The organism is Paenibacillus sp. ISL-20, from assembly GCF_018613005.1.
Lineage (GTDB): Bacteria > Bacillota > Bacilli > Paenibacillales > Paenibacillaceae > Paenibacillus_AQ.
In genome coordinates this window covers 1-57,671 of record NZ_JAGGRD010000005.1, presented here as the reverse complement: position 1 = coordinate 57,671, position 57,671 = coordinate 1, and the positions used below count along the sequence as shown (strand labels likewise).

Here is a 57,671-nt window from a genome sequence, read left to right as displayed (position 1 = left end):
CTGCGGCATATGGTGATACGGATGAACGGCTGGGCCGTAATCGGAACCATGCCAATGTTTAGATTCCTGGCAACCACATGGCCCTTCATGAAAACCACCGTATGGAGGCATCATAAATGCAGGCGCTTCTTGAAAAGGAAATTCCGGACATGGATGTGGCATCATATGAAGTGGCATCTCCACAAATGGCGGACATGGTTCGGCCATAGGATGGATTGTGTGAGGTAACGGCATGGTTTTTACAGGGTACGTAAACTCCGGCTCTATTGGTTTATATGGCAGTTTATACTCTGGTTTGTACTCTGGTTTGTACTCTGGTTTATATTCAGGTTTGAATTCAGGTTTGAATTCAGGTTTGAATTCAGGCTTGAATTCAGGCATGATTGCAGGCTTTTTAAAATCCGGCATGACATCCGGTTTCTTTACTTCTGGCAGGATCTCTGGTTTCTTGACTTCCGGCAGGATGACCGGCTTCTTGATTTCAGGTAAAATCTCCGGTTTGTACTCCGGTTCGAATTTCTTAGGCTCCTCGGGGAAAGGCGAAATCTCAGGAAGCTTCGGCAAAATCGGCGGCTCAGGCTCCTTAACTTCCGGAACAACCGGAGGCTGCTCGATCGGCGCTGTGATTTCTTCCTTTACTCCTGTGTAATCCTTGCTGCCTGGCTTCTTCTTGCCCGGGTTCGAACCACTGCCACTGCTCATCGAAACCCCGTCATCTGCGCCCGACTCCGAATATACGCCTGATGAAGGGATGTTCACGACCTCTCCCACCAGCAGGGCATTCGGATTTTTAAGCTGCGGGTTGGCATCAATGATTTCCTTCAGGGTTACGCCCCATGCCTTCGACAGTTTCCAGAGGGAGTCCCCCTGCTTTACCGTATGCTTATGGATAATGGGTTGGCTGCCGCCTGGTACCGGAACAGGCTCTGTCGGTACTTTGATTTTGGCACCGACATCGAGCTTATTCGGATCCACTAGCTGTGGATTGGCATCGATGATCTTCGCTAAAGGAACGTCGTATTTTTTGGACAGCTCATATAGGGTGTCGCCTTCCTTGACGATGTGTATCTTCACGCCGCTAAAACCTCCTACACTCTTCTAGGCGTCATGTAATTCGCCCGCTTTCGTTACTACATCCTATGCACGGAATAGGCGATTGACATCCCTCTGGGCAAAAAAAATCCTTTCATCGACATGAAAGGATTGTTGAAGTCGTTTATTTAGCTGTCCAAAAACGTTAGGATTCCCACACTTTATAACCGTCTTGATCCACAATTTTCCGGAATTCCTCGAGCAATTGAAGCGTAATTGGACCAGCCTGCCCTTTTCCGATCATCCGTCCGTCAATTTCGCGAGCGGCGATGACCTCGGCGGCGGTTCCTGTAAAAAACACCTCGTCTGCAATATATACGTCATGCATGCTGAAAGGCTCTTCCTTCAATTTAATGCCGAGTTTATCGCATAAATCAATAATCGCCTGACGTGTAGTACCTTCAAGCGCACCAAGGTAGCACGGAGGCGTAGTGACCACGCCGTTTTTCACGATAAAAATATTGTCCCCGGAGCCTTCCGTCACATATCCTTGTGCGTTCATCATGATCGCTTCATCCGCTCCCGCAAAGTTGGATTGGATCTTCACAAGAATATTATTCAAATAGTTCAAAGACTTGATTTTCGGATTGAGCGCATCCGGAATGTTACGACGCTGGGCTACGGAAACGGCCTTCAAACCGTTCAGATAAGCTTCTTCAGAGTAGATCACCAACTGCTCCACAATGATCAACACCGTTGGTTTAGGGCAGCGACGCGGGTCCAGACCCAGATTGCCTGCACCTCGGGATACTACGATACGGATGAACCCGTTCCGCATATCGTTGCGCCGAATCGTTTTGGCCATAGCCTCCAGCAGCTCATCATATGCCAGTGGGATGACTAAATCGATGGACTTGGCGGAATCGTACAGCCGATCCAAGTGTTCCTTGCACTTAAAGATGTTGCCGTTATATATCCGAATACCTTCGAATATGCCGTCTCCGTACAAAAAACCATGGTCAAAAACGGATACTTTGGCATTCTCTTTTGTGACGAATTCTCCATCCAGATAGATCCATTGCTCTGACATTTACTTAACTTCCATTTTCTCACTCTCGTACTCATAGCCCGGATAAGTGCCCAGCACACGAACCAAACATCCCAGCGCTTCAATCTCTCCCATGGCGGCGAGCAATAGAACGGAATCCGCTGCGGCCATGACATCGATATAAAAATAGTAATTACCGAGTTTCTTCTTCGTCGGACGGGATTCGATCCGCGACAGGTTCAGGCGCCGCCAAGCAAAAGCAGAAAGCACCTGATGCAGCGCTCCCGGCACATCCTCTGGGAGGGTCACGAGAATGCTGGTCTTGATATGCTCCGGCGAACGGTTGACTGAAATCGGTTCGCGTCCGATCAGGACAAACCGGGTGTAATTGTTATCATGGTCGGTAATACGCTCGGCAAGCAGGTTTAATCCGTGAGTGGCTGCGCCAAGTGAAGTGCCGATCGCCGCCCATCCCTGGCCAGGATTTTCCTTTACGATCTTAACCCCTTCAGACGTGCTGCCTACTTGCTCCAACTCAGCCTGTGGTGCGGCCTTCGCGAGGAATTGACGGCACTGGGCTGTTGCTACTTGGTGAGACCAAATTTTTGTGATTTTACTGTAATCCATCGTACCATCATTTGAGCGGAACTCGGCAGCATTTCCGATCAGGTTTTGAATGGAAGGATAGACCCATTCTACCTGCATCGGCAGATCCACCTCATTGACCAACCAATCCATATGAAGGCTCACGGAGCCTTCGATGGTATTCTCAATTGGGATCACGCTGTAATCGCTTTTTCCTTCTACTGTAGACATAAATACATCAGAGATCAGTTTATGGTGGACAAACTCCACCGGCTCACCGTTAAGGAGATAAAGTATCGCTTCATGAGATACCGATCCTGAGGGCAACAAGGCTATTTTTTTCATGCGGTAACTTCCCCTCTAATCATATCCAAAAAGGATCTATTGTTTATATCATCCAAGAGCTGGACGCCTTCGGCAACTGGATTCAATGGGTAGCACGAAGACGAGATTCCTTCCGCCTTCATCGTCTCCAATAAATATGCGCTCAATTCTTCTACCCGCCAATCGTTCCGATCCACCAACGCAATCATCGTCGGGCCCGCTCCGCTTAGTGCAATACCGAGCGCTCCGCGGCTTGTGGCTTCAGCCAAAATTTTGGTCATCCCTGGCACAAGTGGTGCCCGATAGGGCTGGTGAATCCGGTCTTGCATTGCGGCACGAATCAAATCCAGTCTGCCTGCCGAAAGAGCCGCGGTCATCAAGGAGGATCGACTAATATTATACACAGCATCCACTAAACTGACCTGGGCGGGCAGAGCTTCCCTTGCTTTGGATGTCGCCAACTCGAAATCGGGAATAACGACGAGCGTGCCGAGGTCTGCTGGGGGTTCAATTCGTATATAATCCGCATGGGCTCCGTCCCATACCGCCGTAATAATCCCTCCAAATAAAGAAGCCCCTACATTATCCGGGTGCTTCTCAAGATCCGTCGCCATGTCAAAAAGCTTGGAATCGGGCAGCGGCGAACCGACCAGCGCATTGGCAGCCGCCAGCGCCCCTACAATCGCCGATGCACTGCTGCCAAGGCCGCGGGTAAGCGGAATTTCGGAATACATGGAAATCTCGAGATCAGGAACAGCCTGTCCCGCTTCTTCAAAAACCATCTGAGCCACCTTGTAGATCAGGTTGCTCTTATCCGTCGGCAGACCGCTCATCTCATCACCATGAAGATGGAATACGGTCCGCTCCGACGCCTTCATCTCGATCCAGGAATATAAAGACAATGCCATGGCGAGTGTATCGAATCCAGGTCCCAAATTAGCCGTACTGGCCGGAACCTTCACCCGGACACCTTGAGACAAACTCATACCCGTGCAGCTCCTTCAAGCTTAGCAATAGCATCCATTACGGCTGATTCTGTATCCGATACGACGAGCGGTTCAGCGTTCACGGTAGAAATGGCGATATTCGGATCCTTGAGCCCATGCCCTGTCAGCACACAGACAACGGACTCTCCACCTTTAAAATATCCTTCGCGCTTCATTTTATAAACGCCTGCGATGGAGGCAGCCGATCCTGGCTCGGCAAAAATGCCCTCACGCGATGCAATTTTGCGGTATGCTTCCAAAATTTCTTCATCTGTCACGTAGTTAATCTGTCCACCGGATTCCTCTGCGGCGGCAACCGCGGTTTTCCAGCTGGCCGGGTTCCCGATACGGATGGCAGTCGCTACCGTTTCCGGATTCACAATAGGCTCTCCCTTCACGATCGCCATAGCACCTTCTGCTTCAAATCCTAGCATTTTCGGTAGTGAAGATGATTTGCCCGCTGCGTGGTACTCTTTAAATCCTTTCCAGTAAGCGGAGATGTTCCCCGCATTGCCGACCGGAATCGCCAGCACGTCCGGAGCTTTCCCTAACTGGTCAACAACTTCAAATGCAGCTGTCTTTTGACCTTCGATTCGATAAGGATTCACGGAGTTCACAAGCGCAATCGGATGCTTCGCCGTAATCTCGCGCACGATTTCCAGCGCCCGGTCAAAATTGCCCTCAATCGCAATGACCTTCGCTCCGTAGATCATCGCCTGGGCGAGCTTGCCCAGCGCAATATTATTGTTCGGAATGATAACGATACAGTTTAATCCGCCACGAGCGGCATAAGCAGCTGCTGCTGCAGACGTATTACCCGTGGAAGCGCACATAATAGTGCGGCTTCCCTCTTCCATTGCTTTTGCTACGGCCATTACCATTCCACGGTCTTTAAATGAACCCGTTGGATTAAGCCCTTCAAATTTGAAATGCAGATCAATTCCGAGCTCTTCAGATAGATTCACGGCTTTGATCAAAGGTGTGTTCCCTTCCTTAAGCGTTAGAAGCGGAGTACGCTCATTCACCGGCAAATATTCTCTGTAGGTTTGAAGCAATCCTTCATACGGCATCTCTCATGTTCTCCTTTTCTTATGAAAAAATTATATCGGGTATTTAATGAGTACTAATCCCTTATCCTTCAACACGGTAAACACTTTTAATCCGGCGAATGACTTCCAGGCCTTCAAAATGATTCAGCACTTCATCCATATTAGCTTTACTCGCATTGTGCGTGACGATGATAATCTCTGCGTCCGGATTATGCTCGTTCGGCTGCTGAACAACGGATTCCAGGCTGACGTTATATTCGGCGAACACCTGCGTAATTTGGGCAAGTACACCTGCTTTATCGTCGACATGAAGCAAAATGAAGTTCTTGCACATGATCTGCTCATCGGTTTTGAGTTTCTTCGGTTTGTAGGGAACGATGGCTTTGAGCCCGTTAACGCCGAGCTTCAGATTCTTGATGACCGCAACCAAGTCTGCAACAACGGATGTAGCGGTTGGCATCTCGCCGGCGCCGGCTCCGTAAAACATCGTTTCACCTACAGCTTCTCCGTATACATAAACCGCGTTAAATACCCCATTCACGGCCGCGATAGGATGTCCTTTTCGAACCATCGTAGGCTGAACAGTGATGCTGAACTCATCGTCCTGACGCTCCGCTATACCCAGAAGTTTCATCTCGTAGCCCAAACGCTTCGCATAGGCGATATCTTCTTTGGTCACTTGCGAGATTCCCTTAACGGTTACATCCTGGAGCTCAACGTTCGTGCGGAAGCCGAGTGTCCCTAGTATCGCCATTTTGCGGGCCGCGTCCAATCCTTCCACATCGGAGGTCGGATCGGCTTCTGCATAACCGAGCTCCTGAGCTTCAGCCAGGACATCCTCATACGATGCGCCTTCTTGGCTCATCTTGGTCAAAATGAAGTTGGTTGTACCGTTCACGATCCCCATGATTTTCATGATTCGATCCGAGGAGAAGCCTTCAATCAGCGTTCGGATAATAGGAATACCGCCAGCAACGCTTGCCTCGTAGAACACGTCGCACTGCTTCTCTTGCGCCTTGGCTAATATTTCGGCACCATGGAGAGCCATCAGATCCTTATTCGCGGTTACGATATGCTTACCGCGCTCAAGCGCTTCGAGGATATAGGTTTTCGTCTGCTCAATCCCGCCCATTACTTCAACGATGACATCAATCTCAGGATCGCGGATGACCGCCCATGGATCTTCCGTCAGTTTATTCTGGTCCACATTGATACTGCGGTATTTCTCCAAATGTTTGACCGCGATGCGTTCTATCGTAATCGGCGAACCGACCTGGCTGCTCAAATCCTCCTGATGCCCCTCAACGATGCGGACAACCCCTGTCCCTACGGTTCCTAATCCCAAAAGTCCTACTTTGACCGGTTTCATTAATACACTACCTCCTATATCCCATCGCATAGATATCTATTTATTCGTCATAACTTAACCCTGGCCTATCATCTGCACTCTTCTTACTCCGGTTATGCGTCTCAATCCGTCGAGCAGATCATCCAGCTCCTCATTAAGCCGGGATACTTCGACGGAAATCACGACATTGGCGATACCCTGCAGCGGAATGCTCTGATGAATGGTTAATACATTCCCGCCTTCACCCGCTACCAGCCCCAGCACTTCGGATAGCATCCCGGAGCGATGTTCCATATCGATAGAAATCGTTACGATTTCATCTCGTTCCAGTTGATTGATAGGATGGATTCCATCCTTGTACTTATAAAAAGCGCTTCGGCTAAGCCCAACCTGCTCAACGGCTTCATGGACCGTCCTAACGTCTCCCGACGCCAGCAATTTTTTCACTTGCATCGTCTTAACCACAGCCTCGGGAAGGATGTCTTCCCGGACCAAATAGTAGCGTTCCTTCACAAACGTCCTCTCCTCAAAGACTACTGTATTCGTATAGTGGACATTATACTGGATATACCAAGTAAGGGCAATACATAAGTGTCCTGTTTTTTAGATATCCCGATATTTCTTATGTCAACTCTATAGCCTATACTATATCGCAATTCGAATCGGAACACATCGATATTCACGTCAAAATTGTAAATGATGCGTAAGAAAAAGCAGTCTCCGGTATGCGGAGACTGCCGATAACGTTATACTGACGATGTGTAACTCAAGGTCAACCCGCAGTAGTCGCATGGTACTGATTCGTTTGGGTTTAACATGGTTCTGTTTCCGCAGCCAGCACATTCATGATTTTTTGGTCCCAGTGACGGGGCTGATATAGGTGATTGCTCGGATGAAGTGTGGGTATTCATCATACTATTGGTGTCTTCCACGGGAAGATTATTTGAAGGATGTTTAAAAACATTTAGCTGTACCCTTCCCTCCTTTATGATTCCGTTCGGAAAGAGTTTGTGATTGAGCAGATACTGCAAATCTTTTAGCACTGTGGATAGTGGTTGACGAACATGTAATGCAATATCTTCAATGCGGTAATGACCGCTTAGGACGAAGGTTTCATACTCTTTTGCAAGTTTATAAAACCTCGCATTTGCGCTTAACCTTAATCCATACAAGACCGCAACGATCAATAAAGCTATAATGCCTACTACTAACGCCAAGCCAATAGCTTTATCAGCTCGTTGATTAGGTTCAAGCTCACGATATGGAACAAAAAAGTAATACATCACAATAAATATGTAACCACCTATAAGACAATTGGTTAATTGAAAGTAACTATAGCCCTTCCTATAGTTCATATGGGTCGTTTTGATAAAATTCCATAGTACCGGCAATAAGATGACCGGAAACAATATAAAACTCCCAAACAAGATTAAAGCATCCCAACCGGTTGGCTGGAGCTGGGTCTGTCAATAATTTTGTGTAAACTCTTTACCAAGGAATCCCCCGAGGGGGATTTTCGCGTCATTAACGCAAGTAATTGCTCACTCGATCTGGAAAAAAGACGGAAAGCTGAAGCAGCATTTGGCCCCAGTTTTGGACACGGCCTGTCCATTTGCGGGTGACATCCATCGTGGCCAGATAGAGCATTTTAAGCAGGGCTTCATCGGTTGGAAATACACTTTTCCCCTTGGTCACTTTGCGGAGCTGCCGGTGGTAGCTCTCGATCATGTTCGTTGTGTAAATCAGTTTTCGGATCTCGGGTGGGTACTTGAAGAAGGTCGAGAGTTCCCCCCAATTGTTTCGCCAGGAACGGACAATGAGTGGATATTTGACACCCCAGACTTCCTCAAAGCGATCCAGTTCCAATAGCGCCCCTTCCTCTGTTGCCGCTTTGTAGATTGGTTTCAGATCGGCAGTCACTTTCTTGAGATCCTTGTAGGACACATAGCGAGTAGAATTTCGGATCTGGTGAATGATACATTTCTGAATTTCGGTCTTTGGATAGCAGGCAGCAATCGACTCGGAGAAGCCGTTCAGGTTGTCTACGCAGATGATGAGGATATCCTGGACCCCGCGATTTCGGAGGTCATTGAGCACGCTGAGCCAGAACTTGCTGGATTCATTTTCGCCGATCCACATGCCCAGTACATCTTTGTTCCCGTCTAGGTCGATGCCAATGACCATGTAAGCGGCTTTATTCACTATGGCCCCGTCCTGCTTCACTTTAAAGTGAATGGCATCCATATAAACGACGGCATACACACCTTGAAGTGGCCGATTCTGCCATTCTTTAATGAGTGGAACGATTTTGTTGGTGACATTGGAGATAAGAGTAGGTGACACTTCGATCCCGTACAGATTCTGCAGATGATCCTGGATCTCGCGGGTACTCACACCCCTTGGCATACAAAGCGATAATCTGATCCTCGATGCCGGTTACGTTCTTTTGATGCTTCTGGACAACGATCGGTTCAAACTCTCCCAACCGATCCCGCGGAACTGTAATTTCTTGCTCCCCGTACTCGCTGACCACGGTCTTCTTGCTTTTACCATTGCGACTATTCGGTGTCATCTTGGCCTTGACCTCATGCTTCTCGTACCCCAAATGCGTGTCTAATTCAGCCTCAACATCTCCTGCAGTGTTTCGGCAAACAGCTCTTTCAAGGCATTTTGTGCATCTTGGGCCGTTACCAGCTTATTCTCCTTAATGAACGCTCGCAGTTGCTCTTTTGTCCAAAGTCCCATGTGTTCTCCCCAACCTTTCTATTACTTTTCATTTTAATAGATATGGGAGTTTACACAAACTATTTTACAGACTCCTGGAGCTCATACTGTTGATCTTCTTTCACTTTCTATTCATCCTTCTCCCCTCTTCTTCACAGTGATTTAATATCATACGTTAATAAGAAGGATCCCGCAGTATTCACATTCCTTGGCTTCCATATGGTTTAGCAAAACGTTGGAACCGCAGCCCGAACACTTTACGTTTTTCGGCTGTGAAGGTATTGGTGGTGCTTTGATGGTTCTAAGTACGTTTCTACGATCACTTTCTCGGAGACTCGCGGAACCCGCAACCTGAGTGGATTGGATCTGCTCGGCCCCAACCTCATTCATACTCCGTTCAAACATCAACTTACCGTCAACGATAGTTCCACGCGGAAAATGGTTATTATCCATTAAATACTCTAAGATCCTTCGCTACTCTTAATTCCGTTTGTCTTACTTGCTCTGCAATTTCTTGTATATGATGGATCTGATGAATAAAGATCACCTGCGCCCATAATCAAAATAAGATCAATTACCTCTGTCTTTGGTTCATATTTATAATGTTTTTGATCCTTTATTTGAGTTGCCAATGCTAAACCTCCCTTCCCGGCTAAGCAACAATGATCGTGCCGCAGTACTCGCACTCTTTTTCCTCATGGGGTGAAATCACAGTCCTTGCACCGCAGCCGGAACATTCCACTGACTTCGATCCAATATCCTGTTGAGTCTCAGCAGGTTTTACTGACTCTCTATGCAATGAAGGGATCATCAGCACACCATTCTCAATCTTCCCATAAGGAAGCATCCGCTCCTTGATCATAAAGTTCAAATCCCGGATCACATGGGATGGGGTTTGATTCGCTACAATCGCAATATGATCGATGTAAATCAGACGCCGCTGCAAGACGGCCTCTGTGTAAATACTCAATAGCTTTCGGAATTTCTTGTCTGCTAGCTCAGCAGCAACAAGCAGCAGCATGACTGGGACTAATAGACACAATGCCATCGCTAAATTGTCGTTTAAGAACTCCTCGCTGGTTTCGCTCGCCAGTAGAAAGATCACAGAGGTAATAATGTACGAACCGAAGAATACCCATCCCATCAGCCTTGCGTTTCTTCCCCTGAAACTGTGATGTTGTTGCGTGGGTAAAATACGAAACCCAGCAATGATCAAAGCTAATGGAAAAAACACATACGTCAGACCAATAATAAAATAATCGAATTTTGAAAATTGCGATTTAAAAGGCTTCATTGGAACGCTCATACCAAGATCTCCTCAATTCTTCTTAATCGGATGCATGAATAAGATTAAGCCACAATCACCGTACCGCAATACTCACATTCTTTTTTCTCCAGATGCGTTACGACCGACCTTGCCCCGCAGCCCGGGCATTCCACAGACTTCGGTCCTGGATCGGGCATCGCTTCGTTTCGGGTTAATTGCGCTGGTTCAGCCGCAACTTCGCCCAGTGAATACTGCATTCTCTGTCCGCTGCGCGATACATATTCCCCTTGGAATGGGGATTGGCTTCTCCTCTGCAAGGATGGGATGATGACAACTCCATTGTCGAGCTTTCCGTTAGGCAGCATACGCCGTTCAAACATGAACGTGATATCCCGGACGGCATGTGCCGGCGTTTGTCTTGCCTCACGAGCGATATGTTCAATCTGAGCGAGCCCTCTTTTCATAATGGCATTCGAATAAAATTGCAGCAAGCTGTTGAATTTCTTGTCTTCTTTTTTGGCAATCAACAGCATGATGATAGCTGGAACCAGTATAATAACGCCCCAAACGATGGAAGCCGAATAGAGGCCATCGACATCTTTATCATCAATAGTCGCCAGAATCATAAGCAATTCAAAGATTCCATAGGTGATGACCAAAACCCACCCGAAGAGCCGGTTGTTTCGTCCCTTACAGTGATTATGGCGATGGGTGACAAGCACCCGAACAGCTGCCAGCACAATGGCCAGCGGAAAAAACAGAACCGCCACCGCAATAATGGAATAATCGATGCCTGTGAATTTCTGTTTAAAACGCTTGAGATCAGAAGCTTCCATAGTCTATCCCTTCTATCATCTGCATTAGGTTGATCCCGTTTTTGCTTTCAGAAGTTCCGTGTTGCGATCCTGTACCGTTCTAAGGATATCGCGGATGATGTGAACGGTTTGCTCTGCCAGCTCATCACGTTGTTCCGCTTGTGTCTCCCCGATCAGCGCCACTTGGTCCTCCAACATCGCGATTTTTTGCTGGATCATATGCTCCACTTCATATAATGAGGTGTGTGTGATTGGATCGCTATACCGAAGCGTTTCCTCAAGCTCGGCCATCTGCCGGTCTAACGAATGAATGTTATCTCCTGGCATCTCCCCTAGTTTTCTCCGGATTCCCCCGATCCAAGCCACCGTCTCTTTCTTAACCGAAAGATGATCACTTTCCTTCCGTTCATGAGCTCCTGCATATTTCCCCGCCAAAGCTATCAGTCCCAAAACAACCGAAAACCCTAGGAAGGTTATCAGATGAATCATCAAATACGAAGATTCAGGCAGCTTAAATAAATATCCCAGCAGAATAACCTCCAGCAAGACGGAGATTGCATAGATCCCTATAATAACGCCTGAAGCAATATAAAAAGGTGCTCCTGACGAAGCCGCTTTGCGCTGGTGCATGACAAAACCGATAAATACGAGAATGGCCGCCTCGGCGCATCCGAGGGCTATGCCCGATATCCAAGCATTCAGCTGAACGATCCCACCGATCAATCCGAACAGAAGGATGGTTACGACCGGAAGCGCTACGGCAGCCAGCCATAATCTGTTTCGACTTGTGGTCCTTGTGTTCACTCTATTCCCCCGCTTTCACTTCACATCAATTTATGACCGCACTCCATGCAGAACTTCTGGCCCGGTTTGATCTCATGATGACACCCAGGACATGTAAGTTCATGGCTCGACCCGCAGTGCGGGCAAAACTTGGCTTCCGCATCCACCAATTCACCACATGCCCGGCAAGGCATAGGCAGCGGTGCACCGCACTCCGGACATTCAACAGCACCAGCCGGGTGGTCATGGCCACACTTAGGGCATGCATGGTAAGGGTCTCCGCAGTGAAGACAAAACTTGGCATTCGGAGGTAGAGGCTGCCCGCAATCGTTGCACCGGACGGTTCTCGCGGGCTCTTGCTCGGCTTGCGCCTGAAGCGACTTGCCGCAACCCGAACAGAATCGGGCTTCTTCCCCGTTCCGTGTTCCGCACTTGGTACATGCCTTCTGGTTGATTGGCATATCATCCTTCTCTAGTTCCTTTGAACTCTCAAACATATGCCGGGCGGTCTCGTACATCGGGCCGACCATCCCAAGTCCCATGCCCAGCCCGGTTCCCATGACCGCTGCCGGGCTGCCGGGATTCTTCGCTGCCCCCTCAAGCGTATTAAAAGTTCTTTCCTGATGATAGGTATATCCGATGATGTCCATCTCCGCTTTCTTCGCTAGCGCCTCCTTGATTCGAATAGCTGCAGGGTCATTCTCCGGTATGTTGATGGAATCTACATAGAAATTCAACAGAGTGATCCCTATCTCTTCAAATGAAGGCGCAATCGCTTCCATGATATGCTTCGATATTTCCGCTATGTAAGCATTGATCTCCACAACGCTGATTTTTTTGCGAACGATATAGGAGGATATGATTTCCGTAATATTGGACATCAGTACGCCGCGATAATATTTAATCAGGGTGCCCTGGTCAAAAGTTTGCAGCGTACCGACCATGGTCGCCAGAAACTTTCGCGGATCGCTGATCTGTACGCCGAATTGGCCAAAAGCCCGGACCGATACGATAATATTGTATTTCGGATCTTGCAACTGGATCGGCGAGTTGGTTCCCCACTTCACGTCCAGTGAACGAAGTTTATTCACAAACCAGACTTCTGCCGTAAAGGGAGACTTCCCACCGAATGGAAGATTGATCACATTGGATAAAATCGGTATATTCGCTGTACTCAGCGTATGCCGCCCCGCCGAGAAGGAGTCCAGGGCCTGACCGCCCTTATACAGGATTGCCTCCTGTGTCTCATGAACAATGAGCTGGGTCCAAGTCCCTAACTCCTGATTCGGATAACGCCATGCAAACACATCCGGCGGCCCTTCGTATTTTACAACTTCAATAATAGCCATAGTTCTACTCTCCTTTTTACGCCGTTCCTTCCATCCTGATGGTCTATGGAAAAGGACTATTGTACTACTATTGTATACGATTTACCCGATATGTGGATGCAAAATTTGGAAACCTACATGGAAAAAGATATATCTGAACAATTTCACAGCAGATGCCATAAATCACTGCGCATGTTTACGAGTTATCGATTCAAGGAGAATCAACTTCGCTCATAAAAAAAATACCGCCAAGCCTGCTGTTATACAGACCTTGCGGTATTTTTCTTCAAAACGTATTTGTCACGCATTAATAGTAGCTGCTGCCTTCAACAAATTCGAATTCGAAATCGCCAATCCGTACAATGGTGCCTTCTGTCGCGCCCCGTTTCCGGAGCTCTTCATCAACGCCCATATGACGCATCGTTCTTGCAAGCTTCAGAATGGCATCATGTGAATTCATCTGCATCCGTTTCAGCATCCGCTCAATTCGTTCGCTATGCACCACATACATCTCATTATCCCTAGTGACGGTGAAGGAGTTGTCGTTTTGCGCTTTGAATTTATACACCTTACGCTCGGAAACCTCGGATACTTCTTCAATCGCCGGCTCATCCGGAATACTTTCGAGCACATCGATCGTGCGATAAAGAAGTTCTTGGATACCTTGTCGGGTCAGCGAGGAAATCGGCATGACCTCGATGTCCGGACGGATTTCCTTCACCTTCTCTTTGAAGGCTGCCAAATACTCTTCCGCCTCCGGCATATCCATTTTATTAGCGGCTACGATTTGCGGCCGATCGACCAGAACCGGGTTGTAAAGCCTGATTTCATCATTGATTTTTTCCCAGTCCTCAAACGGATCCCTTCCTTCCGTGCCTGCCATATCCACCACATGGATAATGACGCGTGTTCTTTCCACGTGCCGGAGGAATTCGTGACCAAGTCCCACGCCTTCATGAGCACCCTCAATCAGACCAGGCAAGTCAGCCATTACGAAATTGCGACCGTCTCCAACCTCAACCATTCCCAAATTCGGTGTTATGGTCGTAAAGTGGTATGCGCCGATCTTCGGCTGAGCCGCAGATACAACGGATAACAAGGTTGATTTGCCTACGCTAGGGAACCCAACGAGACCTACATCAGCCATCACTTTAAGTTCCAGGGTTACGTAACGCTCTTCGCCTTCCTCACCGTTCTCGGCAAGTTCAGGCGCCGGATTGTTCGGCGTAGCAAAGCGGATATTTCCACGCCCTCCACGGCCTCCTCTGGCAACAACAACCTGTTGACCGTGCCGGGTCAAATCCCCAATCACCTCACCGGTATCGTCATCCATTAAGATGGTACCCGGCGGGATGCGGACAATCATGCTATCCGCATTGGCGCCATGCTGACTTTTATTGCGGCCTTTTTCCCCGCGCTTGGCCTTGAAATGCTTCTGGTAACGGAAATCCATCAACGTGCGCAGTCCTTCGTCCACCCGGAAAATCACGTCGCCGCCCTTACCGCCGTCACCGCCGGCAGGTCCGCCTTCAGGAACGTATTTCTCTCGACGGAACGCAATGAGACCATCTCCGCCGTCTCCGCCTTTTACATATACTTTTGCCTTATCTACAAACATGAAATCACCTTCCTCAAGTCACAAACGGCAAATACAAACGATACGAGGTCTCCCCCGGCTCCGTCTGCTCCACCCGAATGCCTTTGCCTTTTACGGATTGTTCAATCTGAAGCTTCAAGCTGTCCGGGTCTCCAAAGGATCCTTCTCCTTGTGCCCATACCATCAGATCTTGTTCTTGCTGCATAAATGTTAATGTTAATTGCCGGGTATCCCCCCAGGACGCTTTTCCGCTCAGTTGAAAAGCTCTCACCGTTTGAATGATTGCTTCGGTAAAAGACTCCGCCGTTTGTGGCGATACTTTGTCTTCCAGTTGTACCTGGTCCACAACTTCAACGTCGAGCTGCAGATTGTTGCTGTACGTACGGTATGAATGTAAATAAAAAACCAGCGAAGGAATGCCCAGCTTAGAGATTCTGCTCTCCGTCGCCATCCTGTCCTTTATTCTTTCCACAGAACCCACTGTTTTATCAAGCTTTCCAAGTTGAATGTAGCCGTACAAAATTTGAAGCTCATTCATCCAATCATGACGATGGTGATTCAGCATCTGAATCGCCGTCGACTCCATATTCCGAATGATGGCTTGCTGTCTGCGCTCGTCCGATTTTCGGACAAGCCATGCACCGCAGGCAGACGCAGCGACAGCCCAAACCGTCAACACTGCTCCTGCAGCCAAAGTCGGTTTCCATACCATCCATGCTACGGGTATTAGGGAGGTTAACCCCGCCCCAGCTGCTATCCATTTCCAGGATTTCATCGCTTCTCCTCGTCTTTCAACAGCAATTGGTTACATTCACCAAATCCCAGTATATCATAGACTTTCAGGACGGTTCATCCCCTGGATGATGATCTTTGCACAATTTACAAAAAAAGAAGCCCCGGCAACGATGCCGAAAGGCTTCTTCTGTACGCAGCATAAGAAACGATTAAGCTTCTACTGCAGCCGCTACTGGAGCGACATCAACCGGGTAGACGCTCACTTTCTTGCGATCACGACCCCAACGTTCAAATTTCACAACGCCGTCAACTTTCGCAAACAAAGTGTCATCTTTACCGATACCTACGTTCGTGCCTGGATGAATTTTCGTTCCGCGTTGGCGAACCAAGATGCTGCCGCCAGTCACTGCTTGACCGTCTGCACGTTTCACACCAAGACGTTTCGATTGGCTATCGCGACCGTTCTTTGTGGAACCTACACCTTTTTTCGATGCGAATAACTGAAGATCCAATTTCAACATGTTGTCTACCTCCTTCTTCAAGTAGTCAATTCTTGTATTCTTATATACTTGCCGTATGAATCGGCAATTCCCTGTAACATAACGACCATGGATTCGAGAAGCAGTTGAACTTGTCCCGAGACGGAATCGTCTGCCGTAGGCGGAAGATTCGCGCTAAGAAAGCCGCCCTTCATCCGGGTCTCCATAACAGTTCCGGTTAACGCTTCAATAGAATTGACCGTTCCCACTGTAATGCTGGAAACTCCAGCACATACAATATCTTCTCCAGGATTGGCATATCCCGCGTGCCCCGTTACCTTGAAGCTATGGATCCGTCCATCTCCCCCGCGCAGTACTTGTACAGTAATCAATTACCGCACCTACTTACGCTTGGATTTTCTCGATGGTTACTTTAGTGTAAGGTTGACGATGACCTTGCTTCTTGTGGTAGTTCTTCTTCGGCTTGTATTTGTATACAACGACCTTACGGCCTTTACCGTGCTTCTCTACCTTTGCAGTTACAGTCGCACCGGAAACAACCGGCGTACCTGCTACCAAACCGTCCTCTTTGGATACGGCCAGTACACGGTCGAAAGTCACGCTCTCGCCGTCACCTGCAGTCAGCTTCTCGATGAACAATACGTCGCCCTCTTGAACTTTGTATTGTTTACCACCTGTTTCGATAATAGCGTACATTTGCTTGCACCTCCCTATGTCTCAGACTCGCCTAGTTTAAGGTGTCCGTCCTAAGCAGGAACGTCCTTGCTAACCCAACCGGAGCGGTTACAGCATGTGCAGCAAACCATCACTAGACACATACCCAATGATATTATCATATCCCATGTTCACCGTCAACATCATTGTTCGATAACAACGCCTCTGCCCCCACAAGCTCCGCAGGGCTTGGCAAATGGGAGCGAAGAGCTTTCTCTAGCTTTTTTGCGGGTCATTTCCAGCAGTCCCAGCTTGGTCCAACCCACCACAAAACTCTTGGTGCGGTCCTTGCGCATCACAGCCTCCATGGCAGAAACAACCTGCTCCCGATGCTCTTCACGATCCATATCGATGAAATCAACGATGATAATGCCTCCGATATCCCAGAGCCGCAGAATCCTTGCAATCTGCTGCGCCGCCATAAGATTTGTCTTCAGCACCGTTTCCTCGAAATTATCGCCACCGATATATTTGGCTGTATTCACATCCATGATGGTCATGGCCTCCGTCTGATCTACAACGATGGTCACACCTTCGGGAAGCGTGATTTTCCTTGCAAAGCCGGCTCTCATCTGCTCGTCCAACCCGTAAGCTTGAAAAATCGGACTTCCTTCCGAGTAATATGTAACCTTAGGCTCTATACCAGGAACGGTTTCCTTCAGATAGCTCTTGGTTTCCTCGCCTTTAAGCTTGCTGTCGATCACAAGTTCGTCATGAAGCGGATCAAAGGCATCGCGGAGAAAACGCTGCAGCATACCTAGATCACGATGAAGAAGCGTTGGAGCAGGAGAAGATTCGCCCTTGTCGAGAATTCGCGCCCACTCTTTTCGCAGATATTCAAGATCCCCCTTAAGAAATTCTAAAGGCTCGTCCTCCGATACCGTGCGGATAATGATCCCCTCTTCGTCTGTGCGTAGCTGATCGCCGATACTCTTCAGCCTTGCTCTTTCCGCATCACGTCCAATTTTCTTGGAGACAGCAACATAATCCGCAGTAGGCATGTACACCATGCATCTACCAGGAAGCGAGAAATGGGTAGTGACCCGCGCCCCCTTGCCACCTCTCGGTTCCTTCATCACCTGCACGATCAATTCCTGACCTACTGTTAGCAGCTCCGATATTGACGGCTTCTGCTTGGGCTGCTTCTCTAAATGAGGATGGAGCACATCATCAATATATAGAAATGCATTCTTCTTCAGCCCGATATCTACAAAAGCCGCCTGCATCCCCGGCAGCACATTAACAACCCTGCCCTTATAAAAACTGCCAACTACACTTTCCTCACGACTTCGCTCAACGGCGAATTCTGCTAACCTCCCATCTTCGATGAGGGCCATCTGAATGGTCTCATGTTCACAATGAACTATCATTTGCCTCATGGCTTCACCCCTCAAATGGAAGACGATATTCTATTTTTTTATCCTAACACAATCTCAGATGATATGAATGGATAAAGAATCATGGCCCGCCCTGCGTCTTCCTCATGGTGTTTACGATTTACGCATACCAGGGCGGACCATTTGATGCAAAATAAGAAGAGATCACATGCTGCTCCGGAACGACGGCAAGCAGGCTGCCTCGTCCGCTCATGACATAAATCAGATGATACTTCTCTCGTTTAAATAGACGCATGATATCATCCAAAGGTTTCGAAGAATCTGCAACGATTGGCTGGGCAGGACCTAGTCCATCCAAATTTCGTTCATAAATCTCACTCCGATTAACCAAAAATCGTAAGAACCGGTAATGCACATTCCGATAGTCTTCAAAATTGGAATACGCTAAAAAGAGACCGATCATCAGCACATTCAAACGGATACCGCCGCCGAAGAATAACGGCTGCAAGCCATATCCGATCATGATCAAGCTGCACAAAATGCCGGCGCGGGAAGCCCACAGCAAGGTCGCATGATATGGGGCGAGCAGGCTCATGAGAGCCTGCAGCACTTTGCCGCCGTCCAGCGGCAGAATCGGGAGAAGGTTAAACAGCGCAATGATGAGATTCCCCTGAATGATATAAGATAACAGCTGCTCATCTCCCCACCCCGCCCATCTGCACACCAGAGTAATTCCAATCATGATGACATTTTGCAGCGGACCCGCAAGCGCAATGATTATTTCCTTCATCGCGGTCATCCTGCCGTCATCTTCAATGACAGCAACGCCGCCGAACGGCAGCATCTGAATAGCTCGTACCTTGAACCCCATCGCTGCCGCTGCGGCGGCGTGTCCCAATTCATGAATAAACACGATAATAAACAGGGTCAGCAATTCTAAAAAGCGACCGGTCAATACAGAGGCCAGCATGACAATAACAAAGAGAGGATGCAGCGACAATACCGTTCCCTTAAACTTAATCAAACGAAATCACTTCCGCCGGATCGACACCACGATTCCCCTCTTTCAGTTCGAAATAAAGGGCGGGCGGGCTGCCTGTGCCTGAAGACGCTAATGTGCCGATAATATCTCCACCTTGGACCCAATCGTTTACCTTAAGTCCCGATTCTGCCAGCCTGCTGTATATCGCCGTTCTCTGTCCTGTATGCTGTATGAGAATGGTGATCCCATTCTCAGGATGTTCTTTAACCTCAAGCACGCGTCCAGTCTCTATACTCTTAACCGCCCGGTCTGCTAAAGAACCCCCTCCGGCTTCCAAAACAATGCCTTTAAGGTCCACAGCAAAGGATTGAACCACCTTTCCGGAAAGCGGAGGAACTAAAGAAGTCCCGGCATTTACCTTCGTCGAGTGCTCGTCAGTTTGTCCAAAAATCGGAATAAAGGAAGGCGCGCTTCCAAAGTGCTCCTCGTACCATACTTGAGCTGCCTGGAAATCCATCTCATGGCTCAGTCCCTCAACAATAAAAGCTTGCGTACGAAGAGCCCACGGCTGCTGAAACGAAAATACCCCCCATGCCAATCCAAACACCAGCGCACTGACGATCACGCGGCGCACCAAGCCCGACAGAAACGAAGCTTTTCTTGGAGGTTCCCCCGGATCACCGGGATCCAGCGTACCATGCCAACCGCGGTGCCCTTGCTTCCAAAGCTGCTCGGGATCGGGTTCCCTCTCTGCTAGACGAGGGGATGGGTTCGCTCTGTGATCCTGTATAAAGCCTGTCTTGTGAAGATTGAGATTGGCAGGCTTCCTCTCGGGAACGGGCGTCCATGGCGACTTATCATGTGGTACCGGAGACTGTGCCCCTTCCAGCAGCTCGCGAATGCGGGCTTCTCTTCGGTTCTTAACTGAAGTTTTGATGTCCATTGTTCTTTCCCCCTTGGGGCTTGTTTTCTTACTCTATCCTATGAGGAGATGAAAGATATTTAGAACAAGCCCCATTGAAGAGGCGCGCAGAATGTATGCATATCAAAACAGCGTTGATGAAGTAAACAAAAAAACCGATGCCTCTCGGCACCGGTTCGTGTTATAAGCCCTTAACCCATTCCAAAAAACTTTTTGAATTTGGTGAACATTCCTTTTTTCTGATGAATTTGCATCAGAGGAACGGTGTCACCCAGGATACGCCGGGCGATGTTTCTATAGGCGATGGCTGCCTGGGAGTCCGGATTCATCACCGTAGGCTCTCCGATGTTGGCCGCTTTAATGACCATTTCATCATCTGGCACGATACCGATGAGATCAATATTCAGCACCTGCAGCACATCTTCAATCTCCAGCATGTCGCCGGATTTCACCATATTCGGGCGAATCCGGTTCACCACGAGCTTCGGAGACTCGACATGCGAGCTCTCCAGCAGGCCGATAATCCGATCCGCATCCCGCACGGCTGCATTCTCGGGCGTTGTAACCACAATCGCTTTATCTGCACCGGCAATTGCATTCTTAAATCCTTGCTCGATTCCAGCCGGACAATCGATAATGACGTATTCGAATTCCTTTTTCAATTCAAGTACGATATCTTTCACCTGCTCCGGAGAAACGGCATTCTTGTCTTTGGTCTGGGCTGCAGGAAGCATATACAGCTCATCAAAGCGCTTATCCTTGATTAGCGCCTGGTTAAGTCGGCATCGCCCTTCTGCAACGTCGCACAAATCGTATATTATCCGGTTTTCCAGGCCCATCACGACATCCAAATTACGAAGACCGATGTCCGTATCAACCAGACACACTTTTTTTCCGAGCAGTGCCAAAGCTGTGCCGATGTTCGCCGATGTCGTCGTTTTACCGACTCCGCCTTTACCTGAAGTTACGACGATTGCCTCTCCCATGTTCTACACCCCTTTAAACACATTAAAATCCCGACCCAAACGTGAGATGTTGCTGATCTTATCGATCTCCATGCTTCCGTCCTTCAAATACGCAAACTCCATGACCGTTTCCCGCGTCTCCCATTCATCCGGCGGTCTGCTGATCATCTGGGAGATACGGAGCTGGGTAGGGGCAAAATACGAAGCCGCTATAATCGCTTCCTCGTTGCCCTCTACACCGGCGTGCGCGGTTCCACGCAGAGCTCCCAATATGTAGATATCGCCGGTACACGTTATGGTCCCGCCGGGATTCACATCGCCGAGGAACAAGAGATCCCCATCATGATGCAGCACCTGTCCGGAACGCACCATTCCCGTCTTAAGCGTAAACTTCTCCTCTGGAATGAGCTCTGACTCAAGCGGCGGCGACTCCACATTACGTATCAGCAGGTTGCCCTTTTGCTTCAATATGTCAAGAATCGTCTGCTTCTCTTCTTCGGAAATTTTCCGGGAACCCAGCTTCACATCCACATGAATGATAGGTCCGGTCAAAATATTCTGATGACTGTGCTCCAGCTTATAGCGCAGCTCGCCGAGCAACTCCTCCAGCTCACACTGGTCATCAAGCAGGAATACCAGGCCATCTTTGATGCCCTTAATCGTTACATGATTGGATTTTACAGCCATAAGCCTGTCCCTCCCATCCCTATACATTTCGCGCTCAAACCTTCAAGTTCCTGCTAGTCTAGTAAAATGTCATATTGGAGGGTTTAGGATGCCTTCCTTCTCTGATTCTTCGTAACCAACTCAATCTGCTTGCGAAGAGGAACGTAAATCGCCAGAGCAAAGGCAAAATGAACAAGGAGATTGGGTAGCATATGATGAAGCAGTGACCAATTATAAGAAGTCGGATTGAGTCGAAACACCTTATATATGCCAAAAAGCGTACTGTCAAACAACAAGCTCCCCAGGATGACAATGGTCATCATCATAGGCAGCGGCGCCCGCGGGGACTTGAAGACAAGCCCCACCAAATACGCGGATACGCCCATAGCAAACGAATAAGTGCCAATCATCTCGCCGTAATACACGATATCGTGAAGCATGCCGAATAAGAGTCCGAGCACCAGCCCCGCGTGGCGATGATAATAAATCGATACAAAAAACAAGCAGACCAATACAAAGTTAGGATAAATCTGAAGCTGCAGCGAGCTTGGCGTTAACCAGAAAACCACCGTGCCCTGCAGGATAAACAGCACGAATAGCAACAGGAGTAGAATCTGTTTACGTGCCATCTTATTCCGGCTCCTCAGGCGTAAAGACGATGATCAGATACTTCCAATCATCAAACTTGGCCGCTGGTCTAATCGTAGCTGTTCTGCTCTGGCCGTATTGGCTTGTCTGAACGCTTATGACTTCACCGATGATCATGCCTTGAGGAATAACGCCTCCAGCACCTGATGAGATGATCTTATCTTTTTCCTTAATCGGATCATCTTCCGAAATCCGCGTCATGAGCAGTGTGTTGGTCTTCTCATCGTAGCTCTCAACCACGCCAAACGTTTTATCCTCTTTCCCGATGGCCGTTACCGCAATCGGCTGCGGATTCGGATCCTGGGCGTCCATCGTTGTCAACAGCTTCACCGTTGAGCTGAAATTGCTTACGCTGCTAACAATACCGACCATGCCGTCCACTGTCGTGACCGACATATTGGGGCGAACTCCATCGCGTTCGCCCAGATCGACGACAAGTGTCCGGTTATTCGGATCCGAGTTGACGCTAAGCACCTGCGCTGTACGGTAGTTGTATTTGTAACGTTCCTTCTGGTTCTTCGTAAAACCAAGAATATCTTGAAGTTCTTCGTAATTGGCTTTCATCGTATTGTAGGAAGCACTCTCTCGAGAATATTGGGCAACCGCTCTACGCAGCTCCTCATTCTCTTCATAGATTTCCTTCATATTCCGTACATCTTCAAAGAAACCCGCTATATAGGCAGCGGGCTTATAAAACACACTTTGCACAAAACCGACCGTATCTTTGACAAATTTTTCAGGCCAAGATAAAGAAGCTCTCGGGCCGAGCGTAAACCCCATAATAGCGATAAACGCTACCAGCCCGATGAGCATAATAAACAAACGCTTATTACCTAGCAGCTTAAACAGTTGCAACACCCTCTAACTTACTGTTTTCTCTCCCAACATTAGGGGTTTACACTTCTATTTTGATTTCTACCGTTTGGAACGGACGGCAGAGCTGCTCCGGGATTTAAACAAATGAATGTTCTCGAGCGCTTTACCTGTGCCAATGGCCACGCAATCCAGCGGATTCTCTGCAACAATCACCGGCATGCCGGTCTCTTCGGCGAGCAGTTTGTCCAGGTTGCGAAGCAATGCGCCGCCTCCCGTAAGCACGATGCCCCGGTCCATAATATCCGCAGCAAGCTCCGGAGGACATTTCTCAAGCGTAACCTTAACAGCTTCAACAATCGCATTAATGGTATCTGCCAACGCTTCGCTAATCTCATCCGAAGTAATGGTAATCGTCTTCGGCAGACCCGTCACCAAGTCACGGCCGCGAATTTCCATCGTTTCCACGGTCTCCAGCGGCATGGCGGAACCGACTTCCATCTTGAGCAGCTCGGATGTGCGCTCACCGATCATCAAGTTATATTGACGTTTGATATAGGAAATAATAGACTCATCCATCTCATCGCCTGCCACGCGTACAGAGCGGCTAGTCACGATACCGCCAAGAGAAATGACTGCAACCTCGGTCGTACCTCCGCCGATATCAACAACCATGCTGCCTGTAGGTTCCCACACAGGCAAATCGGCACCGATTGCAGCTGCAAAAGGTTCTTCAATCGTATAAGCTTCGCGTGCACCGGCTTGCTTGGTCGCATCTTCAACCGCACGCTGCTCTACCGCCGTAATGCCGGAAGGTACACATACCATCACGTTCGGATGGCGCGGGAATATGGAACGTTGCTTCTGCGCTTGACGAATAAAGTATTTAATCATCGTAGCTGTTGTATCAAAATCAGCGATGACGCCGTCTTTCATCGGACGAATGGCACGAATATTGCCTGGTGTGCGTCCAATCATTTTCTTAGCCGATTCTCCGACGGCTTCAATGCTCTTAGTATCTGTACGCAGAGCAACCACGGAAGGCTCTCTAACGACAATTCCTTTCCCACGAACATAAACCAGCGTATTTGCCGTCCCCAAATCGATTCCCAAATCTTTCGTAAAACCACCTAACATGATGTATCTCCCTTTCTTCGTCAATCTGAACTATTATATTACATCAAGCCCCGTTCCTTCAAACTTACAAACGATCCGTCCCCAATGATCAGATGATCCAGCACGTCGATCCCGACAATCTGTCCTGCCTCCACTAAGCGGGCAGTCAGCGATATGTCTTCCGGGCTGGGCGTTGGATCTCCGCTAGGATGGTTATGCGCGCACACCAGGGATGCACTGCTGCATTTGATGGCCGCTCTGAACACCTCGCGGGGATGAACGATGGAAGCATTAAGGCTTCCCATCGATAACGTTTCCTGGGCAATGACATGATTTTTCGTATTTAAAAATACACAGACAAAATGCTCTTTCTGTAAATAGCGCATCTGTTCACTGAGCAGTTCTGCCGCGTCATGCGGACTGCGAATAATAACTGGCTCTACATGTCTCGATGCGGCTAAGCGCCGTCCAAGCTCTATGCCAGCCTTCAGCTGAACAGCCTTAGCGGTTCCAATTCCTTTGATTTGCGTAATTTCCTCAATGCTAAGATCAACGAGCTGCCGGATGCCGCCTGCTTCCCCCAGCAGCCGCTGGGCTATATGTACGGCAGATTCCTGGCGGGTTCCGGTCCGAAGCAATATCGCCAGCAATTCTGCATGGCTTAAAGCGCTCGCCCCATATTGCATCATGCGCTCTCTAGGTCGTTCATCATGGGGGATGTCGCGCAGCAATAGCGTTGGCGACTCCATATATTCCCCTCTTTTCTAAGATTTAAATCAGCAGGTCACCGAAACTTCAGGATTCCCCTACATTTCGCATGCCGTTGTTCTATATCTATGAATCGGTGAGTACACCCATCCCCATTTCAGACAGCATGTCCGACAGCAGAGAAAGCGGCAGGCCGACAACGTTAAAATAGTCGCCTTCGATTCCTTCCACGATGGTTGCACCCAAGCCTTGAATCGCATACGAGCCTGCTTTGTCAGCAGGTTCCCCGCTCTTTACATAAGCCGCGATCGCATCATCACTTAACGATTTCATCTTTACGGTTGTCACACGGTGGGCAACCTTTGTACGACCAGATTCCCGGTCAACACATGCCACGCCCGTGTACACGAGGTGAGCCCGTCCTTGAAGCATGGACAACATCCTTGCCGCGTCAGCATGATCCTCCGGTTTCCCCAGAACATGATCATCTACAACTACAATCGTGTCGCTTCCCACAATGATACCATCTCCCGGATCATCCGTCAGCTTTCGGAGAACCGCTTCCGCTTTACGTAGTGCCAGTGACTCCACAATTCGCTCTGGCGACCACCCTTGCGGGGTGTCCTCATCAGCTTCACTAGGCATAATCTCGAATGGGATACGAAGGGAGGCAATCAATTCCTGACGCCGAGGAGAGGTGGAGGCCAATATGATACGGCGGTTTCTCTTCTCATTCAAGGGGGATAATCTCCTTTGTCATGTCTTAGAGCCTGCGGTATAACCAAAGTGCAGCTAGAATACCAAGCAGACTGAGCAGGCAAAAGTTAAGTTCAAGGTTAATATCATAACGAATAATGTCAAAATCAGCGCGAGGCGACCACTTAATCGGTGTAGAAGACGTTAAAAACGACAAAGCCTTGACAGGCTGAAGCGCCTTGGCAAGCCATGTTCCCGTCAGCCACCCCAGCAGCAAAAACAAGATGAGCATTCCTTTGTTTTTCTTCATGCATCCTCTTCCCTCGCCATATTTTGACACCCTAATTATTATACGGTGAATCGATAAGCAATACAAACAGAAATCCGGCAAGGGGAACTATTTCCAGTTCCAAGCCGGATTTTACGTAAATTTGAATTTATAGGCCATCCAGGAGTTTCTTTTGGCCCATGACATAGTTCATCATACCTGTTTGAATCTCCCACAAATGCCCCTTGGATTGATTTTTGTTATATTCGGAGAGCGCAGTGACTGAACTGTTCATGGATTGCTCCATCGCCGGCAGGACAGCCCCGGTCTCCGGACCCAAGCCGGCGGACAGCAACTTCATCGCTTGGATCCACTGCTGGTGCAGATTTGTGATCGCAGTCATATTCTCCGACGCCACCGCGCCCGCCTCCTGCTTCCCCAGCAGCGATGCCGATAGCGTACTCAACTCCGATACCAGCCGCCCGCTTATCGTAAAATAGTCCGTCAGCGTCTGCTCCTCGCCCGCAAAGACAGCTGACTCTATATTTGGGAGCGCGATTTCTCTTACGTATAATTCGACGCCTTCGGCCTTAAGCTGATTGCTGAGCAGCTTGGCCTGCTCGCGGTCTGGTGAAATGCCCGCATACACCCGGTTTTCCTCATCCGAATCTCCGCCGGCGGCAATACCGGACTGCAGCAGCTCCCCCTTCGCTTGCTCAGCCCGTTCCGGCGTGCTGAACACACCGTACTGAAGCATATAAAAGATTTGACCTGGAATGTGAACAGCCGATTCAGTTAAATCAGGTGCGACGGATGCACCCGTTCCACCAGAGGAATCAGCCGGTGCTTGATTAACTGCATCATTGGTTTCAAGCTGTCCCGATGTTGGATCCTCACCTGCATTACCGCCGTTAAACATAGACAGCACCATATACCCAAACAGCAAACCTGTAACAACAGCCGCTGTCACGGACAAAGCCATTTTCCAGAAGGAGGTAGGTTTGCGTGAACGATAATAACTATAGTCATCAGCAGATGACTCATATAGATCCGCCTCGGGCCCGAGATTCCAGTTGGAGTCGTTCGCTTCGGGGTCCACTCTTCCGGGATACACGTCATCATGAAGATCATAGAGTTCCTCACGCTCACGCATATCGTCATATGTATCGGTAGGATCAGGTCCGTCACCGAACGACCCGCCGTCGATATGATCCAGGCGCCGTCTTTCCTCAGCTAATCGGCCCCTGGACCGGTTATGACGTGATGTTCTCCACTCTTGACCGTTCACATCCCGGGTATCCCCCTTCTCCCGGAGCGGCGGAACGACGCGCAGATGATCATGCTGCATGCTGCTCCTAGGTTCGAACGAAGTGCCCGTATCGGCAAACCGGTCTGCCGTTGTGTCCAACTCGTCGAATACGAGATGGCGGTCATCAACTTGGTCATTGCGCCTTGCTGGAACTTTTTGATACGAATCCCGTTCCTCACGCATATGATCCTTATGACTGTCCTTCGGCGGATCGTGATCAAAACGAATCGTCATCCGTGCTTTATTCATATCCACACACCTCACTTGTCCTTCTACACCTAGCTATATGATTAAGCTTGGCAACTTATGAGTGTGCAAAAAAACAAAACAAAGCAAACAGGCTGATCAAGAAAGCATCTTGATCAGCCTGTTTAATCCTTATCGATTCCGCTCGCTATGCCTCCATTCGGAGACAAAAGCCCATGCGATCCCCTGCTGCAGCGAAGCAGCAAAGCATGCGCGCAATCCATTTACTTCTTGCCTTTAATAGACTCTGCTAAAGCAGCGCCGACTTTCCAAATATCGCCCGCCCCCATCGTGAGAACCAGATCGCCTTCTTTTACACGACCTTTGAGATCGTTCAGAACATCCTCTTTGGTAGGCAAATAGCGGGCACCGGCATTACTGTTCTGAACAATCAGCTCCACCAGCTTACCGGAACTGATACCCTCGATTTGCTTCTCGCCGGCAGGAGAATAAATATCGGTGATGATCACCTCATCCGCTTCTCCGAACGCGCGGCTAAACGCATCCAGAAGGAAAAAGGTCCTCGAATACCGCTGCGGCTGGAATACGGCAATAATCCGTTTGCCCGTCGCTTTAGCAGCACTGATCGTAGCCTCGATCTCCGTCGGATGATGCGCATAATCATCAATCACCAGAATGCCTTCTGCTTCGCCCAGCACCTGGAAGCGGCGCTTAGCTCCGTTGAACTTGACAATGGCCTCGACAATCGCTTCAAACGAAATTCCGCCCTTCAAGCAGCAAATTACCGTAGCCATTGCGTTGTAGACATTATGTTTACCTGGTACGGACAGTTCCACGGTGCCCAGCTCCATTCCATTATGAAGCATCGTAAAGCTGACGTGACGGTCGCCGAGCACCAGATTTGTTGCCGTATACTCCGCATCCGCATGAATGCCGTATGTGGTCACATTGCATTTAAGGTCAGGCAAAATAGCCTGGATGTTGTTATCGTCCGCGCAAACCACGGCCGTCCCGTCTGCCTTGATCTGGCTGAGGAACTGTACATAAGCTGCCTTGAGACGATTGAAATCCCCTTCGTAATTCTCCAGGTGATCGGCCTCAATATTCAGAACAACACCGAGCCAAGGGTGGTACTGAAGGAATGAACCGTCGCTCTCGTCGGCTTCGGCCACCACGTGCTCGCCTTCACCGGCTTTGGCATTCGTGCCAACGTTCATGATTTCCCCGCCGATGATAAATGTCGGATCGACGCCGCATTCTTCCATCACGAGTGCAATCATGGATGAAGTGGTTGTCTTACCATGCGCACCCGCTACGGCGACCCCTTTGCGTTCGTTCAAAAGACGCGCCAGCATCTGCGCACGGTGAAGGACAGGAATGTTCAGCTTCTCTGCTTCGACCCGTTCCACGTTGTCTTTGGACAATGCCGTCGAGTAAACCACAAGGTCCGCGCCCTGGACTTGCTCGGCGGTATGTCCAATGTATATTTTGGCGCCCTTGGCCGCCAGCTTTTCTGTCAATTCTTGCGATGCCACGTCAGAACCCGTGACTTTATAACCCATCTCCAGCATAACTCTTGCAATGGCGCTCATCCCGTAGCCGCCAATTCCTATAAAATGAACATGTTCCGATGTATTCAACAGATATCACCAACCTTTTTCAGAATCGGAAAGGCCCAGGAGGTTGGAACGCACGTCGGCAATCAGGTACAACGTGCCCGACACCACCCCAAGATCCTCCGCTTCCGTCCGTGACTTCAACTCTTCAAGTGCGTTTTTCCAATTTGGTTCTATGATGATTTGCAGTGTATGTTTGGCGTATTTCTCCCTTACCTGCTCTACGATGTCACCAAGCGCCTTGGCGTCCAGTTTCTTCCGGAAATCCGGTTCAGTCAGGATAAGCGTATCCACTATTGGCAGTATATGCTGCAAATACGATTCATGATGCTTATTTGCCAGCATTCCCATCATTAAGTTCAGTTTCCGATACTTATAGATCTGCGGCAAGCTTTTGGCCAAGGTTTCAGCCCCTTCGGGGTTGTGCGCACCATCGAGAACAATCCGCGGGGAGGACTGTACTTGTTCCAGTCTTCCCGCCCAGAAAGTATCCTTAAACCCTGTACGTAATTCTTCTTCATCCACGATAAAAGCCATGTACTGGCGAAGCACTTCCAGTGTCATCATGGCAAGCGCGGCATTGGCGCACTGGTGCTCGCCTTGCATCGAGATGTCCAGATCCATGTCCCGGAACGGACCCTTAAAACGGAAAGTCTGGCTTTCTTCATTCCCACGCAAACGCTCATAGGAGAACTGTTCATCTACGAGGTACAGACTTGTACGGTTTTTTTCGACCGTTTGTTTCAGAATTTCGACAGCCTCAGGCTGAGTTACCGTACTCACCACAGGGACTCCAGGCTTGATAATGCCAGCCTTCTCCGCGGCGATCTCCTGAATGGTATCACCCAGAACGTCGGTATGGTCCATTCCGATATTCGTGATCACCGAAATGATGGGATGAACGATATTAGTCACGTCAAGGCGACCACCAAGACCCGTCTCCCATACCACCACGTCCGGATAAGATACCTCGGCATAATACAGTATCGCAAGGGCGGTGGACACCTCAAACATCGTGGGCGATCCAAGCCCGGAGTTTGCAATTTCGGCTACAAGCGGCTCTAAGCGATTCGCGAGCGCCAGCAGCGTCTCTTCCGGTATGTCCTCGCCGTTATACTGAAACCGATTGGTAAACTTCGTAATATAGGGAGAAGTGTAGGTGCCAACCGTGAATCCCCCTTGAAGCAAAACCTTAGTTAAAAAAGCGCATGTGGAGCCTTTTCCATTCGTTCCGGCCACGTGAATAAATTTCAACCGCCGTTCCGGATGGCCCAGCAGCTCCATCAATCGCTGAATTCTATCCATGCCAGGGCGGATTCCAAACGGAATCAGCCCGTTGATCCAAGCTACCGCTTCCTCATAGGTATGGAACGGAGCTACAGCTGCTCCCGAATGATCAACCATCGTTCTCACCTTCTGGTCCAAGTTCATCTTGCCCTCAGCCTCTCAATTCTTCGATGCGTGCGATCACTTTACTGCGTTTGTCCGAGTAATCCACAAGCTTCGCCCGTTCTTCTTCAATCACCTTTTCCGGTGCTTTCGATACGAAACCAGGATTGTTCAGCTTCTTCTCCACACGCTCGACTTCGCTGTTCAAGTGCTGAATTTCCTTCTCCAGACGTGTGATCTCCTGAGCGATATCGATCAACCCGGCAAGGGGCAGATACATTTCAACACCTGTAACCACAGCGGTCATCGCCTTATCCGGTGCCTCAAGCGCAAGGGAGGACTGATACTCCGACGTGTTGCAGAAGCGGCAAATATAATCCGCATTGCGATCGATAATGCTGGCAATTTGCTCGCTTACCGGCTTCAATTGCAGCTCCACTTTTTTGCTCATCGGTACGTTTACTTCCGCCCGGATGTTACGTACAGCACGGATGACATCCATCAGCAGGTTCATTTCGGTAACAGCTTCCGCATTCTCAAACGCCTCATCATAGGTCGGCCATGAAGCCAACATCACCGTCTCGCCTTCATGCGGCAAATGCTGCCAGATCTCTTCGGAGATGAACGGCATGAACGGGTGGATCAAACGCATCGTGCGGTCCAGCACATAGGCAAGCACCGACTGCGTCTTTTTCTTGGCCGCTTGATCCTCGCCATACAGGGACAGCTTGGCAAACTCGATATACCAGTCACACAGATCATCCCAGATGAAATTGTAAAGCAGTCGACCGGTTTCGCCAAATTCGTAGGCATCAATTAGACGCGTAATGTCGCGGGAAGTTTCGTTCAGACGATGCAAAATCCACTTGTCGGCCGTTCCCAGCTCTCCGGAAATGTCGATATCCGCGGCCGTGAAGCCCTCCAGGTTCATGAGCGCAAAACGTGACGCATTCCAGATCTTGTTCGCGAAGTTACGCGCTTGTTCCACGCGTTCCCAGCGGAAACGAAGATCCTGACCTGGCGTACTGCCGGTCGATATCATATAACGCATGGCATCCGCGCCATACTGTTCAATAACCTCAAGCGGGTCGATACCGTTTCCGAGCGACTTGGACATCTTGCGGCCTTCGCTATCCCGGACCAGACCATGGATCAGCGTATCTTTAAACGGCATTTGATCCGTAAATTCAAGCCCTTGGAAAATCATCCGCGATACCCAGAACGGAATAATATCATAACCCGTCACGAGAACGCTTGTCGGATAATAACGTTTGAAATCCTCGCTGTCCAGATTCGGCCAGCCCATGGTCGTGAACGGCCACAATGCGGAGCTGAACCAAGTATCCAGCACATCCTCATCCTGTCTCAGATCATCCTTGCCAAGCTTCGCGCGCGCTTCCTCTTCATTCATGGCAACAACCACTTCGCCCGTGGATTCGGAATACCAGGCCGGAATCCGGTGGCCCCACCACAATTGACGGGAAATACACCAATCGCGTACATTCTCCATCCAATGCAGGTAGGTTCGCTCGAACCGGTCAGGCACGAAGTTTACGCCCTTGCCGGATTTCTGCGCATCCACGGCTGCTTCCGCAAGCGGCTGCATCTTAACGAACCACTGCGTCGACAGATAAGGCTCAACCACCGCGCCGGATCTTTCGCTATGGCCAACCTGATGGAGATGATCTTCGATGCGGAGCAATACGCCCGATTCTTTCATGTCGTTTACGATCTGCTTGCGGCATTCGCTCCGGTCAAGACCTTGGTACTTACCGGCAAACTCATTCATTGTCCCGGATTCATCCATCACGGTAATTTGCGGCAGGTCATGTCTCTGACCCATTTCGAAGTCATTCGGATCATGCGCCGGCGTAATTTTAACCGCTCCGCTGCCGAAGTCCTTCTCAACGTACTCATCGGCAATAACCGGAATCTCGCGGCCGACAATCGGCAGGACCAATGTTTTGCCGATCATGTCTTTATAGCGTTCATCTTCCGGATGAACGGCTACCGCCGTATCACCAAGCATGGTCTCCGGACGGGTGGTTGCTACGGTAATGGAGCCGCTGCCGTCTTTTAGAGGATATTGCAAGTGATACAAATGGCCGTTGACCTCTTTGTACTCCACTTCAATATCGGACAAAGCCGTGCGGGCAGCCGGGTCCCAGTTGATGATGCGTTTTCCGCGATATATGAGCCCTTTATCATAGAGCTTAACGAATACTTCCCGAACCGCTTCCGACAACCCCTCGTCGAGCGTGAAACGTTCTCTGGAGTAATCGAGGGACAGGCCGATCTTGGACCATTGGTCACGGATTGTATTCGCATATAGATCCTTCCATTCCCACACTTTCTCGAGGAATTTTTCACGTCCCAGATCGTATCGGGTAACGCCTTCTTCGCGAAGCTTCTGCTCAACCTTGGTTTGCGTAGCGATGCCCGCATGGTCAGAGCCCGGCAGCCACAGCGCATCATAACCCTGCATCCGCTTTACGCGAATCAGAATATCCTGCAGCGTAAAGTCAAGGGCATGGCCGATATGAAGCATTCCCGTAACGTTTGGTGGAGGAATAACAATCGTGTACGGCTCCGCGTCCGGTCGTTTGCCAGCTTCAAAGAAGCCGCCTTCCTTCCAGTACGGATACCATTTTTGTTCAGCTGCCTTCGGATCATACGTCGTCGGCATTTCTAACTGGGATTGGTTTTGTTTTTGATCCATATTTTCGTACCTCCGATACTGTTAATCAGTTTTGCCAACCCGAAATGTTTTAGCCTCCGGGCGTGATCATGAATATTAATGTTTGGCGTGAAACAAAAAAAGCCCTTCGTCCTCAAAGGACGAAAGACTGTTCTCTCGCGGTACCACCTTTGTTTCGTGCTTATAATAATTCATCAACCGTGTCCTCCCATGAAAAACATGAAAGGCTTACGATTAAGCACGACACTTTACGCAGATAACGGCTGCGGCCGGCGAACTCTAACCAGGGTAGCAATCGATCCCTACTCTATCTCAAGTCCGCAACTCCGGGGTGACTTCGGCAAGCTGGTTCCTGCGGAATCTCACAGCGCTTGATAGCAATTCCGCTCTCTGAAGGCCATACCTTCCTACTCTTCCCGTTCAACGTTGTTCTAGCTTTTGAAATACCTGTACATATTCTATTCAAATATACCGTGGTTGTTGCATATAGTCAATATTTCGAGTGTTTCCGATCGATTTAGACATCATACCTGCCGAATCAATAAATCTTATACATTGAAAAAGCAGGCCAAGGATGTCCTACCTTGGCCTGCTTGTTCTTACGCAATTGCTCCCCCCACCGATTACTGGGGAATGTATAATACCTGTCCTTCTTCCACATTCTGCTCGGACATGCGGTTATATAACAAAAGCTCCCGCGGCGTCAGTTGATAACGCTCGGCAATCACGTCGAGTGTCTCCTCACGCTGTACAATGCACATCCGGACCTTGCGGAACGGCGTTTCCTCGCGGCGGTTACCCAGGAACAGACTCTTCCACTCCACATCCTCGGCCGATGCGGAATCAACCAATTCCTCCGCCTCTTCTTCCTCGTCCCGAGCGGCTTGATCCTGATCCTGAACCGTTCTGCTCGATTGAAGCAATGAAGATAAGCCTACACCCGATGTGCTGTTTGTGCTGCTGTTCTTCGAGTTGAAGGCCACCTTTAACTCCGGTTTGGTCGGAACCTCTTCAACTTTAACGGAAACCTCCTCCGTTATATCATCCATATCCTCCAAAGGTACTGCTTCCTCAGCAAAAACAGGCTGGGTTTCCTCCGTTTCCGGTGATTCCAGTACCGGTACGGCTTCAACTTCTTCGCCCTTACGCTCAATTACACCCGGGAAACCCGCTGCTGGATCTTCTTGCTCCGGCTCCGGCTGGGAGGCAGCCCGTTCGAATTGCCATACACTTGGAATCGACGGCTCAACTGCCTGAGCTTCCGTCTCGCTATGTAAGGCATATTCGACCGTATCCCGGGCTTCAGTCGCACCGGAGATGCTTAGGGTGCTGTCCGAGGCCTGTGAATCCCGAGTTTGGTTCTCATACTGCGCCCAGGATTCCAGATACTGCTGTGTGCGCGCATCCGTCCCGGACTCTTGGGCTCTGGGCTGAGCCTCGTTGAAGTAAGAAGGTGAAGCCGAATTCGCGTCAGAGTTAGCTCCGCCTTGAAACTGGTCATACGGGTTGGCTGCGAACTGCTGCTCCCCGTTCGAATAATCTGTCGCTTCAGGAGCATGTACCACTGTGAATTCCTCATTGGCCCATACTTGGTCACGGGCTCCCGGAGCCGCCGCCTGAATTCCTTTGAGCGACAGAACCCCTGTAATGTTCAAGCTGCGCTTGGATAACAAATCCACGTCAAAATTCTCGATCTCGACCGCGATGTCATCCAATGATGATACCCGGTTCAGCGGGACCGTGATTTCGACCGGAATCCAGTGTTCGAGCGGCTCCGTCTCTCCGGCTTCGGTGTCACCTTTATACAGGCCTGCAAGAAGCAGATGACCCCGAAGCGTGGCCTGGTCCTGCTGACTGATCACCTGAATGTGCGGGATCAACTCCGCCTCTTCCAATTCATCGATTCCCGGCAAATCTTCCGTTAAATTAATACGCTCGTAAATATCAAACCGCAATCCGTAGGACTGGTCAAACACGGGAATGTCCTCCTTTTTGGCATATACTATCCGTGATCTGTTATCACGGCATGAGCCTAAGTTTTGCCACTCAATTTATCTATATGCCGAAAATAGGAGAGCATGACTTTTTTGCGAATTGTGCGTGAAAGTTACCGGTTCATTCAGGATTTTGCAAATTTTCTTAACGGCCTGCTGACTCTATGATTTGCTCTCTTAACTCCAACATATCCAGAGGCCACGGCGCATTCACCTCAATACTCTCGCCCGAGAGAGGATGAGTAAACAACAGACGTTCACCATGCAGCGCCTGGCGGGGAAACGTCCCTGGTCCTCCGTACAATAAATCTCCCAGAAGCGGATGTCCCATATGACTTAGATGCACCCGAATCTGATGCGTACGGCCGGTTTCCAGACGAATTTGCAGCAGGCTGGCTTTCGGATACACTTCAGATGAGAGAATATGCGTGATCGCAGCCTGCCCGGTTAATGAAACCCTCCGGCGGCTTGCATGATAGCGGTCTTTGCCTATCGGCAAATCGATTCTCTTCAGATCCTGCGAGACCCTCCTCTGAACGATAGCCGCATAAATCCGGACGATCTTCTTCTCCCGCATGGCCTCGTCAAGCTTTAGCTGCGCATATTCATTCTTGGCGTACAGTACGGGACCTGTTGTATCCTTATCCAGCCGATGAATATGCCGGACTGCCGTATGAATACCTTCGGCTTCGTAATATGCGGCTACCCCATGATTCAGCGTCGTCTCCGTGCTCTCGTTGTCCGGATGGACCGCCATGCCGGCCGGTTTGTTCACGACCAGGCAGAAATCGTCCTCGTACAATACATCTAGCTCCTGCCATCTCGGTTCGATGCCGTAATTCCGATAAGGAAAAAGGACCAGCCGAAGCCGATCCCCTCTCCATTGTATCCCCTGTTCATGATGAAGCTTGCGATACAGCTTCTCGGGCATACCGACCGTTTCTATAAGCCACTTGGCAGCAGCCTCGTTCCGATCCGGCTGACTAAGCAGCGCCTTGCCGGGCGTCATCTCCAGCCATTCGCCGCGTTTGCTCCAATTGCCCACGTAACTCATAGGCTCTTAAAGGCGTTATAGTTGGCTTCGATGGTAGCATCGATATCTTCCACCGTATGCGCTCCCGAGATGAACATGCCCTCGAACTGGGAAGGAGGTACGCTGACTCCCTCTTGTACCATCGCTGCAAAATATTGACGGAAACGATCCAGGTCACTTGTCTTGGCCGTATCGAAATTGATAACCGGCGCATTCGTGAAGAAAGGACATACCATGGACCCGATCCGATTGATCGTAAGCGGGATCCCAAATTCCTGAGCGTTACGCTCAAATCCGGCCTGAAGGCGGGCTCCCCGTTCCTCCAGCTGTTCATAGATAGCAGGCGTCAACAGTTTCAGAGTCGTGTAGCCGGCCGCCATGGCTAGCGGATTTCCGCTTAACGTTCCTGCTTGATAGATCGGCCCTGCCGGAGCAATCTGATCCATCAGCTCACGCTTGCCTCCATAAGCACCGACTGGCAGACCGCCGCCGATCACCTTGCCCAAGCATGTCAGATCCGGCGTAACGCCATAACGTCCTTGCGCGCAGTTCAGGTCTACACGGAATCCGGTCATGACCTCGTCGAAAATAAGCACTGTACCATAATCGGAAGTCACCTTGCGGAGACCTTCCAGGAACCCTGGCTGTGGAGGTACCACGCCCATGTTGCCTGCCACCGGCTCAACAATGACTGCGGCGATCTCTTCGCCGAACCGCTCGAAGGCAAGCTGTACCGACTCCAAGTCATTATAAGGAACGGCAATGGTGTTGGAAGCCACACTCTCAGGGACACCCGGACTATCGGGAAGACCCAGCGTTGCGATGCCCGATCCCGCCTTGATCAGAAGACTATCAGCGTGACCGTGATAGGAGCCCTCAAATTTGATGATTTTGCTGCGCCCAGTATAACCGCGCGCCAGCCGGATGGCGCTCATGGTAGCTTCCGTACCGGAATTTACCATTCGCACAACCTCCATTGACGGTACGCGCTCGCAGACGAGTTTCGCCATCTTCGTTTCCAACAGGGTTGGCGCACCAAAGCTGGTCCCCTTCGCAGCGGTCTCCTGAAGCGCTTCAACAACCTCAGGGTGCGCGTGGCCCATAATCAGCGGTCCCCAAGAACCTACGTAATCGATAAAGCTGTTGCCATCGATATCATATACGCGGCTGCCTTCTCCGCGATCGATATAAATCGGTGTTAGTCCCACAGATTTAAACGCACGTACCGGACTGTTGACACCGCCGGGAATATATAACTTCGCTTCTTCAAAAGCAGAACGCGATAATTCTTCTTTCCGCATATCTTGGCTCATACTATGCACTCCTAACTCTTTAGTCGTTAATGGTTACTTACTGCGCATCCAGCGTGCTGCATCCTTCGAGAAATACGTGATGATAATGTCCGCACCGGCACGCTTCATCCCCGTCAGCAGCTCCATCACAATCGCCTGCTCACTGATCCATCCCTGCTGAGCAGCCGCCTTAATCATGGAATATTCCCCACTTACGTTATAAGCGACAATCGGCAGATCAAACTGATCTCTCAGCAATCTGACAACGTCAAGGTAGGCCATAGCTGGTTTCACCATCAGCATATCGGCGCCTTCCAGCACGTCCGTCTCCGCCTCGCGAAGCGCCTCTCTCACATTGGCCGGATCCATCTGATAGGTTTTACGGTCGCCGAACTGCGGAGCAGAATCGGCAGCTTCACGGAAGGGTCCGTAAAAGGCTGAAGCATACTTAACCGAGTAAGACATAATCGGCACATTATAAAATCCAGCTTCATCAAGTCCGGAACGAATAGCTTGGACAAAACCGTCCATCATGTTGGAAGGTGCTATAATATCGGCTCCCGCCTTCACTTGGGAAACCGCAGTACGGACTAGCAGCTCCAACGACTCGTCGTTTAATACATCGCCGCAGGTGTGACCATCACGCTCAAAGGTATGCACCATACCGCAATGACCGTGGTCGGTAAATTCGCACAGGCACGTATCCGCAATCACCAGAAGATCGGGATACCACGACTTGATGAGACGGGTTGCCTCTTGAACAATCCCGTCATCCGCAAAACCGGATGTGCCCACGCTGTCTTTGGTCTCGGGAATTCCGAACAGGAGCACAGCAGGAATGCCTAGACTAACGATTTCGTCTACTTCCTCTTTCAAAGTATCGAGTGAAAAATGGTAGACCCCCGGCATCGAGGAAATTTCGGATTTCACACCACTGCCATAGGTAACGAAGATCGGCTGAACCAGATCCTCCGTATGAAGCACGGTCTCGCGGACCATGCTGCGAATGCCGGCATTTTGACGCAGCCGGCGATGACGTACAATTGGAAAACTCATGACGTATACCTCCAGATGATGTAATTTTTGATCATGTATTTAAATGATAAGGATATTATGGCGCAACGCGACGTGGATCGTTCTCATTCCAAATGCACAAGGACTTCACCAGACTGTCGATCGTCGCTTCCTCGGCGAGGAGGGATACGTGCAGACCGGCTTCCTCTGCCGTCTGGGCGGTCAAAGGTCCGATGCAAGCAATCGTCGATCCTTTTAACAGTTCAGCAGGATCGGCCACGCCCATCCCATTCAGCACTTTCAGCAGATTGGTAACGGTAGAGGAACTGGTAAACGTAACCGCGTGAATGCCGCCATCATGAAGCAGCTTCAGCAGCTCATCATCATCTTCACCGCATAGCACGTTCTCATAGATCACGGCTTCCGTCACGAGCAGTCCCATTTCCGTCAGCTTCTCCGGCAGCCACTTGCGTGCCAAATCTCCGCGAGGCAGCAGCACGCGCTGACCAGGCTTGAGCTCTGAACCGTAAGCATCGATAAGGCCTTCCGCCTGGTACCGCTCCTTAATGACTTCAGCGGCTATACCGTAATTACCAAGAGCACGGGCTGTTCCTGGGCCAACCGCGACAATGCGGGCAGAGGCTAAGGAACGAATATCGCGTCCATTCTCCTTCAAGTGGCGGAAAAAGAATTCGACTCCGTTCACGCTGGTGAAGAATACCCAGTCATACGTACTCAGCTTGTCCAGTGCTTGTTGAACTCCGGCAAGCACTTCGTCCTTCGAAGGCATGACGATTTCGATGACGGGAAATTCATAAGGCTCTCCGCCCAGCTCTTCGATTTGGGATACCAATGCACTGGCCTGGCTTCGGGCCCTCGTGACCAGAATTCTTTTACCGAACAGGGGTAGGCGTTCCGCCCACTTCAGGTGCTCCCGCTGAAGCACCACCTCTCCAACAACGATGACCGCAGGCGGCTGAAAATCCGCTGCCTTGACTCTGTCCTCGATGTCCGCCAGCGTTCCCGTCAACGTATCCTGCTCCGCTCGGGTTCCCCATCTAATAAGAGCCACCGGGGTTTCTGGCGGTCTGCCATGCTTGATCAGCTGACGACTGATATAGCCAATCTTGGCCACACCCATCATAAAAATTAAAGTCCCCGTTGCATTGGTCACCTTATCCCATTGAATCATCCGATCCAGCTTTTCGGGACTTTCATGCCCGGTAATGATAGATAAAGATGAAGCATGGTCACGATGCGTCACCGGAATCCCGGCATAAGCCGGAACGCTGATCGCTGAGGTGATCCCCGGTACAATCTCGTACAAGATGCCATGACGGTATAACAGTTCCGCCTCTTCGCCTACTCTACCGAAGATGGTTGGATCGCCGCCCTTTAAACGGACAACCGTTTTGCCTTCCAAAGCATAATCAACCAGCAGCTGATTGATCTGCTCCTGCTTCATCGTATGCCGATCGGGGAGCTTGCCTACATAGACCTTCTCCGCTCCGGGCTTCATCCACCGCAGCAGCCGAGGACTGGCTAATCGGTCATACACCACGACATCCGCTTTCTCAATGCATTCCTTGCCTTTAATCGTAATCAGGCGTGCATCGCCCGGTCCTGCTCCCACGAGATAAACCTTGCCTGCCATCCCCTCAACCCCTAACTTGTGCCAGTATCTTCTCCGCTCCTTTAGCTTTCAGCTTTGCAGCCACTTCCACTCCGAGCGATTCAGGGTCGGTTCCTTCGGCGCTTTCCTTCAATACAATTTCGCCGTCTGGAGAGCCAACCATTCCTGTTAATTGTATAACGTTTTGTTCTACGCGGGAATCTTCGGCACCCACATTCTTCAAGACGGCGTAAGCCCCGATAGGCACCTGGCATCCTCCGTTCAGCTCGCTCAGAAACTTGCGTTCAGCCGCAACGGTTCGTGCAGTGACCTCATCATTGTAAAGTGAGAGCAAATGCAGCAGCTCAGCATCGTTTTCGCGGCATTCAATGCCGAGTGCGCCCTGGCCGACGGCAGGCAGGCTAATTTCAACCGACAAGTACGATGTGATCCGGTCCTCCCAGCCCATGCGCTGAAGACCGGCGGTTGCCAGAATGATGGCCTGAAATTCACCATCCTCCATTTTGCGAATGCGAGAATCGATATTCCCTCGAATCCATTCGATCTGCAGATCCGGCCGATAGGCCTTGAGCTGGCTGGACCGGCGCAGACTGCTTGTCCCTACCTTGGCACCTGTAGGAAGGTCATCCAGCGTTGTCCCTTCTTTGGAGATCAGGCAATCACGAGGATCCTTTCTTGCCGGCACCGCGCCGGACACCAAACCTTCGGGCAAAACCGAGGGCATGTCCTTCATGCTATGAACCGCCATATCAATCTCACCGTCGATCATCGCCTGCTCGATTTCTTTGACAAACAATCCTTTGCCGCCTACCTTGGAGAGGGTAACATCCAGTATGCGGTCGCCCTTGGTGACGATTTTCTTGACGGTGAAGTCATATTCCAGACCATGCTCCTTGGCTAAACGATTTAAATCATCGATAACCTGTCCTGTCTGTGTCAGTGCGAGAGCACTTTGTCTACTGCCAACTACGATTGTGCGCATCTTTCATTCCTCCTGATTATTCGCAATCCACTGCTTGATTTTGTCCTCACTCCAGGGCACATAACCTTCGCGGCGAATCTCTCCGAGCATATCCATGCGGTATGCCTTGTGAAACAGCCGCCTGCGTGCATCAGCGGACTCCACCTCTTCCCTGATTATCGAACGCATCCTATATAAAAAATCCAAATAATCCTCATACTCAGGCCCGAACTGTTCTTCGAGCTCGTCGCGTATACCGCGTGCGGCCATCGGCCCTGCTCCTGATGTTGATACAGCCAGTGTAAGCCTCCCTCGCCGCAGCACCGTCGGGTTGATAAACGTCCCGGCCTCGCCGCTGCTGGCTACGTTAACCAACACGCCAAGACGATCCGCGTCCTCCGCTATCTTCAGGTTCAGCTTGCTGTCGTCCGTTGCCGCATGAACCATGAACGCGCCTGTCAGATCGTCTGATTGATACTTCCGCTTTGTCCATCGAAGAGCCTTCTCATTGGCCAAACGTTGCAATTTCTCGCTTCGTAATATGGGACTTACAATATGTACGCTTGCCCCGGCATTCAGCAGGGTGTCGGCTTTACGTTCCGCCACCTTGCCGCCGCCGACAATCAAGCATAGTCGTCCCCTGCAATTCAGCAGGACGGGCACATAATGATCATCATATGCCATCAGCCATCACACTCCTGACCAACTATGGAAAGCGGACCACGTATTGAGAAAGAAATTCAAAATAATGAATCCATACCCGATTAAGGCCCATATGGCTGCTTCCCTGCCTGATCTTCTCCACAGGCGACGTTTGATGAAATAAACCAAATACATCGCAAGAGCCGTTAATGTAGACAGGACTTTGATATCCAATAACAAGGTCCATCGCCCAGCCATGGCCACCGACATCACGGCCAAGATGAGCGACATGACCAGAATAATCGTTCCAGCCATCAGCGCTTTATAAGAATAAACATCAAGCTTCTCCAGACTTGGCAGCCTGCGGATCGTATCATTCCATTGCTTGTGCTTCAGTTTCCGGTGAAGGAACATATAGATCGCCGCAAACACAGCCCCGACGGTCAAAGCGGCGAAGCTGACACTCGCCAGGGCAATATGAATAAGCAAGAGACGATGTTCCGTCTCCCAGCTGTACAATGCATTGTCTCCCGCCGTGAACCATATACGATTGACCAGCATGACGCTAAACCCGACGAGGTTCATTAACAGAACGGCAAACTCCGACCGCTTCATATACGCCAGGGCAATCGAAGTAATCGATATGCAGAACGCCAGCAGGAACAGGAAATCAAACAACGTAAATACCGGGAAATGGAAATGTCCGCCTTCCATCGCTCTGATGCTAATTCCGGTGAATTGTAATAGTGCAGTAATAACAAGAAGCCCTGTGCCTATCCGCTTCGCCACCGAATTGCGTGAAACGCAATCCGAGATATAAAACAGAAGGCTCAGGGCATAGATACAAATGCCGGTGATATAAATTAAGTTTAACAGCATGGGTTTGTACTCACCCTCCTCAAAGGGTGGCTGGGGCCAGAGACACCTTAAGTGGTTTCTCTTCTGCCTGCTGATCTACAGCATTCTTCGTCCGTTCAGCTTTAACGGGTGCAGTTGCTTTCTTGTTGCGGCTGCGGGCTTCCTGCTCATTCTCATGGATCAAGCTTTCCAGCGCAAAGATTTGTGAAAAATAATCCAGTGCTTCCCCGCCCTGCTTGCCGCCCGTCATTTCCTTAATCCGGTTAATGGGATCATGCATCATCTGGTTAACGATGCTCTTGGTCAAACGACGGATGACTTTTCGCTGGCGTTCATCCAGTTCTGGAAGCTTGTTGAACAAGCTTTCCATTGTTTCTTCATGAATGGCATTCGACTTCTCCTGCAAGGCCCGAATCGCCGGTCTGACACCGAGCGTCTTCAGCCATGTGTGGAATGCATCCATCTCCTCTTGAATCATCACTTCAATCTTCGCTGCTTCCACCCGGCGCATTTCCATATTGGTCTCTACAATGCCTTCCAGATCATCAATATCGTACAAGAACACATTGGAAAGTTCCCCAATCGCCGGATCGATGTCCCGTGGCACAGCAATATCAATCATGAACAACGGGCGGGCCTGACGTTTCTTCATGCTCTCTTTAACCCGCTCCGCATTCAGAACATATTCATTCGAGCCTGTAGAGCTAATAATAATATCGACTTCATGCAGCAAATTCTTGGCCTCGGCTATGGTGCACGGTGTCCCTTGGAACTTGCGTGCAAGTTCCTCCGCACGGCCAAGCGTACGGTTGGCTACAATGACTTCCGCAGCACCGTTGGCATAAAGATGCTTCACGGTAAGTTCGCTCATCTTGCCTGCGCCGAGAATCATTACTTTTTTGTCGTTAAACGTACCGAATATCCGTTTACCCAGTTCCACCGCAGCATAGCTGACAGAAACAGCACTCTCTCCGATCGATGTCTCGGAATGAGCCCGCTTGCCGAGCGTAACAGCTTGCTTAAACAACATATTAAACCAAGTACCGGTGGCATTCTGCTGCTGCGACGTCAAAAAAGCATTGCGCACCTGTCCCAGGATCTGCGTCTCTCCAATGACCATGGAATCCAAGCCGCAGGTAACCTTAAACAGATGGGAAATCGCTTGTTCGTCTTCATATATATAGAGGTGCTGTGTAAATTCTTCACGATTAATACCGAACCACTGTTCCATAAAACTGCGGATAAAGTAGCCGCACATATGAAGGCGGTCTACCACAACATAAATCTCAGTACGGTTGCAGGTAGCGACAATGACGCCCTCCAATACGCTCTTGGTCGAATTTAGCTGCTCTAACGCCTTCGGCATGTCTTCTTCCGAGAATGTAAAACGTTCTCTGACTTCCACGGGCGCTGTGCGATAGTTCAACCCAACAACGACGATGTGCATTGCATGTTCACCTGCCTATTTCTCCGAGTAGTTTTGCCGTTCACAACGGACTGTCTTGACCCTGTTCATTATATCACAGTATATTGAGCACCCTTGTCTATTTTATGAAATGTTTATGAAATCCCCATACTTCTTCATTGCATTCATGAAGATTTCTCCTGTAGATCGTACCTTACTATTGTGGATATAGAACACCTTAGATATACGTGTTATTTTCTACGAAATCTCATTTCAGAGAACGACGGACTGGAAATCGGCCGTACTTCTCATATCCCCAAAATAAATAACCATGGAAACCTCCATGGTTATCAGTATAGGCATTTTTTTAGAAGGCTGGATTAAACGAGTTCAGCCTGGTTCATCTCAGGCGTTTCTACGGTCATTTCGCCGAGACCGCGCACGAGTTTCTTAGCATAGCATTTTTCAGGTTTCAAAGCGGATACCAGATAGTCAATAGCCAATTGCGGATCTACTGTCTCCCCGCAGGTATAACAGTCAATCGCAGCAAAACCTCTCTCAGGGTATGTGTGAATCGAGAGATGGCTTTCCGACAGCAACACCAGCACAGTCGCGCCTTGTGGTTCAAACTGCTTGGATTGGACGGACATTACTGTTGCTCCACATGCTTCAGCGGCTTCCACCATCTGAGCTTGTAAAAATTCTGCACTGTTCAATAGTTCAAAATCGACTCCCCAAGTATCAACAGCAACGTGTCTTCCGAAAGTTGAGTATTCCATCTTCCGGTTTCCCCCTTCCTAGGAATAAAATGTTTGGAAATTTCATCCGCTAGGACCTACGTCATTCACTTCCCGAGGGAATAATCTCTCGCAACATTACATGTCCTGAGTGAATCCTGGTTCCTATATTCTTTTCAACGAGATTAAAAATAACATCTATGACGCTTAAATGCAACACCTTTTTCGAAAATAACCCATAAATATTTTACAGCTCAATATATGTGCGAATGAACCACTTGGTGTCATGTATCCATGAATAAAAAAGGCGCCCTGTTACAGGGCAGCCTCCTTAGGCCTCTAGCACGAATAGGCGTTGATTAAACCGTCGCAGCCGCTCATCTATGGTCTTCGTAATAAGATTATCATTCCCAGCTGCAATCCGTTGGTCCAGAAGCACGTTAATATGATGCTGGATGGATTCGATCTCTTTCTCTGCTTCATTGCTGTTGAAGAGTCGCTGCAGCTCTCCTGCCGTATTCTTGTACTCATAAATGACAATGCTGTCGTTCCCGGTGACTTGCGTAATTCTGTGCACCGTTCCCGCGTGGTAGTCGTAGCTCATCGTAAAGCCGCGATAAATCCGATTCACTTTACCTGATCCCTTAAAAGCCGCAAACAGTTTGCGTACGGCATTTGTCAGATGGGGAGTAACCAATCGGCACGACAGCTCACAGACGTACAAGCCATTCTTGCGTTCAAAGGGCAAATGAACTTCTTCCCCGCTTTCATCTTCGAGCACGAACTCCTGCTCTCCGCTATCCATGACTTTTACCCGGTTAGTAACCCGGAAAGCTTGGGTATACTGCAGAAATTGATCCATTTGAATATCCGTCATTTGCATTGTGGCATTAACATATTCTGTGGCTAACCGCTGAGCCATAAAAATCTCCCTCAATTCTTTTAACTTACTACCATTATACAGCAAATCCAAGCGGTCTTTCCTGTCTTTCGATTGAGAATATCCATCATATTTCATAAAAAAACGGAATTAGCCGGAATCAGAGCGATATTTCCCGCAAGATGCTCACTTTCCTGTAAAGAATTCACCGATTCCCTATCTTAGCCTTGAAAAAAATATCACGAAATTAATCGGATCATGCTTGCTCATTGCCTTCCGTTTCCGAATCCAGAAATGGCTCTTCCTCTTCATCCTTAGTCCCCATATGGGACTCCATGATGGCCCATAACTCATCTTTACCCAGACCGAGCTCGGATGAAAACATGACAAAAGAGTGATAGGGTTTGAAGCCTAGTGTTTCCTTCACGATCTTTACATGCTTCTCACGGCGCGTTTTCGGAATTTTGTCCGCCTTGGTCGCAACCACGCATACCGGCCGGTTATAATGCTGCAGCCATTCATACATGCTGATGTCATCTTTTGAGGGCGGGTGACGCATGTCCACAATCAGTAATACAAGCTTCAGTTCTTCCCGGCTGAGCAAATATCTCTCAATCATTTCGCCAAATGCCGCACGCTGGGTCTTGGATACCTTCGCATAACCATAGCCGGGAAAATCGACCAGATACAGGTCGTCGTTCACCCGATAATAGTTGAGCTGCTGGGTTTTCCCCGGTGTTGCACTGGTTCGGGCCAGGTTCTTACGGGATATCATACGGTTAATCAGTGATGACTTGCCCACATTGGAACGCCCTGCCAGAGCAATTTCCGGCAAGGCGTCTTCAGGATATTGAGCAGGTACGACAGCACTGATGACAAACTCGGCTTTCGTAACTTTCATAATTAGACTTTCCTCTCTAGTGCACTCCCGCTTGTTCAACGAGCGCATGCTCCAGAACCTGATCCATATGGGATACCGGAACGAACTCAATGTCGTTCTTCACGCTGTCAGGTATATCACGCAAGTCACGTTCGTTATCCTTAGGGAGTAATATTTTTTTGTAGCCGGCACGGTGGGCTGCCAGGGATTTCTCTTTCAAGCCACCAATCGGAAGAACACGTCCCCGAAGTGTAATCTCCCCCGTCATGGCCACATCACGGGCTACATGCCGTTTGGTTAAAGATGAGATAAGAGCCGTCGCAATCGTAATGCCGGCTGAAGGGCCGTCCTTCGGAATGGCTCCCTCCGGGATATGGATATGGACATCCAGCTTCTCGTGGAAATCCGGATCAATGCCCAGTTCTACCGCCTTCGAGCGGGTAAAACTGAAGGCGGCTTGAGCCGATTCCTTCATCACATCACCCAGTTTACCCGTCAAGGTCAGCTTGCCGGTACCAGGCACCACGGTAACCTCAATGGTCAGCGTCTCGCCGCCCACTTCCGTCCACGCAAGCCCTGTTACCGTGCCTACTTGATCTTCAAGCTCGGCCATGCCATAGCGAAACTTCGGAATACCGAGATATTCCTTAATATCGTCAGCCTTAATCTCAATAGATTCCGATTGATTGGTCACGATTTGTTTGGCGGCTTTGCGGCATAGCGCAGCCACTTGCTGCTCCAGATTCCGCACCCCGGATTCACGGGTATATTCCCGGATCACCTTCATGAGCGCTTCCTCGTCCAGAATCAACTGCTCCGGCGCAAGCCCATGCTCACTCTTCTGCTTGGGCAGCAAATAACGATTGGCAATCTGCAATTTCTCCAGCTCCGTATAGCCTGGAATGTACAGCACTTCCATCCGGTCCAGGAGCGGTCTTGGGATGTTGTGAAGCACATTCGCCGTCGTTACAAACATGACGTTAGACAAATCAAAAGGAACTTCCACGAAATGATCGCTGAACGTATTGTTTTGCTCAGGGTCAAGTACCTCAAGCAGTGCGGAAGACGGGTCGCCACGGAAGTCGGAGGCCATCTTATCGATTTCATCCAGCAGGAACACAGGATTCATCGAACCCGCTGTTTTCATGCCTTGAATGATACGTCCCGGCATAGCCCCAACATAAGTGCGCCGGTGACCGCGGATTTCCGCCTCGTCTCTTACTCCGCCTAATGAAACACGAACGAACTTGCGTTCCAAAGATCGGGCAATAGACCGGGCCAGCGATGTTTTACCGACCCCTGGAGGACCAACCAGACATAGAATAGGCCCCTTCATCTTCTTCACCAGCTTTTGGACCGCCAGATATTCCAACACGCGTTCCTTCGGCTTCTCGAGACCGTAATGATCCTCATCCAGCACTTGCTCCGCTTTGACGATGTCCAGATCATCCTGGGTCTTGTTCGTCCACGGCAGCGCCAATAGCCAATCGACGTAGTTCCGAATCACGCCACCCTCAGCAGAGCTTGCCGGCATTTTCTCGAGTCGGTCGATTTCCTTCTCTACCTTCTCATGTACGCGCTCCGGCAGCTCAAGCTCCTGAAGCTGACTTCGAAGTTCCTCTACCTCTCCTGCACGGCCTTCCTTGTCGCCCAGCTCTTTCTGGATGGCCTTCATCTGTTCGCGCAAATAGTATTCCTTCTGGGTCTTCTCCATTTGCTTCTTGACCCGCTGGTTGATCTTGCGCTCCAGCTCCAGCACTTCACGCTCGTTATTCAGTATATCTAGAAGTTTCTCGAGGCGTTTGCGAACATCAATTGTTTCGAGAATTTCTTGCTTATCCTTGATCTTCAGTGACAAATGACTCGTAATGACGTCTGCCAGTCGGCCCGGCTCATCAATATCGGAAACAGCCGCCAGTGTCTCTGGTGTCACCTTCTTCGACAGATTGATATAATTCTCAAACTGAGACAGTACGGTTCGCATTAATGCGGAAACTTCAGGGTCATGATTCTCTTCTTCGGGAAGCTCCCGAGCGATGACCTCATAGTATTCCTCTTGATCCGTATATTCAATAACTTCCGCACGTTCCATACCCTCCACTAGCACACGTATGGTACCGTTAGGAAGCTTAAGCATCTGGCGTACATTCGCAACTGTGCCAATTCGAAAAATATCATCCTGCGTCGGTTCTTCAATGTTCACTTCCGATTGAGAACATAGGAGAATCAAATTGTCTTCAACCATCGCCTTTTCTAAAGCCTTTACCGATTTCTCCCGGCCTACATCCAAGTGAAGCACCATGCTTGGATAGACCAACAGACCTCTCAAAGGCAGTAAAGGAAAACGACGACCTTTGGATTTACTGGGTCCCATCGCTTTCGCACCTCCAATGGCTCTCAATGTTGACACTATTCCTATTTTATCAAATCTGCGTATAAAAAACCAACCAAACGAAGCTTAACATCCTCCAGCGTCCGTTATTTTGCCGTTGCGCGGAGGCGTCGCCTGCAGCAATGAAGCGGAAGCGGATGGAAATACCTCGTTTGCAGGGAGCTGTACCACCTCCGGAGCGAACGATCCACCAAAAATATGGCTGAATACTTCATCCACCGACTCTACCGGAATTACCCGCAAACCGCCGCTCAAATCCTGAAACAGCGTCTGCCAGTTGTCTTTAGGGATGATCACGCGGGTAGCACCTGCCTGGAATGCCGCCTCCACTTTAGCGATGACCCCGCCTATCGGTTTCACTTTTCCATGAATGCTCATCTCGCCAGTCATAGCGACCTTGTTATCAACTTCAATCCCTTTGATGGCTGATACGATCGCTGTGGCCATCGCAATACCGGCGGAAGGACCGTCAATCGGTGTTCCTCCGGGAAAATTGATATGCAGGTCATAGTTTTTATGATTAAAGCCCATCGAACCCAGCACGGTTAGTACATTCTCGATCGAGCCTTTGGCCATGCTCTTGCGACGCAGCTTGCGCGAGCCTCCGCCAAATTCCTCTTCATCCACAACCCCGGTGATATTGTAGGTACCCCGGCCCTCCTCGACAGGAACCGCAGATACTTCAATTTCAAGCAGTGCCCCCATATTCGGGCCATAAACAGCTAATCCGTTTACTACGCCAATCTGAGGCTTCTCCGGTATTTTCCGGTCGGGCCTTGGCTGAAGCTGGCTGCTGCTGGCTACCCATTCTACATCCGCCGCTCGCAGCGAATCTCGCTTCTCCGTCAAAGCAAGACCGGCAGCCAATTGAATCATATTGACCGCTTCCCGCCCGTTAGAGCAGTACTGCTTCACAACTTCCACCGCTTCAGGCGCTGCATTCAAACCAATTTTCTGAATGGCATCCTCTGCAATTCTCCCAATTTCTTCAGGCAAAAGCGGACGGAAAAAAATCTCCATGCAGCGCGAGCGAAGTGCAGGAGCAATCTCTTCTGGCGAACGTGTCGTAGCACCCACCAGACGGAAGTCTGCCGGAAGGCCATTTTGAAAAATATCGTGTATATAGGCAGGTGTATTGGCATCCTCCGAATTATAATATGCACTTTCGAGCAGCACCTTGCGGTCCTCCAGCACTTTTAAAAGCTTATTCATCTGAATGGGGTGCAATTCCCCGATTTCATCAATAAACAGGATCCCCCCATGGGCCTTGGTCACCGCACCCGGCTTAGGCTGAGGAATGCCTGCTACCCCCATAGCACCGGCACCTTGATAAATCGGATCATGAACAGACCCGATGAGCGGGTCGGCAATTCCCCGTTCATCGAAACGGGCCGTCGTTGCGTCGATTTCCGTGAATTTCGCGTCATATTTAAACGGCGATTGCGGGTTCTTCTTGGCTTCCTCCATCACTACGCGGGCAGCAGCGGTCTTACCGACCCCCGGGGGTCCGTAAACGATGACATGCTGAGGGTTCGCGCTGCATAGCGCTGCCTTTAAGGCGCGCAAACCGTCCTTTTGCCCCACGATGTCATCCATCGTTTGCGGCCTTGTTTTCTCAGCGAGCGGTTTCGTTAGCGATATCGACCGGAGTTTGCGGAGTTTATCGAGCTCCTTGCGCGATTCCCGATCGACCGCTGTTTTGCTTGTCTTCTGTCCGCGCAATAAATTCCAAAAATAAATGCCGATGATGACCGCAAAAAACAGCTGCACCAGCATAATCACGATACTTAAATTCACAAGTCATTCCTCCTGTACTCCATTATGTCTTCATCCAAACGTTAATACATGGTAGTATTGCCGATTCCTTGGATGGTAAAACGCGGGAGGGGGAACAAATTGCAAAAGAGGGTGATTTAATCAGGATGCATTAACGAAGTCGTAAAGTATCAAAAAGTGGATGGGAGACGTTGTGAGACGCTCCGCGTACGTATCGTTCCTCCAATCGCTGTTGTTTCCGAATTTCATGAATGACGAGTACCAATGTAGAAATTCGGAAACAAAGGCGAACGCATCCGCTTCTCCGGAATCGATTCGTCCGCTCCGCTGGTGCGGCGCATGGTATCCTTCTTAATCGTGGGGGTGGGGAGTGGGTAGGGCTGAGCTTCATTTATCAGAAGCTCAGTTAGGAGCGATTATACTTGGAACAACAGAACGCACCATTGCAACTTTATACTAAAAAGCGACCACTTGTCTTGGTTCACACTGCTATACCTTATAAGTTCAAAATACGTTCAATGAAATGTGAGAAACAGACCTTGGACTTCGTTGGACCTATTGCTTCCTTAGAAAACAACAAACAAAACGGCAGTCTCTCCAATCCAGAGACTGCCGTTTTAATATAAGCGGATATATTAATGACTTAGTTATCTAGCTTAGACCGTGGATTTGTGCTTGCGGCCCGGGATTTCGCCGGTTTCCTCGTACACCTTCACGATATGATCGATTTCTTTCTTAAGCTCTTCAACCATGTTCTCTTCCGGTACCTTACGGATCATCTCTCCGTAACGGAAGAGCAAACCTTCACCCCGAGCGCCGGCAATACCGATGTCGGCTTCTCTGGCCTCTCCGGGACCGTTTACGGCGCAGCCCAGAACGGAAACCTTGATCGGGACTTTAATCTTCGAGATGTACTCCTCTACCTCATTGGCAATGGAGAATAAATCGATATCCAGCCGTCCGCAGGTCGGGCAAGATACCAAGGTTGCCGCATCCGAGATCAGACCGAAGGATTTTAGCAGTTCCCGGCCCACCTTGATCTCTTCCACAGGATCGGCACTCAAGGAAATACGCATCGTGCTGCCGATTCCAAGGGACAACAGCGCCCCAAGTCCGGCGGCACTCTTGACGGTACCCGAGAACAGGGTGCCTGCTTCGGTAATGCCTAAGTGAAGCGGGTATGGAATCACTTCTGCAGCCTTAGTGTAAGCTGCAATCGCCATCGGTACATCAGACGCTTTAAGCGAAACGATGATATCATGAAAATCCAGTTCTTCCAGGATTCCGATATGATACAAAGCGCTTTCGACCATGGCTTCCGGTGTCGGGTACCCGTATTTTTCAAGGAGATGATTCTCCAAGGAACCGGCGTTAACCCCGATCCGAATCGGAATCCCCTTCTCTTTGCATGCTTTCACGACAGCTTCGACCTTTTCACGCTTACCGATGTTACCCGGATTGATCCGGACTTTATCGATACCGTTCTCGATCGCCATCAGGGCAAGTTTGTAGTTAAAATGAATGTCCGCCACAAGCGGAATATGAATGCGTTTCTTGATTTCCTTAATGGCCGCAGCTGCTTCCTCATTGTTCACCGTTACCCGAACGATCTGACATCCCGCTTCTTCCAGACGGAGTATCTCGGCAACGGTCGCCTCCACATCTGCTGTTTTGGTGGTGCACATGCTTTGAATAATGACTTCGTTCTTTCCCCCAATGGTGAGATTCCCCACCTTGACGGGCCGTGTGTCTTGTCTCAAAAACATGGTACGATCTCTCCCATATAACGCCAAAGCTCCACTCCAGTCAACCCGACTGGGTATAACTGGAAGTGGAGAATCAACGTAGATTTATTCCACGTCTACTGCGCTAGAGCACATTAGGCGCTTTCTTCTTGTTTCTTATCGTCTTCGTTAGTTTTGGCTTGTAGTTCAGGAAACACTTTATCACGAACGACCTGCTCCGTAATGACGCAATCCTTAATGTCATCTCTGGACGGCACTTCGTACATCACGTCCAGCATGATGCCTTCAATGATGGAGCGCAGTCCGCGTGCACCGGTATTACGCTTAATGGCTTCGCGGGCAATCGCTTCTAGCGCGTCTGGCTCAAATTTGAGGTTTACGTTGTCAAATTCAAGCATCTTTTGGTACTGTTTCGTCAGCGCGTTTTTCGGCTCGGACAGAATACGTACCAATGTTGCCTCATCCAGCGGTTCGAGGGTAGACACAACGGGCAGACGACCAACAAACTCCGGAATCAAACCGAATTTGAGCAAATCTTCCGGTAGAACCATCGTCAGGTATTCACCTGGCTTAAGATCCTTCTGGCTTTCTCCGGATGCATTAAAGCCGATGACCTTTTTACCGATCCGGCGTTTAATGTACTGCTCCAATCCGTCAAATGCTCCGCCGCAAATGAACAGGATGTTCGTAGTATCGATCTGGATGAATTCCTGATGCGGATGCTTGCGTCCACCTTGCGGAGGCACGGAAGCAACGGTGCCTTCAAGAATTTTCAGCAGAGCCTGCTGAACCCCTTCACCGGAAACGTCACGGGTAATGGACGGGTTCTCCGATTTACGAGCCACTTTATCGATCTCATCAATATAGATAATGCCGCGTTCCGCTTTTTCAACATCATAATCCGCTGCTTGAATCAGCTTCAGCAGAATGTTCTCAACATCCTCACCAACGTAACCAGCTTCGGTCAGTGAAGTTGCATCGGCAATAGCAAACGGCACGTTGAGAATTTTGGCCATGGTTTGCGCGAGCAATGTTTTACCGGAACCTGTAGGTCCGAGCAGCAAAATATTACTCTTTTGCAATTCAACGTCCTCAATCTTGCTCTGGGTGTTGATACGTTTATAGTGGTTATAAACGGCAACCGAAAGGGATTTCTTCGCTTGATCCTGACCGATTACATATTGATCCAGAATGTCACGAATATCACGCGGTTTCGGAATATCCTTCAGATCCACTTCTTCCTCATGGCCGAGTTCTTCCTCAACGATCTCTGAACACAAGTCAATGCACTCGTCACATATATAAACACCGGGCCCCGCAACCAGCTTGCGGACCTGCTCCTGCGATTTACCGCAGAAGGAGCACTTCAGCTGCCCTTTGTCATCGTTAAATTTAAACATGCTATTACCACCCCTTAAGATTTGATCGGTGAAGTCAGAACATCATCAATAATACCGTACGCCTTCGCTTCCTCCGCGCTCATGAAAAAATCGCGGTCTGTATCGCGTTCGATTTTTTCAAGGGGCTGACCCGTGCGCTCCACATAGATTTGATTCAGCTTATGTCTGGTCTTGATGATCCAATCTGCATGGATTTGGATATCGGATGCCTGACCTTGAATGCCTCCGAGCGGCTGATGAATCATCACTTCACTGTTCTCGAGAGCATAGCGTTTGCCTGGCGCTCCTGCAGTAAGCAACAGTGATCCCATACTGGCGGCCATGCCAACGCAAATCGTGGACACATCAGGCTTGATCAACTGCATCGTATCATATATACCCATCCCGGCTGTAACCGAACCGCCAGGGGAATTGATGTACAAAGAGATGTCTTTTTCCGGATCTTCCGCAGCTAGAAACAGAAGCTGGGCGATGACAAGATTGGCAACATCGTCATCGATCGCACTGCTGAGGAATATTATGCGATCCTTCAGTAATCTTGAGTAGATATCGTAAGATCTTTCGCCTCGACTGGTTTGTTCCACAACCATAGGTACAAGACTCATGCGACCAACCTCTTTTCCTTGAAAAATATACTACAACGTTACAAAAGTTATTCTAACATGTTCACAGCACGATGTCATTTTTTAACCCTGCTTACATTCTATGAACTTGCCAAGAATTATATCCTGCCAACTTGTCTCATTATGTATGTCGAAATTAATAACCAATTCATGTCACATTTAGTATTAAATTGGCTATTCTTAGTTAAAAATAAGGCACGCATGAAATGTACGTGCCTTATCTAATGTGAGGGCAGCTTTTCGCAGCCGCCTATTTATTATTCTTCAGTTGCTTCTTTCTTCTCAACAGGAGCGCCTTCTACGCTGTTTTCCAACAAGAAGTCGATGGTTTTGCGAAGAAGCAGTTCTTCACGAAGGCTGTCAAGGGAACCGTTAGCACCCAGGATGCTGCGGATTTCATCAGCAGGACGTTTGTATGTGTCAGCCATGTTTTCCAGCTCTTTGTTGATTTCCTCTTCAGATACTTCGAGTTTTTCTTCTTTTGCGATTTGCTCAAGCACGAGGTTGTTGCGAACGCGTTTTGCAGCATCGTCTTTCATTTGACCTTCCAGATCGGCATTCGTTTGGCCGGAGAAGCTAAGGAACATTTCCAGGTTCATGCCTTGCTGGCGAAGACGGTTGTCGAAATCGCGCATCATGTTTTGAACTTCGGATTGAATCATAGCGTCAGGAATTTCAACTTCAGCGTTAGCTGCTGCTTTTTCAACGGCTTCGTTCTCACGAACGCCTTGTGCTTCTTGCTCTTTGCGAGTCAGCAGTTGTTTCTTCAGATCTTCCTTGTACTCATCAAGCGTATCGAATTCACTTACGTCTTTAGCGAATTCATCATCCAGCTCAGGAAGCTGCTTGCGTTTGATTTCGTGAACTTTCACTTTGAAGATGGCTTGTTTGTTAGCCAACTCTTCAGCATGGTAAGTTTCAGGGAATGTCACTTCCACGTCTTTGAAGTCTCCAGTAGCCATTCCGATGACTTGATCTTCAAAACCTGGAATGAACGAGTTGCTTCCAAGCTCAAGGGAATAACGCTCAGCTTGTCCACCTTCGAAAGGAACGCCGTCAACGGAACCGTCAAAATCAATCACAACGATATCGCCAGACTGGGAAGCACCTTCGTCGATTACAGTAAGCTCAGCATGACGTTGTTGCAGACGCTCGAGCTCTTCGCTCAGTTCCTCGTCGGAAACCTCAGCAGCTACTGCAGCAACTTCAACACCTTTGTATTCGCCAAGTTTAACTTCTGGTTTCACCGTTACTCTTGCTTTGAACTTGAAAGTTTCGCCTTTAGCGAATTGCTCGATGTCCACTTCCGGACGATCCACAGGGAAGATATCCGCTTGTTCTACAGCTTCGCTGTATACTTCTGGAAGAAGGATGTCGATTGCATCCTGGTACAAGCTCTCAACGCCAAAGCGAGCTTCGAAAATCGAGCGAGGTACTTTACCTTTACGGAATCCAGGTACATTTGCTTTTTTAGCTACTTTATTAAAAGCTTTGTCGAGGGCGGATGCAACGCGCTCCGCATCAACCTCAACGTCAAGAACGCCAAGGTTCTTCTCTATTTTTTCCCAAGTTGCTTTCATTTATGCTTTCCCCTCCAAAATAATTCACGTGGTCGACGCAATAATGTATCACGTACCGAATAACCACTATAGTATAAACAACATTAAATTCTTTTTCAAGGGCGAACCCTTATGCTACGATACCGTAAACGTTTTCCAACTCCGGCTAATCTTCCACGCCCGCAGCGACAAATTGCTTGAGAGATCGGTAGGCTCCCTCATAGCGGAACCTCATGGTGTCTGTTATGCCGTAGAGCGGGCGGATTTCCTCCTCATTGCGAAACCCTTTCAGACTCTCCGACACAATGTCATGCAGTGCAGCCGCCCATATGTCAAGCGTGGATTCTTCTTCATCCAGCATGGAATGATAATCTTCGGTGCCGTAAATCGCCATGATGAACTGAGACCATAATTCCTGTGCAAAATAAAACAGTGTCGGTTCATGAATCTCAGTCTGGTCGGCCACACGCTCCAAAATTTTCGAAATGGCGTCCGGGAAACTTCCCGGATCCAGGGGAACCGAATCGATCTCAATCTCGACGGCTTCCTGCCCGCGATGAAGGCTTACATGCCCTTCCATCCCTCTTCTCCGGAGCGTTTGCAGTACCCTAAATTGCAGCAGGGGATGAAGCGGTGTATCATGCAGCCACTCGACCAAAATAGCGTCGATCTCCGGACGGTCCAAATAAGCAAGCTGTTCCAGCGCCAAAATGGTCTGCTCTGTCAGCGGTCCGTTCATGACCGAAGCTAGCAGCTTGTCGGCATATCCGGCATCCTGGGCAACTTTGTCCCTAACCAACTGCCTCGCCATTTCCGCTTCGTCCGGATCATCCTCCTCGGGCTCTGCTTCGAAATCAACCGAACGGGGCACAGCCTGTTCCGGAAATGCAGCTTCAAGCCAGTCGAGGAGCGAATTCCACTCTTCATAATGCCGTTCATTCTGTCCGCCGCATTTCAGCAGAAAGCGCAGAACCTCCATCGCTTCACCGTAACGTTCATTCTCGAGCATAACCGTAAGCTGAATCTGGTAATAATCCAGCGTCTTCGGAAACAGGATGATGTTCTTGTCCTCTTGTTCTTGGGAGTAAGAGTCCTTGATAAGGACACCTCCTTTCTAGTCCTGTTTTTCGTATTCGTTGATTATAGCATATGTACTGCCAAGTTTAAAAAAGGGCCGACATCCCTCGTACTTTGCCGCATCCGGCAACCGGTTGACGACTATCTTTATATAGTCCAGTGTATATTTTATCAATATAACCCGATATGCTGCTCTCATAATCTTGCAGAACCAAAAATCTTTGCATCTTAAAATAATGATTGAATTTCTCCAGCGTATGTGATAATATATTTTTTGCTTGAAAAATTCCTATGTCCCAGTAGCTCAGCTGGATAGAGCAACGGCCTTCTAAGCCGTCGGTCAGGGGTTCGAATCCCTTCTGGGACGTAAAAAATGCACCGCCTCTTAGGGAGGCCACTGAAAAAGTCCTTCTCATAAAAAAAGGTACGGCTCCTCAAGAAAGTTGAGGAGCCGTACCTTTTTTTCGTTTATAATTAACGCATCATGGAAAGCGGGTGAGCGGATGATTCGACAACAACAAGCCTTGGTTCTGAGTCCTTATGCGGCACTGTATGACATCGTTGTACCGAAGGACAATATGCTCCGTCAAATCAA

Annotated in this window: 54 protein-coding genes, 1 tRNA gene, 1 pseudogene and 1 other annotated feature (1 of these 57 running past the window's edge); of the genes and pseudogenes, 3 read left to right on the top strand and 53 right to left on the bottom strand. The window is 49.4% G+C overall.

The window, feature by feature from the left end; translation table 11 throughout:
• The 48 genes and pseudogenes from J7E85_RS04225 to lonB form a co-directional block, all read right to left on the bottom strand.
• A protein-coding gene (locus tag J7E85_RS04225; protein ID WP_215155330.1) for a LysM peptidoglycan-binding domain-containing protein crosses the window boundary here: on the bottom strand, positions 1-1,074 show its 5' portion. Its footprint begins 672 nt before the window's first position; only the first 1,074 of its 1,746 coding nucleotides appear in the window; its start codon is at positions 1,072-1,074; its stop codon lies off the left edge, out of view.
• A 163-nt stretch (positions 1,075-1,237) separates the two neighbouring features.
• Positions 1,238-2,122, bottom strand: coding sequence for a branched-chain-amino-acid transaminase (gene ilvE / locus J7E85_RS04220; RefSeq protein WP_215155328.1), 885 nt, complete (start codon positions 2,120-2,122; stop codon positions 1,238-1,240).
• Positions 2,123-3,010 (bottom strand): prephenate dehydratase, encoded by an 888-nt coding sequence (pheA, locus tag J7E85_RS04215; protein WP_215155326.1) that lies wholly within the window; start codon positions 3,008-3,010, stop codon positions 2,123-2,125. It lies immediately after the preceding gene.
• A complete protein-coding gene (gene thrB / locus J7E85_RS04210; protein ID WP_215155324.1) occupies positions 3,007-3,975 on the bottom strand; it encodes a homoserine kinase in 969 nt (322 codons plus the stop codon). The genes pheA and thrB overlap by 4 nt, the downstream gene beginning before the upstream one ends.
• Positions 3,972-5,045, bottom strand: a complete 1,074-nt coding sequence (gene thrC / locus J7E85_RS04205; protein WP_215155322.1) for a threonine synthase — start codon at positions 5,043-5,045, stop codon at positions 3,972-3,974. Before thrC ends, thrB begins: the two co-directional genes overlap by 4 nt.
• Positions 5,046-5,106: 61 nt before the next feature.
• Positions 5,107-6,393, bottom strand: coding sequence for a homoserine dehydrogenase (locus J7E85_RS04200; RefSeq protein ID WP_215155315.1), 1,287 nt, complete (start codon positions 6,391-6,393; stop codon positions 5,107-5,109).
• 54 nt (positions 6,394-6,447) lie between these two features.
• Positions 6,448-6,885, bottom strand: coding sequence for an ACT domain-containing protein (locus tag J7E85_RS04195; RefSeq protein WP_063478870.1), 438 nt, complete (start codon positions 6,883-6,885; stop codon positions 6,448-6,450).
• A 233-nt stretch (positions 6,886-7,118) separates the two neighbouring features.
• Positions 7,119-7,781, bottom strand: a complete 663-nt coding sequence (locus tag J7E85_RS04190) for a hypothetical protein (RefSeq protein WP_215155313.1) — start codon at positions 7,779-7,781, stop codon at positions 7,119-7,121.
• Between the two features lie 115 nt (positions 7,782-7,896).
• Positions 7,897-9,117: pseudogene (locus J7E85_RS04185) on the bottom strand (IS256 family transposase).
• Positions 9,118-9,557: 440 nt separating this feature from the next.
• Positions 9,558-9,728 carry a hypothetical protein gene (locus J7E85_RS04180; protein WP_215155311.1) on the bottom strand — a complete coding sequence of 57 codons (171 nt, stop codon included), beginning with the start codon at positions 9,726-9,728 and terminating at the stop codon, positions 9,558-9,560.
• A 20-nt stretch (positions 9,729-9,748) separates the two neighbouring features.
• Positions 9,749-10,402 carry a hypothetical protein gene (locus tag J7E85_RS04175; RefSeq protein ID WP_215155309.1) on the bottom strand — a complete coding sequence of 218 codons (654 nt, stop codon included), beginning with the start codon at positions 10,400-10,402 and terminating at the stop codon, positions 9,749-9,751.
• 44 nt (positions 10,403-10,446) lie between these two features.
• Positions 10,447-11,199 carry a hypothetical protein gene (locus J7E85_RS04170; RefSeq protein WP_215155307.1) on the bottom strand — a complete coding sequence of 251 codons (753 nt, stop codon included), beginning with the start codon at positions 11,197-11,199 and terminating at the stop codon, positions 10,447-10,449.
• Positions 11,200-11,223: 24 nt separating this feature from the next.
• A complete protein-coding gene (locus tag J7E85_RS04165; protein WP_215155305.1) occupies positions 11,224-11,982 on the bottom strand; it encodes a hypothetical protein in 759 nt (252 codons plus the stop codon).
• A gap of 20 nt (positions 11,983-12,002) precedes the next feature.
• Positions 12,003-13,310: an SPFH domain-containing protein gene (locus tag J7E85_RS04160; RefSeq protein ID WP_215155303.1), complete on the bottom strand. Its 1,308-nt coding sequence runs from the start codon at positions 13,308-13,310 to the stop codon at positions 12,003-12,005.
• Between the two features lie 286 nt (positions 13,311-13,596).
• Entirely contained in the window at positions 13,597-14,907 is a 1,311-nt protein-coding gene (gene obgE, locus J7E85_RS04155) for a GTPase ObgE (RefSeq protein WP_076323137.1), read from the bottom strand.
• 13 nt (positions 14,908-14,920) lie between these two features.
• The gene (locus J7E85_RS04150; RefSeq protein WP_215155301.1) at positions 14,921-15,661 is read right to left on the bottom strand and encodes a Spo0B domain-containing protein; all 741 of its coding nucleotides are present in this window, start codon (positions 15,659-15,661) and stop codon (positions 14,921-14,923) included.
• A gap of 169 nt (positions 15,662-15,830) precedes the next feature.
• Positions 15,831-16,142 carry a 50S ribosomal protein L27 gene (gene rpmA / locus J7E85_RS04145; RefSeq protein ID WP_071223405.1) on the bottom strand — a complete coding sequence of 104 codons (312 nt, stop codon included), beginning with the start codon at positions 16,140-16,142 and terminating at the stop codon, positions 15,831-15,833.
• A 17-nt stretch (positions 16,143-16,159) separates the two neighbouring features.
• Positions 16,160-16,492, bottom strand: a complete 333-nt coding sequence (locus tag J7E85_RS04140; RefSeq protein WP_076323135.1) for a ribosomal-processing cysteine protease Prp — start codon at positions 16,490-16,492, stop codon at positions 16,160-16,162.
• 13 nt (positions 16,493-16,505) lie between these two features.
• Complete coding sequence (gene rplU, locus J7E85_RS04135; RefSeq protein WP_006208810.1) at positions 16,506-16,817, bottom strand: 50S ribosomal protein L21; 312 nt, start codon at positions 16,815-16,817, stop codon at positions 16,506-16,508.
• Positions 16,818-16,978: 161 nt separating this feature from the next.
• Positions 16,979-18,214 (bottom strand): Rne/Rng family ribonuclease, encoded by a 1,236-nt coding sequence (locus J7E85_RS04130; protein ID WP_215155299.1) that lies wholly within the window; start codon positions 18,212-18,214, stop codon positions 16,979-16,981.
• A gap of 118 nt (positions 18,215-18,332) precedes the next feature.
• Positions 18,333-19,196: a M50 family metallopeptidase gene (locus tag J7E85_RS04125; RefSeq protein WP_215155297.1), complete on the bottom strand. Its 864-nt coding sequence runs from the start codon at positions 19,194-19,196 to the stop codon at positions 18,333-18,335.
• Positions 19,189-20,097 (bottom strand): peptidoglycan DD-metalloendopeptidase family protein, encoded by a 909-nt coding sequence (locus tag J7E85_RS04120; protein ID WP_215155295.1) that lies wholly within the window; start codon positions 20,095-20,097, stop codon positions 19,189-19,191. The genes J7E85_RS04125 and J7E85_RS04120 overlap by 8 nt, the downstream gene beginning before the upstream one ends.
• 170 nt (positions 20,098-20,267) lie before the next feature.
• Positions 20,268-21,062 carry a septum site-determining protein MinD gene (gene minD, locus J7E85_RS04115; protein WP_009594006.1) on the bottom strand — a complete coding sequence of 265 codons (795 nt, stop codon included), beginning with the start codon at positions 21,060-21,062 and terminating at the stop codon, positions 20,268-20,270.
• A 3-nt stretch (positions 21,063-21,065) separates the two neighbouring features.
• Positions 21,066-21,728, bottom strand: coding sequence for a septum site-determining protein MinC (locus tag J7E85_RS04110; protein ID WP_213647987.1), 663 nt, complete (start codon positions 21,726-21,728; stop codon positions 21,066-21,068).
• An 83-nt stretch (positions 21,729-21,811) separates the two neighbouring features.
• On the bottom strand, positions 21,812-22,336 hold the full coding sequence (mreD, locus tag J7E85_RS04105; protein ID WP_215155293.1) for a rod shape-determining protein MreD: 525 nt from the start codon (positions 22,334-22,336) through the stop codon (positions 21,812-21,814).
• Between the two features lies 1 nt (position 22,337).
• Entirely contained in the window at positions 22,338-23,213 is an 876-nt protein-coding gene (gene mreC, locus J7E85_RS04100; RefSeq protein WP_215155291.1) for a rod shape-determining protein MreC, read from the bottom strand.
• Between the two features lie 57 nt (positions 23,214-23,270).
• Positions 23,271-24,305: a rod shape-determining protein gene (locus J7E85_RS04095; RefSeq protein WP_009593998.1), complete on the bottom strand. Its 1,035-nt coding sequence runs from the start codon at positions 24,303-24,305 to the stop codon at positions 23,271-23,273.
• 38 nt (positions 24,306-24,343) lie between these two features.
• Positions 24,344-25,033, bottom strand: coding sequence for a RadC family protein (gene radC / locus J7E85_RS04090; protein ID WP_009593994.1), 690 nt, complete (start codon positions 25,031-25,033; stop codon positions 24,344-24,346).
• Between the two features lie 85 nt (positions 25,034-25,118).
• The gene (locus J7E85_RS04085) at positions 25,119-25,730 is read right to left on the bottom strand and encodes a Maf family protein (protein ID WP_215155289.1); all 612 of its coding nucleotides are present in this window, start codon (positions 25,728-25,730) and stop codon (positions 25,119-25,121) included.
• Positions 25,731-25,755: 25 nt separating this feature from the next.
• A complete protein-coding gene (locus J7E85_RS04080; RefSeq protein ID WP_215155287.1) occupies positions 25,756-25,998 on the bottom strand; it encodes a DUF4321 domain-containing protein in 243 nt (80 codons plus the stop codon).
• A 127-nt stretch (positions 25,999-26,125) separates the two neighbouring features.
• Positions 26,126-27,514, bottom strand: a complete 1,389-nt coding sequence (locus tag J7E85_RS04075) for an SPOR domain-containing protein (RefSeq protein WP_215155285.1) — start codon at positions 27,512-27,514, stop codon at positions 26,126-26,128.
• Positions 27,515-27,735: 221 nt separating this feature from the next.
• A complete protein-coding gene (gene murC / locus J7E85_RS04070; protein WP_215155283.1) occupies positions 27,736-29,112 on the bottom strand; it encodes a UDP-N-acetylmuramate--L-alanine ligase in 1,377 nt (458 codons plus the stop codon).
• A 6-nt stretch (positions 29,113-29,118) separates the two neighbouring features.
• Positions 29,119-30,519 carry a bifunctional folylpolyglutamate synthase/dihydrofolate synthase gene (locus tag J7E85_RS04065; RefSeq protein ID WP_215155281.1) on the bottom strand — a complete coding sequence of 467 codons (1,401 nt, stop codon included), beginning with the start codon at positions 30,517-30,519 and terminating at the stop codon, positions 29,119-29,121.
• Between the two features lie 7 nt (positions 30,520-30,526).
• Entirely contained in the window at positions 30,527-33,196 is a 2,670-nt protein-coding gene (locus J7E85_RS04060; protein WP_215155280.1) for a valine--tRNA ligase, read from the bottom strand.
• A gap of 112 nt (positions 33,197-33,308) precedes the next feature.
• Positions 33,309-33,608, bottom strand: a binding site (T-box leader).
• 190 nt (positions 33,609-33,798) lie between these two features.
• Complete coding sequence (locus J7E85_RS04055; protein ID WP_215155274.1) at positions 33,799-35,151, bottom strand: LysM peptidoglycan-binding domain-containing protein; 1,353 nt, start codon at positions 35,149-35,151, stop codon at positions 33,799-33,801.
• A 163-nt stretch (positions 35,152-35,314) separates the two neighbouring features.
• Positions 35,315-36,223: an RluA family pseudouridine synthase gene (locus tag J7E85_RS04050; RefSeq protein ID WP_215155272.1), complete on the bottom strand. Its 909-nt coding sequence runs from the start codon at positions 36,221-36,223 to the stop codon at positions 35,315-35,317.
• Complete coding sequence (hemL, locus tag J7E85_RS04045) at positions 36,220-37,515, bottom strand: glutamate-1-semialdehyde 2,1-aminomutase (RefSeq protein WP_215155270.1); 1,296 nt, start codon at positions 37,513-37,515, stop codon at positions 36,220-36,222. The genes J7E85_RS04050 and hemL overlap by 4 nt, the downstream gene beginning before the upstream one ends.
• Before the next feature lie 33 nt (positions 37,516-37,548).
• Positions 37,549-38,550, bottom strand: coding sequence for a porphobilinogen synthase (hemB, locus tag J7E85_RS04040; RefSeq protein ID WP_076323120.1), 1,002 nt, complete (start codon positions 38,548-38,550; stop codon positions 37,549-37,551).
• Positions 38,551-38,605: 55 nt separating this feature from the next.
• Complete coding sequence (cobA, locus tag J7E85_RS04035; protein WP_215155268.1) at positions 38,606-40,162, bottom strand: uroporphyrinogen-III C-methyltransferase; 1,557 nt, start codon at positions 40,160-40,162, stop codon at positions 38,606-38,608.
• Between the two features lie 4 nt (positions 40,163-40,166).
• Positions 40,167-41,123 (bottom strand): hydroxymethylbilane synthase, encoded by a 957-nt coding sequence (gene hemC / locus J7E85_RS04030; RefSeq protein ID WP_215155266.1) that lies wholly within the window; start codon positions 41,121-41,123, stop codon positions 40,167-40,169.
• A 3-nt stretch (positions 41,124-41,126) separates the two neighbouring features.
• Positions 41,127-41,786, bottom strand: coding sequence for a precorrin-2 dehydrogenase/sirohydrochlorin ferrochelatase family protein (locus J7E85_RS04025; protein WP_215155264.1), 660 nt, complete (start codon positions 41,784-41,786; stop codon positions 41,127-41,129).
• Between the two features lie 6 nt (positions 41,787-41,792).
• A complete protein-coding gene (gene ccsA / locus J7E85_RS04020; protein ID WP_215155262.1) occupies positions 41,793-42,623 on the bottom strand; it encodes a cytochrome c biogenesis protein CcsA in 831 nt (276 codons plus the stop codon).
• A gap of 19 nt (positions 42,624-42,642) precedes the next feature.
• Positions 42,643-44,049: a glutamyl-tRNA reductase gene (hemA, locus tag J7E85_RS04015; protein WP_215155253.1), complete on the bottom strand. Its 1,407-nt coding sequence runs from the start codon at positions 44,047-44,049 to the stop codon at positions 42,643-42,645.
• Between the two features lie 338 nt (positions 44,050-44,387).
• Positions 44,388-44,786: an adenosylmethionine decarboxylase gene (gene speD / locus J7E85_RS04010; protein WP_076323114.1), complete on the bottom strand. Its 399-nt coding sequence runs from the start codon at positions 44,784-44,786 to the stop codon at positions 44,388-44,390.
• A 289-nt stretch (positions 44,787-45,075) separates the two neighbouring features.
• Positions 45,076-45,666: a non-ribosomal peptide synthetase module gene (locus tag J7E85_RS04005; RefSeq protein ID WP_076323113.1), complete on the bottom strand. Its 591-nt coding sequence runs from the start codon at positions 45,664-45,666 to the stop codon at positions 45,076-45,078.
• A gap of 214 nt (positions 45,667-45,880) precedes the next feature.
• On the bottom strand, positions 45,881-46,525 hold the full coding sequence (gene yihA, locus J7E85_RS04000) for a ribosome biogenesis GTP-binding protein YihA/YsxC (protein WP_215155251.1): 645 nt from the start codon (positions 46,523-46,525) through the stop codon (positions 45,881-45,883).
• Positions 46,526-46,541: 16 nt separating this feature from the next.
• The gene (gene lon / locus J7E85_RS03995; RefSeq protein ID WP_215155249.1) at positions 46,542-48,878 is read right to left on the bottom strand and encodes an endopeptidase La; all 2,337 of its coding nucleotides are present in this window, start codon (positions 48,876-48,878) and stop codon (positions 46,542-46,544) included.
• An 84-nt stretch (positions 48,879-48,962) separates the two neighbouring features.
• Entirely contained in the window at positions 48,963-50,672 is a 1,710-nt protein-coding gene (gene lonB / locus J7E85_RS03990) for an ATP-dependent protease LonB (RefSeq protein ID WP_251035457.1), read from the bottom strand.
• Positions 50,673-50,865: 193 nt separating this feature from the next.
• Between lonB and J7E85_RS03985 the strand changes: the two genes are divergently transcribed.
• Together J7E85_RS03985 and J7E85_RS03980 are read left to right on the top strand one after the other, a co-directional pair.
• A complete protein-coding gene (locus J7E85_RS03985) occupies positions 50,866-51,027 on the top strand; it encodes a hypothetical protein (RefSeq protein WP_215155245.1) in 162 nt (53 codons plus the stop codon).
• Between the two features lie 67 nt (positions 51,028-51,094).
• Positions 51,095-51,298 carry a hypothetical protein gene (locus J7E85_RS03980; protein WP_076323109.1) on the top strand — a complete coding sequence of 68 codons (204 nt, stop codon included), beginning with the start codon at positions 51,095-51,097 and terminating at the stop codon, positions 51,296-51,298.
• A 30-nt stretch (positions 51,299-51,328) separates the two neighbouring features.
• Here the strand turns inward: J7E85_RS03980 and ispG are convergent, their stop codons facing one another.
• The 5 genes from ispG to J7E85_RS03955 all read right to left on the bottom strand — a co-directional run bounded on the left by ispG (position 51,329) and on the right by J7E85_RS03955 (position 57,008).
• Positions 51,329-52,438: a flavodoxin-dependent (E)-4-hydroxy-3-methylbut-2-enyl-diphosphate synthase gene (gene ispG, locus J7E85_RS03975; protein WP_215155243.1), complete on the bottom strand. Its 1,110-nt coding sequence runs from the start codon at positions 52,436-52,438 to the stop codon at positions 51,329-51,331.
• 113 nt (positions 52,439-52,551) lie between these two features.
• Positions 52,552-53,817 (bottom strand): ATP-dependent protease ATP-binding subunit ClpX, encoded by a 1,266-nt coding sequence (clpX, locus tag J7E85_RS03970; protein ID WP_215155241.1) that lies wholly within the window; start codon positions 53,815-53,817, stop codon positions 52,552-52,554.
• Between the two features lie 14 nt (positions 53,818-53,831).
• A complete protein-coding gene (gene clpP / locus J7E85_RS03965; RefSeq protein ID WP_215155239.1) occupies positions 53,832-54,422 on the bottom strand; it encodes an ATP-dependent Clp endopeptidase proteolytic subunit ClpP in 591 nt (196 codons plus the stop codon).
• Positions 54,423-54,697: 275 nt separating this feature from the next.
• Positions 54,698-56,020, bottom strand: a complete 1,323-nt coding sequence (gene tig / locus J7E85_RS03960; RefSeq protein WP_215155237.1) for a trigger factor — start codon at positions 56,018-56,020, stop codon at positions 54,698-54,700.
• 145 nt (positions 56,021-56,165) lie between these two features.
• Complete coding sequence (locus J7E85_RS03955) at positions 56,166-57,008, bottom strand: hypothetical protein (RefSeq protein ID WP_215155229.1); 843 nt, start codon at positions 57,006-57,008, stop codon at positions 56,166-56,168.
• Between the two features lie 361 nt (positions 57,009-57,369).
• Here J7E85_RS03955 and J7E85_RS03950 point away from each other — a divergent pair.
• Positions 57,370-57,443: transfer RNA gene (locus tag J7E85_RS03950), tRNA-Arg, on the top strand.
• The last annotated feature ends 228 nt before the right edge of the window (positions 57,444-57,671 follow it).

Coding starts and splice junctions, on each gene's coding strand:
- ilvE (WP_215155328.1), bottom strand. CDS start 2,122: ATGTCAGAGCAATGGATCTATCTGGATGGAGAATTCGTCACAAAAGAG.
- pheA (WP_215155326.1), bottom strand. CDS start 3,010: ATGAAAAAAATAGCCTTGTTGCCCTCAGGATCGGTATCTCATGAAGCG.
- thrB (WP_215155324.1), bottom strand. CDS start 3,975: ATGAGTTTGTCTCAAGGTGTCCGGGTGAAGGTTCCGGCCAGTACGGCT.
- thrC (WP_215155322.1), bottom strand. CDS start 5,045: ATGCCGTATGAAGGATTGCTTCAAACCTACAGAGAATATTTGCCGGTG.
- J7E85_RS04200 (WP_215155315.1), bottom strand. CDS start 6,393: ATGAAACCGGTCAAAGTAGGACTTTTGGGATTAGGAACCGTAGGGACA.
- J7E85_RS04175 (WP_215155309.1), bottom strand. CDS start 10,402: ATGAGCGTTCCAATGAAGCCTTTTAAATCGCAATTTTCAAAATTCGAT.
- J7E85_RS04170 (WP_215155307.1), bottom strand. CDS start 11,199: ATGGAAGCTTCTGATCTCAAGCGTTTTAAACAGAAATTCACAGGCATC.
- J7E85_RS04160 (WP_215155303.1), bottom strand. CDS start 13,310: ATGGCTATTATTGAAGTTGTAAAATACGAAGGGCCGCCGGATGTGTTT.
- obgE (WP_076323137.1), bottom strand. CDS start 14,907: ATGTTTGTAGATAAGGCAAAAGTATATGTAAAAGGCGGAGACGGCGGA.
- J7E85_RS04150 (WP_215155301.1), bottom strand. CDS start 15,661: ATGAAATCCTGGAAATGGATAGCAGCTGGGGCGGGGTTAACCTCCCTA.
- rpmA (WP_071223405.1), bottom strand. CDS start 16,142: ATGTTGAAATTGGATCTTCAGTTATTCGCATCGAAAAAAGGTGTAGGT.
- rplU (WP_006208810.1), bottom strand. CDS start 16,817: ATGTACGCTATTATCGAAACAGGTGGTAAACAATACAAAGTTCAAGAG.
- J7E85_RS04130 (WP_215155299.1), bottom strand. CDS start 18,214: ATGAGGCAAATGATAGTTCATTGTGAACATGAGACCATTCAGATGGCC.
- J7E85_RS04120 (WP_215155295.1), bottom strand. CDS start 20,097: ATGGACATCAAAACTTCAGTTAAGAACCGAAGAGAAGCCCGCATTCGC.
- minD (WP_009594006.1), bottom strand. CDS start 21,062: ATGGGAGAGGCAATCGTCGTAACTTCAGGTAAAGGCGGAGTCGGTAAA.
- J7E85_RS04110 (WP_213647987.1), bottom strand. CDS start 21,728: ATGGCTGTAAAATCCAATCATGTAACGATTAAGGGCATCAAAGATGGC.
- mreD (WP_215155293.1), bottom strand. CDS start 22,336: ATGGCACGTAAACAGATTCTACTCCTGTTGCTATTCGTGCTGTTTATC.
- J7E85_RS04095 (WP_009593998.1), bottom strand. CDS start 24,305: ATGTTAGGTGGTTTTACGAAAGATTTGGGAATCGATTTGGGGACGGCA.
- radC (WP_009593994.1), bottom strand. CDS start 25,033: ATGGAGTCGCCAACGCTATTGCTGCGCGACATCCCCCATGATGAACGA.
- J7E85_RS04080 (WP_215155287.1), bottom strand. CDS start 25,998: ATGAAGAAAAACAAAGGAATGCTCATCTTGTTTTTGCTGCTGGGGTGG.
- J7E85_RS04075 (WP_215155285.1), bottom strand. CDS start 27,514: ATGAATAAAGCACGGATGACGATTCGTTTTGATCACGATCCGCCGAAG.
- J7E85_RS04065 (WP_215155281.1), bottom strand. CDS start 30,519: ATGAACTTGGACCAGAAGGTGAGAACGATGGTTGATCATTCGGGAGCA.
- J7E85_RS04060 (WP_215155280.1), bottom strand. CDS start 33,196: ATGGATCAAAAACAAAACCAATCCCAGTTAGAAATGCCGACGACGTAT.
- J7E85_RS04050 (WP_215155272.1), bottom strand. CDS start 36,223: ATGAGTTACGTGGGCAATTGGAGCAAACGCGGCGAATGGCTGGAGATG.
- hemL (WP_215155270.1), bottom strand. CDS start 37,515: ATGAGCCAAGATATGCGGAAAGAAGAATTATCGCGTTCTGCTTTTGAA.
- hemB (WP_076323120.1), bottom strand. CDS start 38,550: ATGAGTTTTCCAATTGTACGTCATCGCCGGCTGCGTCAAAATGCCGGC.
- cobA (WP_215155268.1), bottom strand. CDS start 40,162: ATGGCAGGCAAGGTTTATCTCGTGGGAGCAGGACCGGGCGATGCACGC.
- hemC (WP_215155266.1), bottom strand. CDS start 41,123: ATGCGCACAATCGTAGTTGGCAGTAGACAAAGTGCTCTCGCACTGACA.
- J7E85_RS04025 (WP_215155264.1), bottom strand. CDS start 41,786: ATGGCATATGATGATCATTATGTGCCCGTCCTGCTGAATTGCAGGGGA.
- ccsA (WP_215155262.1), bottom strand. CDS start 42,623: ATGCTGTTAAACTTAATTTATATCACCGGCATTTGTATCTATGCCCTG.
- hemA (WP_215155253.1), bottom strand. CDS start 44,049: ATGCACATCGTCGTTGTTGGGTTGAACTATCGCACAGCGCCCGTGGAA.
- speD (WP_076323114.1), bottom strand. CDS start 44,786: ATGGAATACTCAACTTTCGGAAGACACGTTGCTGTTGATACTTGGGGA.
- J7E85_RS04005 (WP_076323113.1), bottom strand. CDS start 45,666: ATGGCTCAGCGGTTAGCCACAGAATATGTTAATGCCACAATGCAAATG.
- yihA (WP_215155251.1), bottom strand. CDS start 46,525: ATGAAAGTTACGAAAGCCGAGTTTGTCATCAGTGCTGTCGTACCTGCT.
- lon (WP_215155249.1), bottom strand. CDS start 48,878: ATGGGACCCAGTAAATCCAAAGGTCGTCGTTTTCCTTTACTGCCTTTG.
- lonB (WP_251035457.1), bottom strand. CDS start 50,672: ATGCTGGTGCAGCTGTTTTTTGCGGTCATCATCGGCATTTATTTTTGG.
- ispG (WP_215155243.1), bottom strand. CDS start 52,438: ATGTTTTTGAGACAAGACACACGGCCCGTCAAGGTGGGGAATCTCACC.
- clpX (WP_215155241.1), bottom strand. CDS start 53,817: ATGTTTAAATTTAACGATGACAAAGGGCAGCTGAAGTGCTCCTTCTGC.
- clpP (WP_215155239.1), bottom strand. CDS start 54,422: ATGAGTCTTGTACCTATGGTTGTGGAACAAACCAGTCGAGGCGAAAGA.
- tig (WP_215155237.1), bottom strand. CDS start 56,020: ATGAAAGCAACTTGGGAAAAAATAGAGAAGAACCTTGGCGTTCTTGAC.
- J7E85_RS03955 (WP_215155229.1), bottom strand. CDS start 57,008: ATGCTCGAGAATGAACGTTACGGTGAAGCGATGGAGGTTCTGCGCTTT.